At 63.9% G+C, this 56,321-nt stretch carries 53 protein-coding genes (2 of these 53 only partly in view); 36 read left to right on the top strand and 17 right to left on the bottom strand.

The genetic code is table 11. The features are described 5' to 3' along the window. Positions 1-131 carry the final stretch of a C13 family peptidase gene (locus IP79_RS04040; protein WP_082336987.1) on the top strand. 922 nt of this gene lie to the left of the window's left edge, so 131 of the gene's 1,053 nt are visible here — the last part of the coding sequence; the start codon falls outside the window, past its left edge; it ends in the stop codon at positions 129-131. On the opposite strand, the gene IP79_RS04035 is transcribed toward IP79_RS04040, so the two are convergent. Then, entirely contained in the window at positions 67-1,725 is a 1,659-nt protein-coding gene (locus tag IP79_RS04035) for an esterase-like activity of phytase family protein (RefSeq protein ID WP_082336986.1), read from the bottom strand. The genes IP79_RS04040 and IP79_RS04035 overlap by 65 nt on opposite strands. Positions 1,726-1,849: 124 nt before the next feature. Here IP79_RS04035 and IP79_RS04030 point away from each other — a divergent pair, with 124 nt between their 5' ends. Then, on the top strand, positions 1,850-2,239 hold the full coding sequence (locus IP79_RS04030; RefSeq protein ID WP_054117910.1) for a BlaI/MecI/CopY family transcriptional regulator: 390 nt from the start codon (positions 1,850-1,852) through the stop codon (positions 2,237-2,239). After that, positions 2,236-3,966, top strand: coding sequence for a M56 family metallopeptidase (locus IP79_RS04025; protein WP_054117909.1), 1,731 nt, complete (start codon positions 2,236-2,238; stop codon positions 3,964-3,966). The genes IP79_RS04030 and IP79_RS04025 overlap by 4 nt, the downstream gene beginning before the upstream one ends. Positions 3,967-3,982: 16 nt before the next feature. On the opposite strand, the gene IP79_RS04020 is transcribed toward IP79_RS04025, so the two are convergent. Further along, positions 3,983-4,471 carry a hypothetical protein gene (locus tag IP79_RS04020; RefSeq protein ID WP_054117908.1) on the bottom strand — a complete coding sequence of 163 codons (489 nt, stop codon included), beginning with the start codon at positions 4,469-4,471 and terminating at the stop codon, positions 3,983-3,985. Next, positions 4,461-5,336 (bottom strand): neutral zinc metallopeptidase, encoded by an 876-nt coding sequence (locus tag IP79_RS04015; RefSeq protein ID WP_054117907.1) that lies wholly within the window; start codon positions 5,334-5,336, stop codon positions 4,461-4,463. Before IP79_RS04015 ends, IP79_RS04020 begins: the two co-directional genes overlap by 11 nt. A gap of 106 nt (positions 5,337-5,442) precedes the next feature. On the opposite strand from IP79_RS04015, the gene IP79_RS04010 reads away from it, so the two are divergent. The 5 genes from IP79_RS04010 (at position 5,443) to IP79_RS03990 (ending at position 11,028) form a co-directional block, all read left to right on the top strand. After that, positions 5,443-6,195 (top strand): 3-hydroxybutyrate dehydrogenase, encoded by a 753-nt coding sequence (locus IP79_RS04010; protein ID WP_054118035.1) that lies wholly within the window; start codon positions 5,443-5,445, stop codon positions 6,193-6,195. Next, on the top strand, positions 6,192-7,688 hold the full coding sequence (locus IP79_RS04005; protein ID WP_054117906.1) for a M20/M25/M40 family metallo-hydrolase: 1,497 nt from the start codon (positions 6,192-6,194) through the stop codon (positions 7,686-7,688). The genes IP79_RS04010 and IP79_RS04005 overlap by 4 nt, the downstream gene beginning before the upstream one ends. Positions 7,689-7,801: 113 nt before the next feature. Next, positions 7,802-9,256 (top strand): IMP dehydrogenase, encoded by a 1,455-nt coding sequence (gene guaB / locus IP79_RS04000; protein ID WP_054117905.1) that lies wholly within the window; start codon positions 7,802-7,804, stop codon positions 9,254-9,256. A gap of 30 nt (positions 9,257-9,286) precedes the next feature. After that, on the top strand, positions 9,287-10,465 hold the full coding sequence (locus tag IP79_RS03995; protein WP_054117904.1) for an RsmB/NOP family class I SAM-dependent RNA methyltransferase: 1,179 nt from the start codon (positions 9,287-9,289) through the stop codon (positions 10,463-10,465). Positions 10,466-10,527: 62 nt separating this feature from the next. Beyond that, complete coding sequence (locus IP79_RS03990; RefSeq protein ID WP_233994074.1) at positions 10,528-11,028, top strand: tetratricopeptide repeat protein; 501 nt, start codon at positions 10,528-10,530, stop codon at positions 11,026-11,028. A gap of 20 nt (positions 11,029-11,048) precedes the next feature. Here IP79_RS03990 and IP79_RS03985 read toward each other — a convergent pair whose 3' ends face one another. After that, entirely contained in the window at positions 11,049-11,528 is a 480-nt protein-coding gene (locus tag IP79_RS03985; RefSeq protein ID WP_054117902.1) for an RNA pyrophosphohydrolase, read from the bottom strand. Beyond that, positions 11,525-12,478 carry an alpha/beta hydrolase gene (locus IP79_RS03980; protein WP_054117901.1) on the bottom strand — a complete coding sequence of 318 codons (954 nt, stop codon included), beginning with the start codon at positions 12,476-12,478 and terminating at the stop codon, positions 11,525-11,527. The genes IP79_RS03985 and IP79_RS03980 overlap by 4 nt, the downstream gene beginning before the upstream one ends. A 112-nt stretch (positions 12,479-12,590) precedes the next feature. Here IP79_RS03980 and IP79_RS03975 point away from each other — a divergent pair, with 112 nt between their 5' ends. From IP79_RS03975 to IP79_RS03965, 3 genes are all read left to right on the top strand, one after another. Further along, positions 12,591-13,556 (top strand): metal-dependent hydrolase, encoded by a 966-nt coding sequence (locus IP79_RS03975; RefSeq protein WP_054117900.1) that lies wholly within the window; start codon positions 12,591-12,593, stop codon positions 13,554-13,556. A 119-nt stretch (positions 13,557-13,675) separates the two neighbouring features. Beyond that, a complete protein-coding gene (locus IP79_RS03970; protein WP_054117899.1) occupies positions 13,676-15,067 on the top strand; it encodes a cryptochrome/photolyase family protein in 1,392 nt (463 codons plus the stop codon). Positions 15,068-15,134: 67 nt separating this feature from the next. After that, on the top strand, positions 15,135-16,334 hold the full coding sequence (locus IP79_RS03965; protein ID WP_054117898.1) for a serine hydrolase domain-containing protein: 1,200 nt from the start codon (positions 15,135-15,137) through the stop codon (positions 16,332-16,334). Positions 16,335-16,448: 114 nt separating this feature from the next. Here IP79_RS03965 and IP79_RS03960 read toward each other — a convergent pair whose 3' ends face one another. The 3 genes from IP79_RS03960 to purF form a co-directional block, all read right to left on the bottom strand. Beyond that, positions 16,449-16,796, bottom strand: a complete 348-nt coding sequence (locus IP79_RS03960) for a PilZ domain-containing protein (protein WP_054117897.1) — start codon at positions 16,794-16,796, stop codon at positions 16,449-16,451. A gap of 127 nt (positions 16,797-16,923) precedes the next feature. Beyond that, the gene (locus IP79_RS03955; RefSeq protein ID WP_054117896.1) at positions 16,924-17,655 is read right to left on the bottom strand and encodes an SDR family NAD(P)-dependent oxidoreductase; all 732 of its coding nucleotides are present in this window, start codon (positions 17,653-17,655) and stop codon (positions 16,924-16,926) included. A gap of 6 nt (positions 17,656-17,661) precedes the next feature. Next, positions 17,662-19,149 (bottom strand): amidophosphoribosyltransferase, encoded by a 1,488-nt coding sequence (gene purF, locus IP79_RS03950; protein WP_082336984.1) that lies wholly within the window; start codon positions 19,147-19,149, stop codon positions 17,662-17,664. 195 nt (positions 19,150-19,344) lie between these two features. Between purF and IP79_RS03945 the strand changes: the two genes are divergently transcribed. The 5 genes from IP79_RS03945 to dnaE all read left to right on the top strand — a co-directional run bounded on the left by IP79_RS03945 (position 19,345) and on the right by dnaE (position 25,802). After that, on the top strand, positions 19,345-20,598 hold the full coding sequence (locus IP79_RS03945) for a lipoprotein-releasing ABC transporter permease subunit (RefSeq protein ID WP_054117895.1): 1,254 nt from the start codon (positions 19,345-19,347) through the stop codon (positions 20,596-20,598). Then, positions 20,591-21,271: an ABC transporter ATP-binding protein gene (locus IP79_RS03940; protein ID WP_054117894.1), complete on the top strand. Its 681-nt coding sequence runs from the start codon at positions 20,591-20,593 to the stop codon at positions 21,269-21,271. Before IP79_RS03945 ends, IP79_RS03940 begins: the two co-directional genes overlap by 8 nt. A 55-nt stretch (positions 21,272-21,326) precedes the next feature. Next, positions 21,327-21,614 (top strand): hypothetical protein, encoded by a 288-nt coding sequence (locus IP79_RS03935; protein ID WP_054117893.1) that lies wholly within the window; start codon positions 21,327-21,329, stop codon positions 21,612-21,614. Positions 21,615-21,636: 22 nt separating this feature from the next. After that, complete coding sequence (locus IP79_RS03930; RefSeq protein WP_054117892.1) at positions 21,637-22,116, top strand: glutathione peroxidase; 480 nt, start codon at positions 21,637-21,639, stop codon at positions 22,114-22,116. Positions 22,117-22,289: 173 nt separating this feature from the next. After that, the gene (gene dnaE, locus IP79_RS03925) at positions 22,290-25,802 is read left to right on the top strand and encodes a DNA polymerase III subunit alpha (protein WP_054117891.1); all 3,513 of its coding nucleotides are present in this window, start codon (positions 22,290-22,292) and stop codon (positions 25,800-25,802) included. Positions 25,803-25,881: 79 nt separating this feature from the next. Here the strand turns inward: dnaE and IP79_RS03920 are convergent, their stop codons facing one another. After that, positions 25,882-27,006 (bottom strand): OmpA family protein, encoded by a 1,125-nt coding sequence (locus tag IP79_RS03920; protein WP_054117890.1) that lies wholly within the window; start codon positions 27,004-27,006, stop codon positions 25,882-25,884. Between the two features lie 271 nt (positions 27,007-27,277). Here IP79_RS03920 and IP79_RS03915 point away from each other — a divergent pair, with 271 nt between their 5' ends. The 3 genes from IP79_RS03915 to IP79_RS03905 are packed head-to-tail and all read left to right on the top strand — an operon-like array spanning position 27,278 to position 29,809. Next, positions 27,278-28,861: a long-chain fatty acid--CoA ligase gene (locus IP79_RS03915; protein WP_197273726.1), complete on the top strand. Its 1,584-nt coding sequence runs from the start codon at positions 27,278-27,280 to the stop codon at positions 28,859-28,861. Then, positions 28,854-29,381: a GNAT family N-acetyltransferase gene (locus tag IP79_RS03910; RefSeq protein WP_054117888.1), complete on the top strand. Its 528-nt coding sequence runs from the start codon at positions 28,854-28,856 to the stop codon at positions 29,379-29,381. Before IP79_RS03915 ends, IP79_RS03910 begins: the two co-directional genes overlap by 8 nt. Then, positions 29,378-29,809, top strand: coding sequence for a DUF1330 domain-containing protein (locus tag IP79_RS03905; protein ID WP_054117887.1), 432 nt, complete (start codon positions 29,378-29,380; stop codon positions 29,807-29,809). The genes IP79_RS03910 and IP79_RS03905 overlap by 4 nt, the downstream gene beginning before the upstream one ends. A 148-nt stretch (positions 29,810-29,957) precedes the next feature. On the opposite strand, the gene IP79_RS03900 is transcribed toward IP79_RS03905, so the two are convergent. The 4 genes from IP79_RS03900 to IP79_RS03885 all read right to left on the bottom strand — a co-directional run bounded on the left by IP79_RS03900 (position 29,958) and on the right by IP79_RS03885 (position 34,214). Continuing rightward, positions 29,958-31,043 (bottom strand): PA0069 family radical SAM protein, encoded by a 1,086-nt coding sequence (locus IP79_RS03900; protein WP_054117886.1) that lies wholly within the window; start codon positions 31,041-31,043, stop codon positions 29,958-29,960. An 83-nt stretch (positions 31,044-31,126) separates the two neighbouring features. Beyond that, the gene (moaB, locus tag IP79_RS03895) at positions 31,127-31,657 is read right to left on the bottom strand and encodes a molybdenum cofactor biosynthesis protein B (protein WP_054117885.1); all 531 of its coding nucleotides are present in this window, start codon (positions 31,655-31,657) and stop codon (positions 31,127-31,129) included. Continuing rightward, a complete protein-coding gene (locus IP79_RS03890) occupies positions 31,657-33,429 on the bottom strand; it encodes a lytic transglycosylase domain-containing protein (protein WP_233994073.1) in 1,773 nt (590 codons plus the stop codon). Before IP79_RS03890 ends, moaB begins: the two co-directional genes overlap by 1 nt. Continuing rightward, positions 33,411-34,214 carry a uracil-DNA glycosylase family protein gene (locus tag IP79_RS03885; protein ID WP_054117884.1) on the bottom strand — a complete coding sequence of 268 codons (804 nt, stop codon included), beginning with the start codon at positions 34,212-34,214 and terminating at the stop codon, positions 33,411-33,413. The genes IP79_RS03890 and IP79_RS03885 overlap by 19 nt, the downstream gene beginning before the upstream one ends. Positions 34,215-34,328: 114 nt before the next feature. Here IP79_RS03885 and IP79_RS03880 point away from each other — a divergent pair, with 114 nt between their 5' ends. The 8 genes from IP79_RS03880 to IP79_RS03845 all read left to right on the top strand — a co-directional run bounded on the left by IP79_RS03880 (position 34,329) and on the right by IP79_RS03845 (position 42,644). Beyond that, positions 34,329-35,978: an electron transfer flavoprotein-ubiquinone oxidoreductase gene (locus IP79_RS03880; protein ID WP_054118032.1), complete on the top strand. Its 1,650-nt coding sequence runs from the start codon at positions 34,329-34,331 to the stop codon at positions 35,976-35,978. A gap of 67 nt (positions 35,979-36,045) precedes the next feature. Next, a complete protein-coding gene (locus IP79_RS03875; protein ID WP_054117883.1) occupies positions 36,046-36,294 on the top strand; it encodes a hypothetical protein in 249 nt (82 codons plus the stop codon). A gap of 39 nt (positions 36,295-36,333) precedes the next feature. Continuing rightward, on the top strand, positions 36,334-37,131 hold the full coding sequence (locus IP79_RS03870; protein ID WP_054118031.1) for a 4-(cytidine 5'-diphospho)-2-C-methyl-D-erythritol kinase: 798 nt from the start codon (positions 36,334-36,336) through the stop codon (positions 37,129-37,131). A gap of 111 nt (positions 37,132-37,242) precedes the next feature. Then, entirely contained in the window at positions 37,243-37,959 is a 717-nt protein-coding gene (locus tag IP79_RS03865) for an N-formylglutamate amidohydrolase (protein ID WP_054117882.1), read from the top strand. A 42-nt stretch (positions 37,960-38,001) separates the two neighbouring features. Continuing rightward, on the top strand, positions 38,002-39,723 hold the full coding sequence (ilvD, locus tag IP79_RS03860) for a dihydroxy-acid dehydratase (RefSeq protein WP_054117881.1): 1,722 nt from the start codon (positions 38,002-38,004) through the stop codon (positions 39,721-39,723). A 13-nt stretch (positions 39,724-39,736) separates the two neighbouring features. Continuing rightward, positions 39,737-40,057, top strand: a complete 321-nt coding sequence (locus IP79_RS03855) for a hypothetical protein (RefSeq protein WP_054117880.1) — start codon at positions 39,737-39,739, stop codon at positions 40,055-40,057. After that, positions 40,054-41,436 carry an NAD(P)H-hydrate dehydratase gene (locus IP79_RS03850; RefSeq protein ID WP_082336981.1) on the top strand — a complete coding sequence of 461 codons (1,383 nt, stop codon included), beginning with the start codon at positions 40,054-40,056 and terminating at the stop codon, positions 41,434-41,436. The genes IP79_RS03855 and IP79_RS03850 overlap by 4 nt, the downstream gene beginning before the upstream one ends. Beyond that, entirely contained in the window at positions 41,433-42,644 is a 1,212-nt protein-coding gene (locus IP79_RS03845; protein ID WP_197273725.1) for a class I SAM-dependent RNA methyltransferase, read from the top strand. The genes IP79_RS03850 and IP79_RS03845 overlap by 4 nt, the downstream gene beginning before the upstream one ends. On the opposite strand, the gene IP79_RS03840 is transcribed toward IP79_RS03845, so the two are convergent. From IP79_RS03840 to IP79_RS03825, 4 genes are read right to left on the bottom strand one after another with little or no spacing between them, the layout of a single operon-like run. Beyond that, a complete protein-coding gene (locus IP79_RS03840; RefSeq protein ID WP_054117879.1) occupies positions 42,641-43,432 on the bottom strand; it encodes a hydrolase 1, exosortase A system-associated in 792 nt (263 codons plus the stop codon). The two genes, IP79_RS03845 and IP79_RS03840, sit on opposite strands and share 4 nt — an antisense overlap. Further along, positions 43,429-44,106 carry a hypothetical protein gene (locus IP79_RS03835; RefSeq protein WP_324608165.1) on the bottom strand — a complete coding sequence of 226 codons (678 nt, stop codon included), beginning with the start codon at positions 44,104-44,106 and terminating at the stop codon, positions 43,429-43,431. Before IP79_RS03835 ends, IP79_RS03840 begins: the two co-directional genes overlap by 4 nt. A 22-nt stretch (positions 44,107-44,128) precedes the next feature. Continuing rightward, on the bottom strand, positions 44,129-44,437 hold the full coding sequence (locus tag IP79_RS03830) for a phosphopantetheine-binding protein (RefSeq protein WP_054117878.1): 309 nt from the start codon (positions 44,435-44,437) through the stop codon (positions 44,129-44,131). A gap of 41 nt (positions 44,438-44,478) precedes the next feature. Next, positions 44,479-45,504, bottom strand: coding sequence for a GNAT family N-acetyltransferase (locus IP79_RS03825; RefSeq protein WP_233994072.1), 1,026 nt, complete (start codon positions 45,502-45,504; stop codon positions 44,479-44,481). Positions 45,505-45,513: 9 nt separating this feature from the next. Here IP79_RS03825 and IP79_RS03820 point away from each other — a divergent pair, with 9 nt between their 5' ends. From IP79_RS03820 to IP79_RS03780, 9 genes are all read left to right on the top strand, one after another. Next, positions 45,514-47,073, top strand: coding sequence for an acyl-CoA ligase (AMP-forming), exosortase A system-associated (locus tag IP79_RS03820; protein ID WP_233994071.1), 1,560 nt, complete (start codon positions 45,514-45,516; stop codon positions 47,071-47,073). Beyond that, complete coding sequence (locus IP79_RS03815; RefSeq protein WP_054117877.1) at positions 47,070-48,296, top strand: pyridoxal-dependent decarboxylase, exosortase A system-associated; 1,227 nt, start codon at positions 47,070-47,072, stop codon at positions 48,294-48,296. Before IP79_RS03820 ends, IP79_RS03815 begins: the two co-directional genes overlap by 4 nt. A gap of 190 nt (positions 48,297-48,486) precedes the next feature. Next, the gene (locus IP79_RS03810; protein WP_054117876.1) at positions 48,487-49,128 is read left to right on the top strand and encodes an XrtA/PEP-CTERM system exopolysaccharide export protein; all 642 of its coding nucleotides are present in this window, start codon (positions 48,487-48,489) and stop codon (positions 49,126-49,128) included. A 17-nt stretch (positions 49,129-49,145) separates the two neighbouring features. Then, positions 49,146-50,666 carry an XrtA system polysaccharide chain length determinant gene (locus IP79_RS03805; RefSeq protein WP_054117875.1) on the top strand — a complete coding sequence of 507 codons (1,521 nt, stop codon included), beginning with the start codon at positions 49,146-49,148 and terminating at the stop codon, positions 50,664-50,666. Between the two features lie 16 nt (positions 50,667-50,682). After that, positions 50,683-51,648, top strand: coding sequence for an AAA family ATPase (locus IP79_RS03800; RefSeq protein ID WP_054117874.1), 966 nt, complete (start codon positions 50,683-50,685; stop codon positions 51,646-51,648). A gap of 2 nt (positions 51,649-51,650) precedes the next feature. After that, entirely contained in the window at positions 51,651-53,315 is a 1,665-nt protein-coding gene (locus IP79_RS03795; protein ID WP_233994070.1) for a preprotein translocase subunit YajC, read from the top strand. A gap of 16 nt (positions 53,316-53,331) precedes the next feature. Next, a complete protein-coding gene (locus IP79_RS03790; protein ID WP_054117872.1) occupies positions 53,332-54,525 on the top strand; it encodes an XrtA/PEP-CTERM system-associated ATPase in 1,194 nt (397 codons plus the stop codon). A gap of 3 nt (positions 54,526-54,528) precedes the next feature. Beyond that, positions 54,529-55,458 carry an XrtA system polysaccharide deacetylase gene (locus IP79_RS03785; protein WP_054117871.1) on the top strand — a complete coding sequence of 310 codons (930 nt, stop codon included), beginning with the start codon at positions 54,529-54,531 and terminating at the stop codon, positions 55,456-55,458. Further along, positions 55,455-56,321, top strand: partial view of a FemAB family XrtA/PEP-CTERM system-associated protein gene (locus IP79_RS03780; RefSeq protein WP_054117870.1) — the 5' portion only. Its footprint extends 195 nt past the window's final position; only the first 867 of its 1,062 coding nucleotides appear in the window; it begins with the start codon at positions 55,455-55,457; its stop codon lies off the right edge, out of view. Before IP79_RS03785 ends, IP79_RS03780 begins: the two co-directional genes overlap by 4 nt.

The following is a 56,321-nucleotide window of genomic DNA, read 5'->3' as shown; positions in this document are numbered from 1 at the left end:
TTGAAGCGGGCCGGCCGCGCATAGCCAGCGCGCCGGTGGGGCGGCCCGCGTTTGACGAAGCGGCGCTTATGGCGATTGCGGCGAAGGGGCTGGCAAAGGAGAAGGCGCCGAAAGCCGCCGCGCCGAAATAATTTTGACCGGCTGGCTCAGCATTTCGCCCTTCATCACGCCTTCGCCCGCGTCCGGATCGCGCTTGGCTGCGTGGATCGCGGCGACCACGTTCATCCCCTCCACCACATAGCCGAACACCGCAAAGCCTGCGCGCCAGGCGGGATCGGCGGCGGCGGGATCGGCGTTGAAGCCGGCCTGATTCTCGATCATGATGAAGAAATCGCCGGTGGCGGTGCCGGGCTCATTCATCGCCATCGACAGCGCGCCGTGGGTGTGGCTGAGGCCGGTTTGAGAGGTCGGTTCATGCGCGATGCCCGGCCGCACCCGCGCGGGATCGCCGCGTGTGCCGCCCTGCAGCAGCCCGCCGGGCTGGGGGCCGCCGGGCATTCTCACCGCGCGGTAGAAATTGGTGCCATCCAGTCGCCCTTCTTCGACATAGCGCAGGAAATTGCCTGCCGTTACGGGCGCGCGTTCGGTTTCCAGCGCGATGGTGATCGGACCGAGGCTTGTTTCGATTCCCACGTTGACGCTGGCCGCTTCAGGAAATGGTCGGATACCGGGCCGGGCAGTGGGCGTGGTGGCAAAGCCTTCGGGCGTGGGCGGCGGCGCGACAACGGGCGCGCCCTTCACTTCGAACTTCATCACCAAGGTGCGCTGGCATCCGGCGCCCGGCTTGGTCTCGCAATTGCGGAAATTGTCGTCAGAGGCGAGGTAGAGGAAGGTTTTCCCCTCGGCCTCACGCACGGCCAGCCCTTCGAAATTGTCGAGAGCGAGCGGCGGGGCGAGTACTGCCAGCGTTTTGGGATCGGCATCGGGGGCCAGCTCGACAATCGCGGCGCGGTTGCCATAACCGGGCGTATAGCTGCGGAACAGGACGTAGCATGTATCATCCGCCTTGCAGGCTGCGTCGGTCGGCACGCCGCCGACATCGGCAATGCCTTCGGGCGCGGGCAGGTGGAAACGGGTAATGCCGCCCATCGATGCGTGCACGCAATTGGGCCGGGCAGGATCGACCCATTCGCCGCAGGCCAGAAAGGTGTTCGGGCTGGCCGCCATTGTTTCAAGCCCGGCATTGGATTGGGCATCGGCTGTCAGCGCAACTGCCGCGGCGGCTTCGGGCCGTGACGCTGCGTTGACAGCAGGCCCGCCCAGTTCGCCATATTGCCAGATGCGGTGTTCCTGTTCGAAGGCGACCAGCCATTCGCCTGTCGGCAGGCGGGTAATCGCTTCGGCATCACCGCGGGTCTTGCTGGCAAGCTTGCCGCCCTTTTCATCGCGCAAATCGCCGATTGTGACCGATGAAATATCGACAAGGCGGCCCGCCACATCCTCGGGCGTCATGATCAGCCAGCGCCCGTCATCGGCCACCGCGTAAAGCTGCCCATCGTGCCATTCGAGGCCGGAGATGCCGCCGATCCCGACCTTGTCAGGCGCGATTTCCACCCCGCCGCGAAAGATCAGATCACCCACTTCCACATCGCCTGCGTCTGCCGAAAGCTCGACCGGCGTGGTCAGCGGCAGAAACGCCTCCTGCGCCAGGGCGGGGTTGGCGAGAAGCAGGGCCATTGCTGCGAGTGGTGGGGCGGCGAAGGGCAAGGCGGCGCGGATTGTCATTCGTCCGGGTGTATCGTCCGTTTGCCGAAGCGCAAGCCGGTGCGCCACCCGTTCATGCAGCGGCAAGGTTTACAAACGTAGTCGTTGTGACTACAGGTGTAATCGCCTTGAGGGAGGCTTTGCCATGAACACCCCTGAAGAACCCGCCCACGACCGCATTACCGATGCCGAACACGCCGTGATGGAGGCGCTGTGGGATCGTCCGCGCCAGACCGCCGCCGAAGTATGCGAGACGGTTTGCACCCCGCGCGGATGGAGCCTTGCCACCGTCAAAACCCTGCTTTCGCGGCTTGTGCAGAAAGGCGCGCTGGCTGCCGAGCCTGACGGGCGGCGGTTTCTCTACACCCCACTGATCGCCCGCGATGCCTATGTCGGCGGCGAATCGCGCCGGTTGGTCGATCGCCTGTTCGGCGGCAATGCAGCCTCGCTGGTGGCACACCTGGCCGAGACCGAGGCGCTGAGCGCAGATGATCTCGATGCCATTGAGACGCTGCTGAAGGAGCTGCGGCCATGAGCGCCGTGCTGCTGCACATGCTGGCATGGACCGGCGTGCTGATCGCGGCGGTGTTGCTGCTGCGCCGCCCCGTTGCGCGGTGGTTCGGCCCGCAGGTTGCCTATGCCTTGTGGCTGCTGCCCTTGGCCCGGCTGTTCCTGCCGCCGATCACCTTGCCTGCATGGATGGCACCGCGTGCGCCTTTGCCTGAACCTGCCGCCATCCCGGTTTCGGTCGATACTGCAGCGACATCGCAGGCGATGGCCGATGTTGCGATCGTCCCGGCAGAAGTGGCCCCTGCCGCCGGTTATGATCTGCTGGAGACGCTGGCCGGTCTTCCGTTGGCCGAATCGCTGTTGCTGGTCTGGCTGGCGGGGGCGGGGGTGTTCCTGTGCCGCCGTTTTGCCGCCTATTTCGAACTGCGCGATGCGCTGCTGGCCGAAGGGCGCGAGGTCGGGCGGGTGCGCGAGGGTTTTGCAACCGTGCGGCTGGTCGAGACACCGGGCACGCCTGCGCCGCTGGCGATGGGTGTGCTTGATCCGGTCATCGCGCTCCCGCCCGGCTTCATGGCGCTGCATGACCGGCAGGCGCGCGATCTGGCGCTGGCGCATGAACTGGCGCACCACCGGGGCGGCGATCTGCTGGTCAATGTGCTGGTGCAGCCGCTGTTCGCGCTGCACTGGTTCAATCCGCTCGGCCGCTATGGCTGGCTGGCGCTGCGCCGCGATCAGGAAGCCGCCTGCGATGCCCGGGTCATGGCGCACCGCGATGCGCAGGATCGTGCCGCCTATGCTGCGCTGATTGCCCGCTATGCCGCCGCACCCGTTGCTGCGGGCAATGCCGCCCTGACTGCGCCGATGGCCTGTCCGGTGCTTGGCGAAAAATCGATCATTCACCGTCTGAGGAGCCTGTCGATGTCCCGTATTTCCCTGCGTCGCCGCCTTGCGGGAGGTGCCTTGCTGGGCGCCGGCCTGCTGACCCTGCCGCTCACCGCTTCGTTCAGCTATGCCGCGAGCGACCCTGCGCAAGCCGTGCCCGCCGAAGCGCCCGAGCCGCCAGCCGCGCCCACGCCGCCTGCACCGCCGCATGCGCCCGAAGCGCCCGATGCGCCGCAACCCCCGGCACCGCCCGAAGCACCGCTCGCCTTCGTTTTTCCGGACGGGGAAGGGGACAGCGAAGGGGATGGCAAGACCATCGTCAGCGAACGCACGACCCGCAGCGCGGATGGTAAGGAGCGCACCGTGAGGATCGTCCGGCGCACCAGCGCAGCGGGCGAACCCATCACTGTCGATCTTGCCCGGTCCGAATGGATGAGCGAGCAGGAACATGCCGAAATGACCGCCGCCCTGCGCGAAGGACTGGCCGAAGCCGAGCGGGTGCGGGCTGAAATGAGGCAAACGCTGGCCTTTGCCATGATGCAGGCGGACAAGGCACGCGAGCATGCCGAAGCTGCCCGTGCTGCGGCGCCAGAAGTCATGGTGCTCAAGGATTGCACGTCAGCGTTTCCCGGTCAGGCCCAGGTCATCAATGGCAAGGATGGCAAGAAGACGATTATGATCTGCCAGCCGCGCATTCAGGCGCTGGCGATGCGAGGGTTCGATGACGCGCGCGCTGCCTCAGCCCGCCGAGGGCTGGAACAGGCGCGCGCCGAGATCGCCAGAGACAGGGAAATCCCTGAAACTACCCGCAAGGAAATGATTCAGCACCTCGACCGGCAGATTGCCCGTCTGGCTGACAAGGAGAGCTGATCCCCTGTGCGGCTGGTTATTTCATGACCTTGGGCCGGGCAGGGTAAGCACAACCGCGCCCAAGCCCCCAGCCCTTGAGGAATGCGCGTCTTGCCATCCCCGCAGTATAGGCAGCGCGCAGGGCGCGGTCATTGCCGGCCGCGCCCGTCACTTCGCGCACGATCCCGCGAAAAGGCAGGATCGATCCGACCACGCTTTGCCCGATCCGGCCCTGGCTGAGCCTCTGTTTTCCGTCAGCATCGGCAATATCGTAATCCGCGCCCAATTCGGTATCGAGCGCGGCGATTTCGCTGATCAGCGCGTTACAGCGCTTCATCCCAGTGGTCGAATAGGGGGCAAGTGCAGCCCTTTGCAGCACTTCGGGAATATCGCGCCCGTCGATATTGAGATCGCGTAGCGGGGTCTTGGCGACTTCGGTTGCGTCAGGCTCGGCCATGACCTGAGCGGCCGCGGGCGATGCCAGCAAGCCAGCCACCGCCAGCACCGCCAGCGTTTTAACCCGCATCGAAGAAGACTTCACAGGCAGAATCATTGCGACTTTCCAATCCTAGTTTGAGCGCTTCCATGCGCTGACGGCTGGTACCGTGGGTAAAGTTTTCCGGTCTGATGCTTTGACCGGCATTGCGCATCAAAGTGTCGTCCCCGATGGCGCTGGCGGCTTTCAGGCCTTCTTCCAGATCGCCGGGTTCAATCTTGTCGCGGTTGCGGCCGGCCCACATTCCCGCATAGCAATCCGCCTGCAATTCCATCGCCACCTGCAGGCGGTTGGCGGCAGAGGGGTTGCGCTGCTGTGCTTGCCTGACCTGCGGCGACAGGCCCGTAATCGTCTGGATGTGGTGGCCATATTCATGCGCCAGCACATAAAGCCGCGCGAAATCGCCGCCCGTGCCGGACATCTGCGCCAACTGGTCATAGAAGCTCGTGTCGATATAGATACCCTTGTCTGCCGGGCAGTAGAACGGCCCCGCTGCCGAGGTGGCGCTACCGCAGCCTTTGGTATCTACAGCGCCATCGCGGTACAGATCGAGCACGGGCTGTTCAAACGGCAGGTTGGCGCGCTGAAACGCCGCCGCCCAGGTGGCATCGAGGCTGGCGAGGGCCGCGCAAGCCTCGGTTGCGTAGGCGTTCTGCGCGCAGACTTCATCTGCCGTCAGTTCGCTACTCCCGCCGCCTTGCACCGGCCCAGCCTGCTGCTGCACGCCTTGCACCATGCCGATGGTCTGCATCGGATCGAGCCCGAACACCGTGGCCCCGATCAGCGCGATCACCAGCGTGCCGCAGCCGATCCCGCCAGCGCGGCCAACCCCGCCGCCGCCTGCGCTGCTGGAACGAACATTGATATTCGATGTGTCAAACGGGCCTAACCGCATTCGTGTCCCCTCCATTCGTCGTATTCGTTCGGCAATTTGCTGGACAGCCGCAATTCGCGCGGCAAAAGCGATGGGCAAGAGGCCGAACGTGCAGGAGATGCGACCAATGCTCAAGGACAAGCGCGCCCTTGTCACCGGTTCGACATCGGGAATCGGGCTTGCCATCGCGCGGGCGCTGGCCGCCGAGGGTGCCGAGGTGATCCTCAACGGGTTTGGCGATGCCGATGAAATCGCAGGCCTTTGCGACGAATTGGGCGCAAGCTACAACGGTGCGAACCTGATGCAGCCCGATGCCATTGCGGCGATGATGGCCGACATTGGCCCGATCGATATCCTCGTCAACAATGCCGGGATGCAGCACGTTGCCCCGGTCGAGGATTTCCCGCCCGAAAAATGGGATGCGATCATCGCCCTGAACCTTTCCGCGGCGTTCCACACCACGCGGCTCGCGGTGCCGGGGATGAAGGCGAAAGGCTGGGGGCGGATCATCGCCACCGCCAGCGCCCATTCGCTCACCGCCTCGCCCTTCAAGAGCGCCTATGTCGCGGCCAAGCACGCGATGGCGGGCTTTACCAAAACCATCGCGCTGGAACTGGCGACCCACGGCATCACCGCCAACTGCATCTCGCCGGGCTATGTCTGGACGCCGCTGGTTGAAGGCCAGATCCCCGACACCATGGCCGCCCGCGGCATGACGCGCGAGCAGGTGATGAATGATGTGCTGCTGGCCAAGCAGCCGACCAAGAGCTTTGTGTTGCCTGAAGATGTCGCCGCGCTGGCGCTGTTTCTGTGCGGCGATGCAGCGCGCAATATCACGGGGGCGAATTACAGCATCGACGGGGGATGGACCGCCGAATGAGCGCAAACAACGCCCGGCTGCTGTTCACCCTGCTGGCGTCCCTGCTGCTGGCGGCCTGCGCGCATGTTCCGGTTGAGAGCGTATCGACTAACGACCGCGAGGCAATCGCGGCGCGGATGATGGCTGATATCGAAGTGCTCGCCAGCGATGAACTCGGCGGGCGCAAGCCGGGGACGCCGGGCGAGGAAGCGACGATCGCTTTTCTGGAACAGCGCATGGGCGAGGCCGGGCTGGTGTCTGGCACCGGCGATCCGGGCAGCTATTGGCGGATGCCGGTTGATCTGGTGTCGACCCGCGCGCTTTCGGGCCAGTTGACGCTGACGCAGGGGCTCAACAGTGTGACCGTTCCGGAAAGCGATGCCATTGTCTTTACCCCCCGCCGCCGGGCGCTGGCGACCAGTGGCCCTGCCACAGGTGTGCCGGTGGTGTTTGTGGGCAAGGGTGACGGCCTTGTGCTGACCGACGCCATGGCCGGAGCCGTGGCGGTGATGCTTCCCGATCCCTCCCGCGATGTGGCCCGGCGCGCGGCGCTGTTCGACCAGCGCGCCACCGCCGTGCTGACCGTGGTGCCTGACGAGGCCGCCATTGCCCGCCTGCGCAGAGCCGGATCGCGGGAACGGGTGCGGCTTGCCAGCGAGGACAAGGATACGCTTTCCGCCTATATCACCGATGCCGCGATGGCCGCATTCATGGGTGAGGCGCGCTGGGCGCGGATGAAGGCCGATGCCGATGCGGAAGATTTCTCCCCGATCGAGATCAATCTGGCGATCACGCTGGAAGCGGCGGCAGACCGGCGCGAGTTCACCAGTTACAATCTGGTCGGCAAGATCGCGGGTAGCGCGCCGGATGCGGGGGCCGTGCTGTTGCTGGGCCACTGGGATCACCTGGGCGAATGCGGCCCGGCCGATGCCGAAGACCGGATCTGCAAGGGCGCGGCCGACAATGCCAGCGGGATTGCCGCGATGCTGGAACTGGCGCAGCGGCTCAAATCCGGCCCGCCGCTTGCGCGCGATATCTATGTGCTTGCCACCACGGCAGAGGAATCCGGCCTGCTCGGCGCACGGGCCTTTGCCGAAGCCCCGCCGCTGGCGCTGACGCAGATCGTGGCAGCGTTCAACTTCGATATGGTCTCGGTCGCTCCGGCAGGCAGCGCGCTTGGCTTCATCGGGCGCGGCGCGACCCCGCTTGACCAGATCATCATCGACCATGCCGCGCGCAGCGGGCGCACGCTGGGCGATGAGGCACTGGCCGCCAGTTTTGTCCAGCGGCAGGATGGCGCAGCGCTGCTGAATGCCGGGGTGCCGACTGTGCTGTTATCAAGCAGCTATGGCACCAGCGAGATCCTGCAACCCTTCCTGTCCAGCCGCTATCACCGTCCGTCCGATACGCCTGCGGCGCTCGATCTCAGCGGTGCGGTGGAGGATCTGCTGCTGCATGAAGGACTGATCCGGATTATTGCCGATCCGGCGCGTTATCAGCCGCCTGCGGGGTAAACAGGCCCTGACCCTAGCGCAATCGGCAAACCGCGGTTACATGGGCCGCCACGATTCTCCCGCGCATTGCCCATGCGGGGAGAACCCCTCCCGAATTGCAGAAAGTGGCGCACATGGATATCCCGCTCGGTCTCACCTTTGATGACGTGCTGCTCCGCCCGGCGGAAAGCAGCGTCTTGCCGAGCATGGCTGACACCTCCACCCGGCTGACGCGCGAGATCGCGATGAACATCCCGGTGCTGTCATCTGCGATGGATACCGTGACCGAAGCCGACATGGCGATCGCCATGGCGCAGATGGGCGGGATCGGCGTGCTGCACCGCAATCTCGATATCGACGCGCAGTGCGCCGCTGTGCGCGCGGTGAAGCGTTATGAAAGCGGCATGGTGGTAAACCCCATCACCATCGGCCCCGATGCCACACTGGGCGATGCGCAAACGCTGATGCAATTGCACCGGATCAGCGGCATTCCGGTGGTCGATGCTGGCGGCAAGCTGGTGGGCATCCTGACCAACCGCGACGTGCGCTTTGCCGAAAATCCGGCGCAGCCGGTGCGCGAGTTGATGACGACCGAAAACCTCGCCACGGTGCCGCTCGGCACGGGGCAGGAAGAAGCGCGGCGTTTGCTGCATCAGCGGCGGATCGAAAAGCTGCTGGTGGTGGATGATGCCTTCCGCTGCATCGGGCTGATCACGGTCAAGGATATCGAAAAGGCGGTGAACTACCCGAACGCCACCAAGGACAGCACTGGCCGGTTGCGCGCTGCGGCGGCGACGACCGTGGGTGACGCCGGGTTCGCCCGCACTGAAGCGCTGGTTGATGCCGAGGTGGACGTGATCGTGATCGACACCGCCCATGGGCACAACATCGAAGTCGCCCGCGCGGTGGAGCGCGTCAAGAAGCTCTCCAATCGGGTGCAGGTCATCGCGGGCAATGTCGCCACGGCAGAGGCGACCCGCGCATTGGTTGATGCAGGCGCCGATGCAGTCAAGGTCGGGATCGGGCCGGGATCGATCTGCACCACCCGCGTAGTGGCAGGCGTGGGCGTGCCACAGCTGACGGCTATCATGGAAAGCGCTGCCGAAGCCGCCAAGTCCGGCGTGCCGGTGATTGCCGATGGCGGCCTGCGCACCAGCGGCGATGCGGCCAAGGCGCTGGCGGCGGGGGCTTCCAGCGTGATGATCGGATCGATGCTGGCCGGCACCGCCGAAAGCCCCGGCGAAGTCTTCCTGTATCAGGGCCGCAGCTACAAGAGCTATCGCGGCATGGGCAGCGTCGGCGCGATGGCGCGGGGCAGTGCCGACCGCTATTTCCAGCAGGACGTTTCCGCGATGAAGCTGGTGCCCGAAGGCATCGAAGGCCAAGTGCCGTTCAAGGGCGCGGCCGCCGATGTCGTTCACCAGCTGGTCGGCGGGATCAAGGCCGCGATGGGCTACACCGGATCGCGCACAATCACCGATTTGCAGGAACGTGCGAAATTCGTGCGGATCACCAATGCCGGGCTTTCCGAAAGCCATGTGCATGATGTGGCCATCACCCGAGAGGCACCCAATTATCCCACACGTTGAACCCATCTTTCCCGCAACGGGGAAAGGATCATGATCCCCGCTGCCCGCGTGCAGGCAGCAATCGAACTGCTTGATACCATCATCCCGGCGGCGCGCACCAAAGGCGCGCCGGCTGACCGCATCATCGCCGAATATTTCCGCGCCCGCCGCTATGCCGGATCGAAAGACCGGCGGGCGGTGCGCGATCTGGTGTATCAGGCCATTCGCCTCTGTGGCCCTGTCCCTGAAAACGGCCGCGCGGCAATGCTGGCGGTGGCGGCGCAAGACCCTGAGATTGCCGCACTGTTCGACGGATCGCCCCACGGCCCTGCGCCCAAGGTTGATGGCGAGGTGGTCGCCAAGACCGGCCTCGCGCCCAAATGGCTGGCTGCTGCTTTGCGCGCTTCCGGCCTTGGCGGGCCGGAGATCGTCGCACTGCTGGATCGCGCTCCGCTGGATATCCGGGTCAACGCCTTGAAAGCCGACCGGGCGACGGTTGAACTGCCCGAAGCAGGCGAACCGCTCGCCGCCTCGCAGGCATTGCGCTTCCCCTCGGGCACGCAGGTCGAACAGTGGGATGCCTATGCCCAAGGCCTGATCGAAGTGCAGGATCACGGCAGCCAGCTGATTATCGATGCGCTGCCGGTGGCGGCGGGCGATATCATCGTCGATCTGTGCGCGGGCGGCGGCGGCAAGACGCTGGCGCTGGCCGCACGGCTGGGCAATGCGGCCAGCATCGTCGCGGCCGATACCGACAAGCGGCGACTGGGCAACCTTGCGCCGCGGGCCGAACGGGCGGGCGCGCAGATCGACAACATCGTCCTGCTCGATCCCACGCGCGAAATGCGCACGCTGGGCAATTGGGCGGGCAAGGCTGATCACGTACTGGTCGATGCGCCCTGTTCGGGCAGCGGCACCTGGCGGCGCAGCCCCGAAGGCCGCTGGCGGCTTGATCCGGCCGAACTGAAGCGATTGAACGCCTTGCAGGACCACGTGCTGGACATCGGCTCCTATCTGGTGCGCGGCGGCGGCACGATGGTGTTCGTCACCTGTTCGGTGCTCGATGCCGAAGGGCCGGACAGGATTACCGCCTTCCTTGCCCGCCATCCCGGTTGGCAGGCGGAGGCGCTACCGCTGCCGCTGGGCCGGGAACGGGTGAGCGGATGGCGGCTCGATCCGCTTCACGACGGCACGGATGGTTTTTTCATCGCGTGCTTGCGTTCACCATGATAGCTTCGCATGATATGACCCAGCCTACCGGTTCCCGGTCTCATGCACTGAAGGAGCTTCTGATGCGTTTCGCGCCTGCTGCTGCCGCCCTCTCGCTTTGTCTGGCCATGTCGGCAAGCGTGCTGACCGCCCAATCGGGCAAGGCACCCGATCCGCGCGCGGCGGCGTTGGTGGCGCAGGGGCAGGCCTTGCTGAATGCAGGCGACACGCAAGCCGCGATCGATGCTTTCGAAGCCGCGCTGGCGGTTGATCCGGGTTACACCGCGATCTTCATCGACCTTGGCGAGGCCGCCCGTCAAAGCGGGCTGCAGGGCAAGGCGATCCGTTACTACCGCGAGGCGCTGGAGCGTGAGCCGGGCAATTTCGCCGCGATATCGGGCGAAGGCTCGGCGCTGGTGGAAAAGGGCGCGCTGGAAAAGGCCAAGCGCAACCTTGCCAAGCTGCAAAGCCTGTGCGGCGATAACTGCCCCGAAACGGTGGCGCTGCAAGGCACCATCGCCCGCGGTATCCCTGCGCGGCTGGCCGCTGACAGCAGCGCGGACATGGGCCCAGCGAGCAACTGACGCGATTATAAAAGATCGGCTCAGATCAGCGGGCCGAACTCCGCCACTAGCGCGGCATAGACATCGCGTTTGAACGGCACGATCAGATCGGGCAGCGTTTCCGGCGCGACCCAGCGATAGGCCTTGAATTCTGCCGGATCGTGGGCGTTCAGATCGATATCGGTATCGCTGCCGAGGAACCGGCCCAGGAACCAGTATTGTTCCTGCCCGCGATATTTGCCCTTCCACACCTTGCCCAGCAATTCGGGCGGCAGATCGTAGAAGAAGGCTTGCGATCCTTGCGCGATCACTTCGACCAGATGTGCGCCGATCCCGGTTTCTTCCTCCAACTCGCGCAGGGCGGCGGTGCGCACATCTTCGCCCTTGTCGATCCCGCCTTGGGGCATCTGCCAGAAGCCGTGCGCAGACGCATCGATGCGCTCACCCACGAAAACAAGGCCGTCTGGATTGACCAGCATGAACCCCGCGCAGGGGCGATATGGCAGGTCTTCGGGGTTCATGCCGGATTTGCCAGCATGAACTGCATCGCGGCGATGATGCGTTCCAGATCGGCCTGCGTGCTCGGCACGGCCTGACGCAGGTTGGTGAAGCTGTGCGTCACCCCGCGCATTTCGAGGAAAACGACGTCGCGCCCGGCATCGACCAGGGCCTTGGCATACTCACGGCCCGAATCGCGGATCGGATCGAGGCTGGCGGTGACGACGATGGTGGGCGGGGCGCTGCTGTGATCGGAAAGGATCGGGAAACCGCGCGGGTCGGCGCGATCGGCAGCGTAGGCGGCATCGAAGAAGCCCATTGTGTCTGCGGTGAGCAAAAAGCCCTCGCTGAAGCCTGCCATGCTTTCAGAGCCATTGGCGTCTGCCACCAGCGGGAAGATCGGCACTTGCAGCACCACCGGCACGGCGGCGGGGTTCGCGCTGAGCATCTGGCTGACCACCACCGTGGCATTGCCTCCTGCGCTGTCGCCGATAGTGATGATGCCGGAGGCTTGGCGCTCCAATTCGGCAGGGCTGCCCGCTACCCAGCGCGTCGCCGCCTCGCAATCGAGGATCGCGGCGGGGAAGGGCGCTTCGGGCGCGCGGGCGTAATGCACTGCGACCAGCGGCAGGTCGATCAGGCCTGCGATTTCTGTGCAGAGCGCATGGTGGGTGTCGAGATCGCCGATAACGAAGCCGCCGCCGTGGAAGAACATCACCACCGGCGAGGCTGCATCGCGGGTTTCGCGGGCATCATACATGCGCAGCGGAATGTCGCCGTTGGGGCCGGGGCAGGCGAAGTCACGGATCACCGGCAGAGCGCGGGCCGGGCGGTCGGCAATATTGTGCATGGCTTGATAAGAGGCTCGGGCTTCCTCCAGCGTCATGTCAGCCAGCTTCGGCCCGTTCACCGCCGCCATCATGTCGAGGAAGCCTTTCATGTCGGGTCGGATGTAAGGGGTCTGGTCGGTCATATGGCGTCTCTCCCGCATGTCTGTTTGGCGCAGCGATAGGCGAGGCCGGGCGCAAGTGCCAAGCGCATTTGCGGTTCCCTGCGCATGGCTGTGCCGCTAGACCTGCAAACATATGGACAATCTGACACATAGCCTTGTCGGCGCGGTGCTGGGGCAGGCGGGGCTGAAGCGCACCACGGGGCTCGCGATGCCCGCGCTGATCATCGGCGCGAACCTTCCCGATGTGGACGCTGCGTGCTTTTTCTGGCTGGAGGGCACCGAGCATCTCGCCTTCCGCCGCGGCATCACCCACGGCCCGCCCGCGCTGGTGCTGCTGCCGTTGGTGCTGGCCGGGCTGCTGTGGGCGTTCGACCGCTGGCAGACGAAGCGCGGGAAACGGCCCGAGGATCGGCTGCCGGTGCGGTTCGGCTGGCTCTACGCGATGGCCTTCATCGGCTGCCTCAGCCACCCGTTCTTCGACTGGCTCAATGTCTACGGCATCCGGCTGCTGGAGCCGTTTTCTTCGCGGTGGTTCTATGGCGATACGCTGTTCATCATCGACGTGTGGCTGTGGGCGCTGCTGATCGGCAGCGTGTGGTGGTCGCGGCGGCGGGAGAAGGCCGGGGCTGAGTGGATGCGGCCTGCGCGGGTGGGGATTGCGGCAGCGTTGTCTTACATCGGGTTGAATGGGGCGATCACCCACACCGCCCAAGAGAACGGCGCACTTTACGCGCAGATGCGAGGCTTTTCGTCGGGCGAGGTCGCGACCATCGGCAGCCCCGTGCCGCTCAACCCTCTTTCTCGCGAGGTGCTGTTCGGCGGCGACGGCCGCTGGTTCGTCCGCCGCGCAATTGGCCCCGACGACACCGCACTCGATCCGATCGCCGAACAGATGTGCAAGCTACCCGACTTCGCCGACGCCCGCCGCGCCAATTCCCAGCTCGACGCCTTCCTGTTCTGGTCGCGCGCGCCCTTTTCGACCCGCGCGGACGACGGTTCGGTGATCCTTTACGATGCCCGCTTCTATGATCCGCGCGCGCGGGGCCGGTTCTCCGTCGCGCTGCCCAATGTGCGGTGTGAGGAACTTCCTGGGGGCTAGGCGCATTACCTTCCCACATCCGTTCGGGCTGAGCTTGTCGAAGCCCTGCACTTCACTTTCTCGCTCGGTGCCAGAAGAAGGACAGCCCTTCGACAAGCTCAGGGTGAACGGAGTTTGTTTTGTCCAACACCCAAATCGTATGGCTGCGGCGTGATCTGCGGCTGGCTGACAATCCTGCGCTTTATCACGCTGCCAAGTCCGGGCCGGTGGTGTGCGTCTATGTGCTCGACGACGAGAGCGCCAAACATCACGCCTATGGGGGCGCATCGCGCTGGTGGTTGCATCATTCGCTCGAAAGCCTCTCGAACAGCCTCGCCCAGCGGCACGCCAAACTGATCCTGCGGCGCGGGGACGCGGTGGAAGAACTGACCAAGCTGGCCGAAGAGGTGGGTGCGAGCACAATCCACACCAACCGCCATTACGAGCCATGGTGGAGGAAGGCGCAGAAGAAACTGGCCGACCGCCTCGACCTGCAACTCCATGACGGCAATTTCCTGATGCCGCCGGGCAGCATTACCACCGGCACCGGCGGGCAGTACAAGATCTACACCCCCTTCAGCCGCGCCATGCGCACCGAATTTCCCCCGCGCGACGAACTGCCCGCGCCTGAAACCCTGTCCTCGCCCTCGCAATGGCCTGCCAGTGACGAACTGGCCTCATGGGATTTGCTCCCTACCAAGCCGGACTGGGCAGCCGGTATCGCGGAATTCTGGCAGGTGGGCGAGGTTGCGGCGCAGGATCGCATGACCTGGTGGCTGGATCACGTCGACGACTACGACGACAAGCGCAATTTCCCCTCGGTCGACAAGGTCTCGCGCCTGTCGCCGCATCTGCATTTCGGCGAAATTTCGCCGATCCAGATATGGCATGCCTTCAAGCACAAGCGTTCCGATGGCTGGCGCACCTTTGAGGGCGAGTTGATCTGGCGCGATTATGCGCAGAACGCGATCTGCCAGTTCCCGGACTATGCGACCAGCAATTACCGCGAGGATTTCGACCGTTTCGCATGGCGCGACCCGGCCACGGACGAAGCCGCCGCCAAGGATTTGCAGGCATGGCAACAGGGCCGCACAGGCTATCCCATCGTCGATGCCGGGATGCGGCAGTTGTGGCAGACCGGGTGGATGCACAACCGGGTGCGGATGATCACCGCGAGCTTCCTCATCAAGCATCTGCTGATCGATTGGCGCGAGGGCGAAAAGTGGTTCTGGGATTGCCTCTGCGATGCTGATTATGCCTCCAACGCCACCAACTGGCAGTGGACGGCGGGCACCGGGGTGGACAGCAACATGTTCAGCCGCATCATGGCACCGCTGACCCAGTCGGAAAAATTCGATGCGGCGCGCTATATTCGCGAATATGTGCCGGAACTCGCCAAGCTGGAAGCGCCCCATATTCACGATCCCGATGAATTCGGGCGCAGGCCTTCGGGCTATCCGCGCAAGATCATCGGCCACAAGGCCGCACGCGAGCGGGCGCTGTCGGCCTTGAAGGCGATGAAAGACGGCTGAGTAAAGCTTGCCCCCGCCCATCCCGTCCGCTTATGCCCTTCGCTTAACAGACGAGAGGGTGAGAAAGATGGGCAGGGTCACAAGCATGGTTTCGGGCGCGGTTTTGGCTGCGCTGCTGGCAGGGTGCGCGGGCGGCTATGGCGAAAGCGCCCCGGTCGCAGGCCCGCCTGCCCCGACAGCGCAGCTGACCCAGCCGCCGGCACGTGATCCGGCTGATCTGCAAGTGCTGTTCTGGTCCGATTCCCAGCGGTCCGAACGTTTCCGCGCGATGGAGCAATGGTTTGCCGGGCACGAAGTCCCCGCCGCAAGGTCGCCGCGTGCGCTGACCAAGGGCGCGCCGTTGAGCGCTGAATTGCAGGCGGAGATCAGCGCGCTGGTGCAATCGAGCAAGACCGCCGGGGTAATGGTGCTGGTCGATGGCAAGGTGGTGCACGAGGAATATGGCCTCGGCATGGGCCCGCAGGACCGCTGGACAAGCTTTTCGGTCGCCAAGAGTTTTACTTCGACGCTGCTTGGCGCAGCGGTGAAGGACGGGCACATTGCCAGTCTGGATGATCCGGTCACGAAATATATCCCGGGCCTTGCGGGTTCCGCCTACGAAGGCGTTACGGTGCGGCAGATCGCCACCATGACAAGCGGGGTGCGCTGGAACGAAGACTATAGTGATCCCGATTCCGACGTCGCGAAAATGAACCTCTTCACCATCGAATATGGCCCCGATGCGATTCTCGCCCAGATGAAGGCGCTCCCGCGTGAAGCGGAACCGGGCGCCAAGTGGGTTTACAAGACCGGCGAGACCAACCTGATCGGGCTGCTGGTGGAAAACGCGGTGGGCATGCCGCTGGCCGAATATGCCAAGACGAAGATTGTCGATCCGGCCGGTTTCGAAGGCGACCTGTTCTGGATGGTCGATCCGCGCGGCGGCAATATCGGCGGGTGCTGCCTGTCGATCCGGCTTTCGGACTATGCCCGCATGGGGCAGTTCGCACTGGAAGGCGGAAAAGGCGTCGTGCCGGAAGGCTGGTTTGCCGAGGCGACCGACAGTGCGGTCGATTTCGGGACAAGCGGCTTTGGCTATGGCTACCAGTGGTGGACCTATCCGCAAGGAGCCTACGGCGCGCAGGGCATCTTCGGGCAGGCCATAACCCTATTCCCGGATAAGCGCGTGGTGTTCGCCTATATCGGCAACTGGCAGCGGGCGAGTGGCGGGGCGGAGCGGGGACAATTCCTCGATCTGAGCCGCAAGATCGCGACCACCATCAAATAGGCGCTCAGCTTGCGCGGTTCTGGTGGCGGCTTGGCCGGGCCAGACCCTGTCCAGACCCTGCTCAGGCCGGGCCAGCCCGATGTTTCGCGTGAAACATCGGGCTGGCAGGCGGGATCAGGTCGCCGGGCGGTAGGTTCCGATGTTGCTGTAACGTTGCAGAATATTGTCGTGTACGATCGGGCTGAGCAGTTCCGAAAAGGCGCAGCCGACGACGCAATTGTCCCACCACACAACTTCCGCCCGCAAGGCTTCAAGCCCGGGCAAGGTCAGCCAGCACATCTGGCCATCATGCATCCGGTTGATCGAGGCCGCCGAGAAGCCCGAGATCGAAAGATCGTGAACCACGCTTTGGAAGGCCCGCCCGCCCGAAGCGCGCAAGGTCGCCGGGATGGTCAGCCGTGTGCGCGGTGCGCAGCGGTCTTCTTGGGCAGCCTTGCGGTAGGCGTCTGAGTCATGCGGCATTGCTGTCAAACCTGTGTTCGTCGCCGTTGGTCTCGCGGGTGGTGGTCCGCCCCGGAAACTGAAGCCGAAACCCTAAGAGCGGGTTGCGAACAAAGGTTAATGGTAGTGCAAGCAGGATTGCCTAGGATCAGTCGATCCGTTCGCGGTGCAGGCTGTCAAATCCCTCGATCAGCAGAGCAAGCAGACGATCGGCGACGACTTCGGGCGCTTTCAGGCTTTGCGGGTCTTCGCCCGGATAAGCGCGGGCGCGCATTTCGGTGCGGGTTGCGCCCGGATCGATGATTGCCACACGCAGCGGGGAGAGGCGCTCCACTTCGGCGGCATAGGTGGCCAGCAGGTTTTCGAACGCCGCCTTGGTCGAACCATAGGCACCCCAATAGGGGCGGGGCACGGCGCCGACGCTGCTGGTCAGGCCGATGATACGGCCTGCCTCGGCCCGGCGCAGCAGCGGGTCGAATCCCGCCAGCAATGCCTGGGTCGCAACCACGTTGGTCAGCAGCGCCTGATTGAACTGCTTGGGCTCGACCTGCGAAAGCGGGGTGAGTTCGGGCAGATAGGCGGCGGCCAGCACCATGATGTCCAGCGTCTGCCAGCGTCCGGCGATGGCTCCGGCAAGGCGGGTGACGGCATCGGGCTCCATCAGATCGATCGGCGCGATGGTCGATGTGCCGCCAACGGCGTGGATTTCATCCTCGACCGCTTCCAGTGCTTTGACTTTGCGGGCAACCAGAATGACATGGGCACCGGCAGCGGCCAGCGACTTGGCGGTGGCAGCGCCAATCCCGCGGCTGGCGCCGGTGACAAGCGCGGTGCGGCCGGAAAGCGGTTTGCCGGTATCGTTTACTTGGGCATCGGTCATGTCGGGTCAGGCAGCTTTCGGATCAGCAAAGGGAAGCTCGGCAGGTTTCTGGTCGGACAGCGCGAGGTCGGTCAGGCGGGTGGGATAGTCGCCTGTGAAACAGGCGTCGCAGAATTGCGGGCAGGCAGCATTGCGCTTTTGCGATCCGACGGCGCGATACAGGCCGTCAATCGACACAAAGGCAAGGCTATCGGCCTTGATGAATTGCCGCATCGGTTCAAGATCCATGCGCGCGGCCAGCAGTTTGGAGCGTTCGGGCGTATCGACGCCGTAGAAGCAGGAATGTGCGGTGGGCGGACTGGCGACGCGGAAATGCACTTCCGAAGCGCCTGCCTCGCGCATCATCTCGACGATCTTCATACTGGTCGTGCCGCGCACGATGGAATCGTCGATCAGCACGATCCGCTTGCCTGCTACCAGTGCGCGGTTGGCGTTGTGCTTGCGTTTCACACCTGAATGGCGGGCCCCGTCCGAAGGTGCGATGAAAGTGCGCCCGACATAGTGCGACCGGATAATGCCGAGTTCGAACGGGACGCCCGATTGCTGGGCAAAACCGATGGCAGCCGGAACGCCGCTATCGGGCACGGGCACGACCAGATCGGCCTCGCACGGGGCTTCGATAGCGAGTTGGGTGCCGATCGCCTTGCGCGCTTCATAAACGCTGCGGCCCGCAAACACGGAATCGGGGCGGCTGAAATAGACATGTTCGAAGATGCAGGGACGCGGGGCCGGGCTGCCGAAGGGGCGCACAGAGCGGATTTCGCCCGAGAAATCGACCATCACCAACTCGCCCGGTTCGACTTCGCGGATGACTTCGGCACCAACGACATCGAAGGCGACCGTTTCCGAGGCGAACAGGATCGCATCACCCATCCGGCCCATGACCAGCGGGCGGATGCCGAGCGGATCGCGGCAGCCGATCATGCCTTCGGGCGTCATCACGATCAGCGCATAGGCGCCTTCGACCAGCCGCAGCGCATCCACCAGCCTGTCGGCAATGGTGGGATAGCGGCTGGTGGCGACGAGGTGGATGATTACCTCGGTATCGGAGGTCGACTGGAAGATCGAGCCCTTGTTCACCAGATCGCTGCGCAAGGTCATCGCGTTGGAGATATTGCCGTTATGCGCCACGGCAAAACCGCCGCTGGCCAAATCGGCATAAAGCGGCTGAACGTTGCGCAGGCCGGATCCGCCGGTGGTGGAATAGCGCACATGGCCTGCCGCCATATGGCCGAGCAGCTCGGCAATCGCTTCGGGCGAGGAGAAGTTCTCGGCCACATGGCCAAGGCCCCGGCGAACGAAGAATTCCTTGCCGTCGTAGCTGACAATTCCGGCCGCTTCCTGCCCGCGATGCTGGAGCGCGTGCAGGCCCAGTGCGGTCGCAGCGGAGGCATCGGCGGCGTTGATCGCGCCGAAAATTCCGCACTCCTCGCGCAGCTTGTCGCCATCGGCGTCAAGGAAGGGGTGTGTCATATTGAGGGGTGTCATCGGCATCACCAGACATGTTCGCGGGATCACCGCCGGGGCGCCCCGTCCCAATGGCGATGTGACGGATCAATTACAAGGGAAAGCACGCCTGCGATGCCCGCCTTTTTGCTGACAGGTGTGTGACTGCCCGCCTGTAGCTTGCGGCTTGTGCGCGGGCGCACTACAGCCAGCGTTCACATTACAGGCAGCACTGACCTTCCCATGCTCTCTCCCTTCGAATGGATGATCGCCAAACGCTACCTCTGGCCCGGCAGGGGGGAGGCGTTCATTGCGCTGGTGGCCGGCATTTCTGTCGGCGTAGTCATGCTCTCGGTCGCCATGCTGGTGATTGTGATGAGCGTGATGAACGGTTTCCGCGCGGAATTGCTCGACAAGATCGTCGGGCTGAACGGCCATGCCATCGTGCAGGCCTATGGCGGCAGGCTGGACAATTGGGAAAGCGTGCTCGCCAATGTCGAAAAGACGCCCGGCGTGGTCGATGCATCGCCGCTGATCGAACAGCCCTTGCTGACGAGCTTCGGTGGCCGGGTCGAAGCGGTTTTTGTGCGCGGACAGACCGACGAAGCGATCACTGATCTGGGCGAAAAGGTGATCCTTGGCGATATTCGCAGCCTTTACCAGCCATCCGAGCAGGGTGCTGCCGGACGGGTGGCGATAGGATCGCGACTGGCGCAGAACATCGGCGCGCGGGTGGGCGATACCATCACGATCATCAATCCGCAGGGCCGTGCCACTCCCTTCGGCACGTCGATCCGCCAGATCGGTTATGAAGTGGGCGCGATCTTCGAAGTGGGCATCTATGATTACGACCAGAAGTTCGTCGTGCTGCCGATCAAGAATGCGCAGACCCTGCTGCTGATGGGCGATACCATCGGGATGATCGAAGTGACTGTGGATGATCCCGACAAGGTTGGCGAAATCCTCAAACCCGTGGCTGAACAACTGACCGGCAAGGCCATCATCTCGGATTGGAAGACGATCAACTCTGCCCTGTTCGAAGCCTTGCAGGTGGAACGCGTGGCGATGTTCTTTGCCTTGAGTTTCATGGTGCTGGTGGCCGCATTCAACATCCTGTCCAGCCTCGTGATGCTGGTGCGCGCCAAGACCCGCGATATCGCGATCATGCGCACCATGGGCGCGACACGGCGCAGCCTGCTCAAGATTTTCGTGACGACTGGCACCACTGTGGGTGCGATCGGGACGATGGCGGGGCTGCTGCTCGGCGCGATAGTGTTGTTCTTCCGCGAACCGATTGTCGACTTCATCGCTTTCTCCACGGGTCAGGAGATATGGGATCCCGAAGTGCGGTTCCTCAGCACCCTGCCATCGCGCACCGATCCGTGGGAAGTTGCCGGGATCGTGGCGCTGGCGCTGACGATGAGCTTCCTTGCAACGCTTTATCCGGCCCTCAAGGCTGCCAATACCGATCCGGTGCAGGTGCTGCGTTATGAATAGTGGTGCTCCTATCGTCAGCCTCAAAGGGCTGAAGCGCGCCTTCGAACAGGGCGGTCAGCGCATCGATGTGCTGCGCGGCGTCGATCTTGATATCATGCCGGGCGAAGTCGTGGCGCTGCTCGGCCCGTCGGGTTCTGGCAAATCGACCTTGCTGCAAGCGGTCGGCCTGCTGGAAGGCGGGTTCGAAGGATCGATCAGCGTGGCGGGTGAACGCGCTGAAACCCTCGCCAGCGATCAGCGCACCCGCCTGCGGCGTGACCATCTGGGGTTCGTTTACCAGTTCCACCACCTGCTGCCCGATTTCAACGCGCGCGAGAATGTGGTGATGCCGCAGATGATCCTTGGCCGTCCCCGCGCCGAATGCGAGGAGCGCGCTGATAGCCTGCTGACCAATCTGGGTCTCGGCGCGCGGCTCACGCACCGGCCCAGCCAGCTTTCGGGCGGCGAACAGCAGCGCGTCGCGGTTGCCCGCGCACTCGCCAACCGGCCCACGCTGGTGCTGGCGGACGAGCCGACCGGTAATCTCGACGAAGCCACCGCCGACAATGTGTTGGCCGAATTTCTCGCGCTGGTGCGGGGCGAAGGCAGCGCGGCGCTGGTGGCGACCCATAATGAGCGGCTGGCGGGACGAATGGACCGTGTGGTGCGGCTGAAGGACGGGGTGCTGATCTAGCGGTTCCTCCCCCCAGGCCCCATATTCAGGGGGTTAGAACAAGGAGAAATCGATCATGGCCGACCATCCCAGCACGTCCGGCGGCGAGACGCTTAAAACCGGCGAGACCGCATGGAGCGATCGCGCTGCACTTCACGCGAAAGACAGCGGCGGCGGTGTGTTGCACGGCGGTAAGGCGCTGGGCCGCGGCACATTCGCCGAGATGATCCGCCATATTGCCATGCTGCCGGAAGAAGAACGCGCCGGCTACGTGATCGAAAAGGCCGGCGACCGCCAATATTCCGCCGATGAGGCGATGGCGCTTGCCTCCCACCCCGATTTTCCCGCACAAGGCGAGGCCTAGACACCATTCCTGCGGGGGCCGAATGACCACCATTGCCGATTTCACCGTCACCACCAATCGCGGTGAACCGCTCGACCTGTCGCATAAACTGGGCACCGTGCTGCTGGTGGTCAACACCGCCAGCAAGTGCGGCTTCACCCCGCAATATGACGGGCTGGAAAAGCTGTTCCAGCAATACAAGGATCGCGGGTTCGAGGTGCTGGGTTTTCCCTGCAACCAGTTCGGCGGGCAGGAACCGGGCAATGCCGATGAGATCGCCGAATTCTGCAAGGTCAATTTCGGCGTCACCTTTCCGCTGATGGCCAAGGTGGACGTCAACGGCGCTGGTGCTTCGCCGCTGTATGACTGGATGAAAACCTCGGCCAAGGGGCTGATGGGATCGACCTCGATCAAGTGGAACTTCACCAAGTTCCTGATTGGCCGCGATGGCAAGGTGGTGAAGCGTTACGGCCCGACAGATGCGCCAGACAGGATCGCCAAGGATATCGAAGCGCTTCTGTAGTTCGACCTTCGTCATTGCGAGGAGCGGAGCGATGCGGCAATCCATGACCTGCCTTTTCCGTTCAGCGGCACCCCGAGGCCATGGATTGCTTCGCTCCGCTCGCAATGACGAGTTGCGGGAAAAACAGCCGCCCGCGCTTGGCGAATCTCCCACCCGAAAGCATAGTGTCGCCCATGCCCTTTGCTCCCTTCGTCCCCCTGCGTGTGCTTTCGTCATTCTCGATGCTCGAAGGGGCGATCGATCCCAAGGATATTGCCAAGCTGGCGAAGGAACGCGGCTATCCCGCCATCGCCATCTGTGACCGCAACGGGCTCTACGGGGTCATGCCGTTTGCGGCTGCCTGTAAAGCCGAAGGGGTCCAGCCGATCATCGGCGCACTGCTGGGCGTGGTGCGCGAGAGCGTTGAAGGATCCGCCGGGGCGGTTATCGATTACCTCGCCTTGCTGGCGCAGGACGAAGCTGGATATGGCAACCTGTGCCATCTGGTATCGCAAGCCCACCTTGATCGCCCGCTGGAGCGTGAACCGCACGTCACGCTTGCCGAACTGGAAGGCCGCACCGACGGATTGATCGCGCTGACCGGCGCGGGCGAGGGCGGGTTGACCCGCCTGCTGGCCGAAGGACAACACGATGCCGCCACACGCCTGGCAGAGCGGCTGGCGGCGCTGTTCCCGCAGCGCCTTTATATCGAGATCGCACGGCACGGCGATCCGGTGTGCGAGCGGGCGGAGGAGGCGCTGATTGATCTCGCCTATGCCCGCGACCTGCCGCTGGTCGCCACCAACCCTGCCAATTTCGCCGAACCGCATATGCACAAGGCGCATGATGCGATGCTGTGCATTGCCAATTCGACTCAGATCGAGGCGGAGGAACGCCCCCGCTCCAACCCGCAGGCCTTCGTCAAATCCGCCAGCATGATGGATGAAGCCTTCGCCGATCTTCCCGAGGCGATGGCCAATACTTTGGTGATCGCGCAGCGCTGCGCCTTTGCGCCGCCCTATCGCAAGCCGATCCTGCCCAGCCTAGCGGGCGACCTTGCGGGCGAGGCGCGGATGCTGGCGGAGGATTCGCGCGCCGGGCTGGCAGAGCGACTGGCCGCCTATCCCGATCTTTCGGATGAACAGCGCAAGGTCTATTTCGACCGCCTCGAATTCGAGATCGACGTGATCGTGGGGATGGGCTTTCCCGGCTACTTCCTGATCGTTGCCGACTTCATCAAATGGGCCAAGGAACAGGGGATTCCGGTGGGGCCGGGGCGCGGTTCGGGCGCGGGCTCGGCGGTGGCGTGGGCGCTGACCATCACCGATCTCGATCCGATCCAGTTGGGCCTGCTGTTCGAACGCTTCCTCAACCCCGAACGCGTTTCGATGCCGGACTTCGACATCGACTTTTGCGAAACGCGGCGCGGCGAAGTGATCCGTTACGTGCAGGCCAAATATGGCACCGATCACGTTGCGCAGATCATCACCTTCGGCAAGCTAAAGGCGCGCGCCGTGCTGCGCGATTGCGGACGGATTTTGCAGATGAGCTATGGTCAGGTTGACCGGCTGTGCAAGATGATCCCCAATCATCCGACCGACCCTTGGCCGCTGCCGCGCGCGCTGAACGGGGCGGCGGATTTCAAGCGCGAGTATGACAATGACAAGGACGTTAAGCGCCTTGTCGACCTGGCGATGCAGCTGGAAGGCCTGCCGCGCAATTCATCGACCCACGCGGCGGGCGTGGTGATCGGTGACCGGCCGCTGGCGCAGCTGGTGCCGCTGTACCGCGATCCGCGTTCGGATATGCCGGTGACGCAGTTCGACATGAAATATGTCGAAAGTTCAGGGCTGGTGAAGTTCGACTTTCTCGGGCTGAAAACACTATCGGTGCTGCGCAAGGCGACCGACCTGCTTGAAGAACGCGGCATCACGATCGATCTTGGCGCGCTGCCGCTGGATGACGCGCAGGTCTATCACCTGATGCAGACCGGCAATACCGTCGGCGTGTTCCAGCTGGAATCCGAAGGGATGCGGCGGACGCTGAAGGCGGTAAAGCCCACCAATTTCGGCGACATCATCGCGCTCGTCTCGCTCTATCGCCCCGGCCCGATGGACAACATCCCGCTGTTCGGCCAGCGCAAGGCAGGCGTGGTGCCGATTGAATATCCGCACCAGAAGCTGGAAGGCATCCTGTCCGAAACCTACGGCATTTTCGTCTATCAGGAACAGGTGATGCAGGCCGCCCAGGTGCTGGCTGGCTATTCGCTTGGCGATGCAGACTTGCTGCGCCGCGCAATGGGCAAGAAGGTGCAGGCCGAAATGGACGCCCAGCGCGGCCGCTTCGTGGAAGGCTGCAAGGCAAATTCGGGGATCGAGCCAAAGCGCGCCAATGAACTGTTCGATTTGATCGACAAATTCGCAGGCTACGGCTTCAACAAATCGCACGCCGCCGCTTACGCTCTGCTGGCCTATCAGACCGCGTGGCTGAAGGCGCATTACCCCGAAGAATTCTACGCCGCTTCGATGTGCTTCGACATGCACCAGTCGGAAAAGCTCAACGTGTTTGTCGATGATGCACGGCGGTATCCCAATGGCCACGGCGGGATCGAGGTGCTGCCGCCCGACATCAACGCGAGCCACGCGCGCTTCACTGTCGAGCAGACCGATACCGGCTACGCGGTGCGATACGCGCTGGCCGGGATCCGCAATGTCGGCGAAAAGGCGATGGAGGCGATCGTTGCCGAACGGCAGGCGAGCGGCGCCTTTGCCAGCATCAAGGATCTTTTCGAGCGGTTGCCGCAAGGCACGATGAACCGCCGCCAGCTGGAAGGGTTGATCTGTGCGGGCGCGTTCGACGGGCTCGAACCGGATCGCGGGCTTCTGTATGCCAATGCCGATATGCTGATGGCGGTGGCAGATGCTGCGATGCGCGAAAGATCGAGCGGGCAGGTCGGGCTGTTCGGCGGTGAGGCTGCCGCGCCGGAAGACCTGCGGTTGCAGGCGGCACCTGCGTGGAGCCGGTCTGACCGCATGACGAAGGAACGCGAAAACTTCGGCTTCTATTTCTCGGCCCATCCGGTGCAGCAATATCGCGATGCGGCGTCGGCCAATGGCGCGCGCACCTATCAAAGCCTGATGGAAGGCGGCGCGCCTGCGGGAGGGCGCAGCACTGCGGTGATGGCGGTGCTGGTGGAAGGAATCACCAAGGCCCGCACGCGCAAAGGCGGAACCTTTGTCCGGGCGGATTTCTCCGATTCTTCGGGTCAATTTTCGGCTGCTTGTTTCGAAGAAGCGCTGGTGCCCGATTTCGAACGCTGGGCGCAGTCAGGCGAGTGTCTGTTGCTGACGGTCGAGCTCGACTCGCCAAGCCCGGATGAACCCCCGCGCCTGACTGTGCGCGGCGCGCGTCCGCTGGCGGCGGTGAGCGGCGCGACTGCGATGCAGTTGACTGCCGAGATCGCCAGTGTCGCAGCTTTGCTAGAGCTGCGGATCGAACTTGATGCGGCGCTGGGCGAGCGGCCTGCAGGCAGCGGCGAGGTGCAGGTGCGGCTGACGCTGGCCGGTGGCGGTCAGGTCACAATGGTGCTGGGCCGTGCTTTCGTGCTTCATGGTGAACTGGCAGAGCGCCTTGCGGCGATCGAAGGCATCAGCAATGTGGCGCTGGTGCCGCTCAAAAAGCGATCGAACCTGCGGCTCGTCGCTTAACACTCGAGACAAAAAGGCCGGGCAGAAAAAAGGGGCCGGATCGCTCCGGCCCCTCTGCTTGTTCCGTTGGAACGTAACCTTACATGCCCGAACCCGGACCGTAGGTGACTTCCACGCGGCGGTTCTGCGCTTCGCGCACACCGTCGGCGGTCGGCACGCGGGGCTGCGATTCCCCGAAAGCTTCACCGCTGATCTGGCCCGAGGGCACACCGCGACCGGTCATGTAGCTGCGCACGGCATCATTACGACGCTGGGCGAGTGCCATGTTGTAGCTTGCGCTGCCCGAGGTGTCGGTGTGACCAGCCAGCATCACACGCGCGCTGCCGCAGTTGGCATAGGCGGTGACGGCATTGTTGAGGATGGTCGACGCCTCGGCCGAGATGTCCGAGCGATCGAAGTCGAAGAACACGATGTACGGGCCGGTGTTGCAGGCCGGAGCCGGCGGCGGCGGCGGCGGGGCCGGCGGCGGCGGCGGGGGAGCAGTTACCGGCGGCGGCGGCGGCGGGGCTGCAACCGGAGCAGGCTCGCTGCGGCCACCGAAGTTCACGAGGATGCTGCCCAGAACCGAGTGCGATTCCAGTCCAAGCTCCAGCGGATTGTTGCCGAACCCGTTAAGCTTGAGATCGTCGACGCGGAAGTAACGATACTTCACGCCAAGATCGATGTTGTCGTTCACCGGGAAGCGCATACCGGCGATGCCCTGGTAAGCGAATGCGGTATCGCTGTCGTCGATGAACGTGCCGGCGCCCGGAACGCTCAATTCGAAGTTGACGCGGGCAAGGCCCGCACCGCCGCCTGCGTAGAACTGCAGACCATCATCGCTGCCGATGTCGATCAGCGCGTTGACCATGCCGGTGTAGGTCTTCTGCGTGCTGTCAGGCCCGGTGCGCAGACCGACCGGAAGACCGGCGGTGTTGGGGCCGTCGATGAAAAGGGTGTCGTGGTCCTGGTTCTTGTAACCGGCTTCGGCTTCGAGACGGAAGGCGCCGAAATCGTAACCGATAACCACGTCACCTTCCCAGCCGGTGCCGGTGTTGATGCGGGCTTCGTTGCGCGATGCGGCAGCAGGGTCGGCCTGGACGTCAACCTGGTCTTCGAACACGATACCGCCATTGATGCCGAGGTAAGGTTGTCCGTCACGTGCCTGCGCGGGCACAGCGACGATCGCCGCTGCGCCAGCCAGTAGCAAAGCTGTGTTTTTCATTCTTTTACTTCCTTGCAATGAACTACCCGCTGCCCCCTCAACCGGGGGGCGCCACATCTGTGACGCCGGCTGTCGCTCAGCGGTCAGGGGGGTAGCTTCGCAGAACAGGAAATGTTTCATCGCGTTCGGTCGAAGTGTTGTTTTAGTCCGACGAGCCGATTGCCAATCGGCTTTCCGGCGGGCATCAACACAGGGCACTCATCGGCGACATCAGATGGGATCAACTTCACACGGAGAGAGAGCGGATATGGCCGGATCAAGGCTCGGAGCAATGCAGGAATGGACCATGCGGGTGACCGCGGTGATCGATCACGCCGCGCGCGAGGCGCCGGAGCGCGAAATCGTCAGCCGATGGGCTGATGGCAGCATCACCCGCACCAATTGGGCAGGCATCCGCCGCGATGCGCTGAAGATGGCGCAGGCGCTGCAGGCACTCGGCCTGAAGCCGGGTGACAAAGTGGCGAGCCTCGCCATGAACCATTCGCGCCACCTCGTCAGCTGGTACGGCGTGGCAGGCATGGGCGGGGTACTGCACACGGTGAACCCGCGCCTGTTCGATGATCAGCTCGAATATATCGTCAATCACGCCGAAGACCGCGTGCTGTGCTATGATGCGGCGTTCCAGCCGATTGTCGATAGGATGAAAAGCCGCTGGACGACGGTCGAGCACTACATCTGCTACGATTCCGGAGAGCATACAGCCTCTTTCGAAGACTGGATCGGCGCGCAGGACGGCGATTTCGAATGGGTGACGGGGTCGGAAACCGATCCCTGCATGATCTGTTACACCAGCGGCACCACTGGCAATCCCAAGGGTGTGCAATACGAACACCGTTCGACCATGATGCACGCCATGGCGGGGCTGCAACCGTCAGCGTTCAACTTCAGCGCGGCTTCGGTGATGCTTCCCGTGGTGCCGATGTTCCACGCGGCAAGCTGGGGCCTTCCCTATGCGGGCGCGATGGCGGGGATCAAGTTCGTGTTTTCCGCCGTCAATGATCCGGCGGTGCTGCACGAACTGATGCTGAGCGAGGGCGTGACCGATTCCGCGGGTGTGCCTACGGTGTGGCTGGCGCACTTCCAGTATTGCGACGCCAATGGCCTCGACCTGCCGCCCTTGAAGGCTGCGACCATCGGCGGATCGGCCGCCCCGAAGTTCATGATCGAGCGCCTGCTCAAGAACGGCACCCGCGTGCAACACGCCTGGGGGATGACGGAAACCAGCCCTATCGGCACGGTTGGCGGGCCGACCTGGGATTGGGACAGCCTCACGCTGGAACAGAAGGTCGAAAAAACCGCAATGCAGGGCCGCCCGATTTTCGGCGTGCAGCTGCGCACGGTCGATCTCGACGACATGGCGACCGAACTGCCGCGTGACGGCAAGACCAGCGGCGCGCTGCAAATTCGCGGGCCGTGGATCATCAAGCGCTATTTCAAGGCCGATCGGGATGCCGCCAACAACGAAGGCTGGTTCGATACCGGCGATGTCGGCATCTTGCACCCCGACGGCACCTTGCAACTGACCGACCGCACCAAGGACGTGATCAAATCGGGCGGCGAATGGATCAGCTCGGTCGAGCTGGAGAACGCAGCCGCAGGCCACCCCGCCGTGGCCGAGGCCGCCTGCATCGGTATCACCCACCCCAAGTGGGACGAACGACCGGTGCTGTTCGTGGTCAGGAAAGCGGGCGCGGAAGTGAGCGCCGATGATATCATCGAGCATCTCAAGCCGCAGATCGCCAAGTGGTGGCTGCCCGATGCGGTCGAATTCGTCGATGACATCCCGCACACCGCCACCGGCAAGATCAGCAAGAAAGACCTGCGTGACCGGTTCAGCGACTACACGCTTGGCTGACCTCACTATCCGGCCTGCGCGTCCCGGCGACGCGCAGGCCGTTTGCGATATCTATGCCTTCCATGTCGCGCACGGCACCGCCACCTTTGATACTGCCGCGCCCGACGTTGCGGCGTGGGCGGAAAAGATCGCGGCTGTCACCGCGCGCGGCTGGCCGTTCCTTGTCGCCGAGCGCGACGGAACGGTGCTTGGCTATTGCTATGCCACCCAGTTCCGCGACCGCGCCGCCTATGCGCGCACCTGCGAGAACAGCATCTATGTCGCGGACACTGCGCGCGGGGGCGGGGTGGGATCGGCGTTGCTTGCGGCTCTCGTCGCCGCTGCGCAGAATTGCGGGTTCGAACAGATGATCGCGGTGATTGGCGGGGGCGAGCCCGCCTCGGTCGCGCTCCACACCAAGTGCGGGTTCGTCCATGCCGGGCGAATGCGCAATGTCGGCTTCAAGTTCGGGCGCAGGCTCGATACGGTCTATATGCAACGCGATCTTGCGGTCGCTCGCAATGACGAGAGAGAGCTATGACCTATTTCATCGATCCATCCCCGGAGAATTTCGCGGCCTTCAAGGATCTGCCGCGCGACATGCCCATCCATATGCTCAACCTGCTGCGGTATCGCGATCTGGCGGAGTATCCCGAGGGCCATGAACACGCAGGCAAAGGCTGGAGCGGGCGGCGGGCCTACGAGGAGTACGGCAAGACCAGTGGCCCGATCTTCCAGCGCGTCGGCGGCAGCATCGTTTGGCGCGGGGCGTTCGAAACGATGGTGACCGGGCCGGGGGACAAGCAATGGCACGACGGCTTCGTCGCGCAATATCCCGATGCGGGCGCGTTCTTTGCCATGATCAAGGATGCGGATTATCAAAAGGCGGTGGTGAACCGCGCCGCCGCACTGGTGGACAGCCGCCTGATGCGGTTCGCGCCGGGTGAGGCAGGCGGGGGGTTTGGGTGAACAAACGCGATGCGCTTTTGCTAATAGCCGGACTGTTGTTCGGACTAAGCGCCGGGTGGTGGTTGCAGGAGATGAACCACGTCGACTCATGCCTCGACGCTGGCGGACGTTGGCAAAGCGGCGGTAGCTACTGTGAAGGCGTGGAACCTTAGAGCAGCCGCAGCTGCCCGCCCACCTCTGGCGGCCTGAACCGTGAGCAGTCGAGTTCGAACCGCGCTTTGCCAATCCCCGTCCGCTTGCACGCCAGTTTGAATCGCGCGCGGATGAGGTCGGCCCAGACGCCTTGCGGGTTGAAGCGGCTGTGGAAGTTGGGGTCATTGTCCCGCCCGCCCCGCATCTCGCGCACGATGCTCATCACTTTGCCTGCGCGGTCGGGGTAGTGGACGGCGAGCCATTCGCGGAACAGGGGCGCGACTTCGTGGGGGAGGCGCAGGGGGATCCAGTTCACGCTTTGCACCCCCAGCCGTGCGACCTCGGCGATGATGCCTTCGATAAATTCGTCGGTGATCGCGGGGATAATCGGCGATACCGAGCAATGCACCGGCACGCCGAGTTCCACCAGCTTGCCGAGCGCCGCCAGCCGCTTGGCGGGCGCAGCGCAGCGTGGTTCGAGCTTGCCAGACAGTTCCGGATCGAGGGTCGTCACCGAGATCGATACCGCGACCAGCTTCTCGCGTGCCAATGCCTCCAGAACACCGGCCTCGTCGAGCACCCGGTCGGACTTGGTGGTAATGGTGACGGGGTGCCGCGTCTCAAGACACAGTTCGAGCACCTGGCGCGTGATCCGGTAATCCCGCTCGATCGGCTGATAGGGATCGGTGTTGGTGCCCATCGCGATGGGTTTCGGGCGGTATCCGCGCTTTGCCAGCGTCTTGCGGAGCAGATCGGCTGCATCGGGCTTGGCAAACAGCTTCGTCTCGAAATCGAGCCCCGGTGACAGGTCGTGATAGGCGTGGGTGGGCCGCGCAAAACAATAGACGCACCCATGCTCGCACCCGCGATAGGCGTTGATCGAGCGATCGAACGGCACATCGGGTGACTGGTTAAAGGTGAGGATCGATTTGGGCCGTTCCTCGGTCACCGTGGTGCGCAGTTTGACGGGTGGGCCGTCGAGCGTCTGCACATGGTCGCGCCAGTCACCATCGATTTCGCGTGTCGCCAGCCCGAAGCGGGTGGGGACTACTCCCGATTGCGCACCGCGCCCTTTGACCGGAGAATGTTTCACGTGGAACATTTAAGGAACAAAGCTGCGCCGCGCAAGGCTACAGCAAGCAGGGGTCTAAACGGGGTCTGGCCGCCGGTCGTCGCGGGCTTACGTCACACCTCGCGCAAACGCGGCATCAGTTCCACGAAGTTGCAGGGCCGGTTGCGGCTGTCGATCTGCTCGGCCAGAATCCCGTCCCAGCCGTCCTTCACCGCGCCGTTCGAGCCGGGGAGCGCAAAGATATAGGTGCCGCGGGCCACAACCGCGCAGGCGCGCGATTGCACGGTGCTGGTGCCAATGCTCTTGTAGCTGAGCCAGCGGAACAGCTCGCCAAATCCGGGGATGTCGCGCGCGCCTTCGATCTGGCCGAGGGCTTCTGGCGTCACATCGCGGCCCGTCAGTCCCGTGCCGCCGGTGCTGACAATCGCATCAATGGCGGGATCATCAATCCACGCCTCGAACTGCGCGGCCAACAGTGCGGCGTCATCCTTCACGATCGTCCGCGCTGCCAGATTGTGGCCCGCGCCCGTCACCCGCTCGGCCAGTATATCGCCGGAAGTGTCATCATCAGCCGTGCGGGTGTCCGATACGGTCAACACCGCGATATTGATCGGCTTGAAGGTGCGGCTTTCGTCGATCGCCATTATGGCTCCAGCCTTGCGGAACGCACGGTGCCCGCCTGCGGAAATTCCGGCCAGCGGCCTTGTGCCAACGCGCGGCGGCTGGGCGATTGGACGCCCGCAGCGCGTTCATACATCCAGTAATTGCGCATCACGATGGCAACATAGCCGCGCGTTTCCCAATAGGGGATCGATTCCATCCACAGCAGCGGATCGCCCTGATCGTTGATCTCGTAATTCCAGCGCCCGATTGGTGTAAGCCCGGCGTTATAGGCGGCCATGATCTTGGGCAGCACGCCGCCGGTCGCAGGATGATCGCGCAGCATCGCCAGATGGCGCTGGCCGTAGGCAAGGTTGACCTGCGGGTCGTTCAAATCCTCGTAAGAGGCACCAAGGCTGAGGCGACCTGAGTGATCGCGCGCGGTGCCGGGCATGATCTGCATCAGCCCGCGCGCATTGGCGGGGCTGACAGCATTGGCGCGGAAGTTCGATTCCTGCAGCGCGTGGGCGAAGGCCAGCGCCGGATCGACCTGCCAGCCGCCAACCGGCTGCCAATGCGCCACAGGGAAACGCAAACTGGGATCGCTGCTGGAGCCGTAAGGGGCATTATGCGCCATCCACAGCTGGGTGGACGGCAGCCCGAGTTCGCGTGCCAGCCGGGCGAGTGCCCCATATTGGCTGGCAGGGCCGATCTTCGCTTCATGGCGCAAAACTTCATCCGCCAGGCCGGGACGTCCGATCTCGGTCAAGGCCACCGCCACACGCACGTTGCCGCGCCGGGCAAGCTGGTTCCAGTCGTCCGGCCCGAAGGCCTGCGGCGGAGCGTGGGCGGGCAGTTCGACGCCCAATTGATCGGCAGCGAGCATGCCGTAGAGCGTCTCGTGCATCTGCGCCGCAGCGGAAAGATGCTGCTGCGCCTGTCCCGGCTCGCGGCAACGGACCAGCGACCGGTGCGCCCAGTAATGCCCGGCAGCCGCCAGTTCGGGATTGGATGCCCGCCCGGCAGTTCGCGCAAAAGCTTCTGCCGACAGCGAGCAATAACCCAGCCGCCATGCGGCCAGACCTTCGGTCCACGCGCCTTCGGCGACCCATTCGCCGGTGCCCTCGGATGCGGTGCGCGCCAGTTCCAATGCGGCGGCATCGTTGTTTTCGATATAGTGGCTCCACGCGACCCGCTGGCGCCATTCGGCGCGGGCGTCGCTGGAAAGCTGCCAGTCCACTTCTGAAAGGAGCCGCTGGGCTTCGAGCGGGTTATCTGACTTGATCGCTTCAAGGATCATCGTTGCAGTAGAAGACGGCATCGTACCGTCGTTCACATTGCGCGGCAGAATACGCTTGGGCGCATAGGGCTGGCGGGCAAAGCCCTGTTCGGTCGGCAGGGAGGGCAACGAGGTAACACCGCGCTTTGCGCCCATGCGCACCAGCTGATCGGCCTGCGGCAGTTCGGTGCCGTCGGTAAACCACCCGGCAATCTGTTCGGGTGAAACCTTGGGGCTGTTGGCGTGGGTGTAGTATTCGGCGCGGGCTGCCTGTGTCAGCACACCATCGGGACGCCGGGCGAGCAGTTCTTCGACCATCGGCCATTGCTGCGCGTCGATTGCGGTGAACAGCTGGCGGTAATGTTCGCGATCCTCACGGCCCAGCACTGCGGCAATGGCCGCATCACTGCGCGCCTCGCCGCGCCAATCGGCGACCAGACTGCCCGATTGCGCCTGTGCGCCGGCAGGAAACGCCAGCCCAGCCAGCGCGATTGCCAAAAGGCTTGTGCGCGGGCGCATCATTGTGAGGCCGACCATTCCATCCATCTCCGCCAGAACCGGGCTTTGAGCCGGGGCATTTCCATCAACGATTCGAGCGTTTCGCTTACCATCACCGGAACCTTGCCACCGGCATGGTTGATTTCACGTAAAGGCTGCCCCGCATTTTCTGACAGCATCGCTTCAAGCGCTGTGCCAAGCACCAGCAGACGCTGCGGCGCGACCAGGCCGATGTGATGCGCCAGCACGGCATCCATTCCGCCGGCCGCCAGCAGTGCCAGATCGGCCAACGGCGTGTGGCACGGCAAGGCCGATGCGATGTAAACCGCGCCAGCATCCAACCCCATGGCGCTCAGCATATTGGCGAGCAGGCGGCCCTGCGGCCCTTCCAGCAGCTTTTCGCGATCATGTTCTTCCGGTTGCGGCACCAGCACCATCAGCGTGGCACCCTCCGGCCCGGCAGGAGCAATCCGAGGATAAAGCCTCCCGCTATCCAACGCGGGTGCTTCCAGCCACCATTGGCGGAAGGCGGCGAGATCAGTCGGCGGCGAATCGCCCAGCAGGTCGCGGCGCGGCGTGACCGCCGCTGGCAGAGCGATCTCGGCGAATTTGCGCGGTGCCGGATTTTCTCCGCCCATCGCTGCGGCGGGGGCGTTCCCTGGCCTTCCCGCCGTTGACTTTCCGGGAATTGCGGGCGTGTCGAGCGCCGCATCGGCCAACCACGCCGTAGCGTCATCGGCAAAGTCGCAGTCCACCCCAGCCGCGCGCCACCAGGCGAGCGCCGCCTCAAAATCACGGGCAAGAGAGGGGGCTGCGGTGGTCATGCTGATAAAGCGAGGTCTTGACGGGGCGAATCCCAGTTAGCAAGTGCAAGGGGAGAGCAATTCGCCGGAATGTGCGGCGAGCGCGCCAAAACTATCAAGGATCAGGAAAGCCCGATGGTCGAACGTGAATCAATGCCCTGCGATGTCGTGATTGTCGGCGGCGGTCCGGCTGGCCTCGCGGCGGCAATCAAGCTCAAGCAGATCAATGCCGAACTCGAGGTCATCGTGCTCGAAAAGGGTTCGGAAATCGGCGCCCATATCCTGTCGGGCGCGGTGGTCGATCCCAAGGCTCTGGACGAGTTGCTGCCCGAATGGCGCGACCAGGGGTGCCCGATGGCGGAAACCCCGGTGACCGATAACTGGCACTGGGTGCTGTCGAAAAACGGCAAAACCTCGATGCCTCACGTCTTTATGCCGCCACTGATGAGCAATTCGGGCTGCTACACCGGATCGCTGGGCAACATGACCCGCTGGCTGGCCGAACAGGCCGAGGCGCTGGGTGTCATGGTGTTCCCCGGCTTCCCCGCCGCCGACGTGATGATCGACGATGAAGGCCGCGTTGCAGGCGTGATCACGCAGGACATGGGCGTCGCCGCTGATGGCAGCCACAAGGGCGATTACACGCCCGGCATGGAAATCCACGCCAAATACACCGTGCTGGCCGAAGGCGCGCGCGGCAACCTGACCAAGCGTATGAAGGCGAAGTTCGACCTTGAGGCGAATTGCCAGCCGCAGGTTTATGGCCTTGGCATCAAGGAATTGTGGGACATCGATCCCAAAAAGCACAAGCCGGGCCGGGTGATCCACACGCAGGGCTGGCCTCTGTCGGAAAGCGAGAGCTGGGGCGGGGGCTTCCTCTACCATCAGGCGAACGGGCAGGTGGCCTTGGGCTTCGTGACGGCGCTTGATTACAAGAACCCGTGGGTTTCGCCCTATCAGGAATTCCAGCGCTGGAAGAACCACCCGGCGATCCGCGAATATCTCGAAGGCGGCAAGCGCGTCAGCTATGGTGCGCGCGCGATCAACGAGGGCGGCTGGCAGTCTGTCCCGAAACTGGCGTTCCCCGGCGGCGCACTGATCGGCTGCGCGGCGGGCTTCGTCAATGTGCCGCGCATCAAGGGCAGCCATACCGCGATGAAGAGCGGGATGCTGGCGGCAGAATCCATCGCTGGGGCAATCGCTGCGGGCCATGAAAAGACCGAGCTGATGGATTACGATGCTGCGGTGCGCTCCAGCTGGATCGCGGCCGAGCTCAAGGTCGTCCAGAACGCCGAGCCTGCGGTCGCCAAGTTCGGCGGCGAAATCGGCACGGTGCTGGCAGGCATCGACATGTGGATGAGGACGCTCAAGATCGGCCTCCCCATCAGTATGAAGCACCACCGCGATTACGAAATGACCGGCCGGGCCGATCTCTACAAGAAGATCGACTACCCCAAGCCCGATGGCGTGATCACCTTCGATAAGCTGACCAACGTCGCCTACAGCTACACCAACCATGCCGAGGACCAGCCCTGCCACCTGCAGGTCGCCGATCTGCAATTGCAGAAGGAGAGTGAGCTTGCCGTCTATGGCGGGCCGTCGGCGCGATATTGCCCGGCGGGGGTCTACGAATGGCTGGTCGACGAAAAGACCGGCGAGCCCAAGTTCCAGATCAACTCGCAGAACTGTGTCCACTGCAAGACCTGCGACATCAAGGATCCCAACCAGAACATCAACTGGGTGACGCCGGAAGGCGGCGGCGGGCCGAACTATCCGAATATGTGAGGCTGCTGCGCGAGAAGGCTCTGATCGCATCTCGTGCACCGAAACTGGATCCGGGGAGTATCGCCTAATGGCTCAGGATAAGCAGGTCTCAAAGCGTAAGGGACTGCCGGTTTTCGACAGGGCCGTGCGCACGACCTCGTTGATTTTCGCGACTCTGTTTTTCGGTGTTTGGGGAATGTACGCGAACATGGAGCCATATCAGCAGGAACGGGTGCGGAGTGCCGCAGTGGTTCATCTTGCTGCGATGGCTCCCGAGGGGGCGCTGGAACCGTATCAGGAAGAGCGGATTAGCCGTGCGCTCGCTTCAGATGAGTAAGAAGCTGACTTGACGCTCGAAGCTGAGGGGACGTTCGATTTGCGCGAAACCGCCTACGCCAAGATCAACCTCGCGCTGCATGTCCGCAGGCGCAGGGAGGACGGGTATCACGAGCTTGAGACCCTGTTCGCCTTCGTCGATGCGGGCGATGTGCTGACGGCGGAGCCGGCCGCGCAGGACAGCGTCACCACGCTGGGCGAATTTGCGGGCGGGCTGGACAATCCTTTCGACAACCTTGTGGCCAAGGCACTGACCGCGCTGCCGCGCCCGGAGGGTCTTGCGATAACGCTGGAGAAAAACCTCCCTGTCGCGGCTGGTCTCGGCGGCGGGTCGGCGGATGCGGGGGCGGTGTTCCGGATCGTCGAGGCATTGCACGGCCTGCCCGAAGATTGGCAAGCGAGGGCGGCAAAGCTTGGCGCGGATGTGCCCGCCTGCGTCCTCAGCCGCACCCACATCGGCCTCGGCACCGGCACCGAGCAACGCGAAGTCGAAGACGACCTCGCCGGAACCCCTGTCCTGTTGGTCAACCCTCGTGTGCCGCTCAGCACTGGCCCGGTCTTCAAGGCTTGGGATGGTGAAGACAGGGGCGCAGTGCCCGAAGGCCCGGCATCAAGGATCGCAAGGGAAGGGCGCAACGACCTCGAAGCCCCCGCCATTTCGTTGTGCCCAGTGATCGCCAAGGTGCTGGAGGCTCTGCAAGCCACTTCGCCGTGGCTCGCCCGCATGTCAGGTTCCGGCGCGACCTGCTTTGCGCTCTACGACACGCCCGAGGCCCGCGATGCAGCGGCGGTAGCGATGCCGGGAGAGTGGTGGATCATGGCAGGGCGGCTGCGTTAACTGCCAAAAAACTCCGTTCGCCCAGAGCTTGTCGAAGGGCCGTATTTTTTGGATCAAGCTCAGAAGAAGAACAGTGCTTCGACAAGCTCAGCACGAACGGGGTTAGGGATCGTGAACGAATCTTACCGCCAGCTTGGCACCGCCACCAAAGGCGGCATCGTCTGCACCGCCGATCATGCCTCGAACCATGTGCCCGCCGATATCAGCCTCGGCATACCCGCACACTTGCTGCACGAACACATCGCAGTCGACATCGGCACCGAAGCGATTGCTGAACGCCTCGCCCGCGATCACGCCATTCCCGCCTACATCGCCGCCGTCAGCCGCCTGGTGTGTGATTTCAATCGCGAAGAAAGCGCCCCCGGCCTCGTCCCCGAGGCGAGCGACGGTCACCCGATCCCCGGCAATATCGGCGTGGAAAGGGAAGGGCGGCTTACCCGCTTCCACCGGCCCTATCACACCGTATTGTCCGATTGGCTGGCGGCGGCAGAGCCCGCGCTGATCCTCTCGCTCCACAGCTTCACCCCGCGCCTTGCCTCACGCGAGGAGGCGCGTCCGTGGCAGGTCGGCGTGCTGTACAATCAGGATGACCGCGCCGCCCGGATCGCCATTCCCATGTTTGAAGCCGAGGGGCTGAATGTCGGCGACAACCTCCCCTATTCGGGCCGCGATTTAAATTACACCATGAACCGCCATGCGGAAGGTGCAGGACGCCCCTATCTCGGCGTCGAACTGCGGCAAGACCTCACGCAAAACCCCGAAGATCACACCCGCTGGGCGGCATTGCTTGCCAATATTGCGCAAAGGGTTGCGTCAGCGCTCGCCTGAAGGCAGGGGACGTTTCACAAAATCCCCGCTACAGGAAATCTTATGTCGTCCAAGTTTGACAAATCGAAGCTTCCCAGCCGCCACGTTTCGGTCGGGCCGGAGCGCGCTCCGCACCGTTCATACTACTATGCGATGGGCATGACCGAGGAAGAAATCGCCGCGCCTTTCGTCGGTGTGATCAGCGCCGGGAACGATAGCGCGCCGTGCAACACCACCTTGAACGCGCAGGCCGATATCTGCCGCGAAGGCGTCATCGCAGGCGGGGGCACCCCGCGGCGGTTCAACACCATCACCGTTACCGATGGCATCGCTATGGGCCATCAGGGGATGAAAAGTTCGCTCATCAGCCGCGAGATCATTGCGGATTCGGTCGAAGTTTCGGTCAGAGGTCATTGTTATGACGCGCTTGTCGGCTTTGCTGGCTGCGACAAGAGCCTGCCCGGCATGATGATGGCGATGCTTCGGCTGAATGTGCCCTCGATCTTCGTCTATGGCGGTTCGATCCTGCCCGGCACGCACCGCGGCAATGATGTGACCGTGGTGGATGTGTTCGAGGCCGTGGGCCAGTTCGCCGCCGGGAATTGCCCGCTGACCGAACTGATCGCGCTCGAAAAGGTCGCCTGCCCCGGACACGGCGCCTGCGGGGGCCAGTTTACCGCCAACACCATGGCCTGCGTTGGCGAGGCGATTGGATTGTCCTTACCAAACAGCAACATGGCGCCCGCGCCTTACAGATCGCGTGATGACATCGCTGTCGCGGCGGGCAAGCAGGTGATGGAACTCGTCGCCCGCAACTTGCGCCCCCGTGACATCTGCACCCGCGCCGCGTTCGAGAACGCCGCCCGCGTTGTGGCGGCTACCGGCGGATCGACCAACGCCGCGCTGCATCTGCCCGCCATGGCGAGCGAGGCAGGGATCGACTTTGATCTTTTCGATGTTGCCGAGATATTCAAATCAACGCCTTACATTGCAGATCTGAAGCCCGGCGGTCGGTATGTCGCCAAGGATATGCACGAGGCGGGCGGGGTCTACATGGCGATGAAAACATTGCTGGATGGCGGGTTCATCGACCCGAACCCGATCACTGTCACCGGCAAGACCATCGGCGAAAACCTTGAGGAAATTACCTGGAACCCTGATCAGAAGGTGTTCTACGATGTGAAGTCCCCGCTCACCCCTACCGGCGGTGTTGTCGGCCTCAAGGGCAGCCTCGCGCCTGATGGCGCGATCGTGAAGGTTGCCGGGATGGCGCGGCTCCAGTTCTCCGGCCCTGCAAGGGTGTTCGATTGCGAAGAAGATGCCTTTGCCGCTGTCGAAAGTCGCGACATTGCGGAGGGCTGCGTGATCGTGATCCGTTATGAAGGGCCCAAGGGCGGCCCCGGGATGCGCGAGATGCTGTCGACCACCGCCGCGCTCTACGGGCAAGGCATGGGCGAAAAGGTTGCGCTGATCACCGACGGACGTTTTTCCGGCGCGACGCGCGGCTTCTGCATCGGGCACGTTGGCCCGGAAGCTGCCGAAGGCGGGCCGATTGCGCTGATCAAGGATGGCGACATCATCAGCATCGATGCCGAAGCGGGCACGATTGAACTCGACGTCGCCGAAGATGTCCTGACAGAGCGTCGCAAGGCATGGCAGCCGCGCAGCCACGATTATCAGGCTGGCGCGCTCTGGCGCTATGCTCAGAATGTCGGCCCGGCGCGGTTCGGTGCGCTAACCCATCCGGGCGCGAAGGCGGAAACCCATGTTTTTGCGGATATCTAGCGCGCTGGCCCTGGTGACTGCCACCGCAGCGTGCGGCGGGGCTGAAGTGTCCCCGCCGCCGCCGGGTGCGCAGGTCGATTGCGCGATTGGCGCAGGGGCGGGTTTCTCCACTGTTTGCACACTCGAACAGACGAGTGGTGGGGAGATCGTGATCCACCATCCCGATGGCGGTTTCCGCAGGTTCGCCCGCATGGCAGAAACCGGTGCGCTCGTTCCCCTCGACGGAGCCGAACCATTGGTGCCTGAACCCGGTATGGCGGATGCGGGAAGCTTCGCTGTGGGGGCTGATCGTTATCGCATTCCGCAAGCATTGCTGACACCGCCTGCGCCGTGAGCGCCGCGCAGGTTCTCACTGCAGCGCAGATGCGCGCTGCCGAACAGGCGCTTTTCGATAGCGGAACCAGCGTTTCCGAGCTGATGGAGGTTGCCGCAGGCGGCGCGGCGGACTGGATCCGGCGGGTCGCCGCGGGCCGCAACATCACCGTGTTGTGCGGCCCTGGTAACAATGGCGGCGATGGCTATGTTATCGCGCGACTTTTGCGCGCGGCAGGCAATGCGGTGAATGTCGTCGCCCCGCTTGATCCTGCGACCGATGCGGCGAAGGCGGCAGCGCAGCGCTGGGGCGGGCCGGTCGGGCGGGCGGGGGTTTCAGGCGAGGTATTCGTTGATTGCCTGTTCGGTTCGGGCCTTGCACGACCACTGGTGGCGGAACACGCATTGTTGCTATGCGATCTGGCGGCGCGGCATCGTTACCGGGTCGCGGTGGACGTGCCCTCCGGCGTTGCCAGCGATAGCGGCGCAGCGCTCAACAGCGGTCTGCCGGCCTATGATCTGACCTTGGCGCTCGGCGCATGGAAGTTCACGCATTGGCGCCTGCCGGGCCGGGAATTGATGGGGCAGATGCGGCTTGTGCCGATCGGCATCGGCGCGGTGGAGGGGGCTGCGCAGTTGATAACACGCCCGAAAATCGCGTCGCCCGCTGCAGATAGTCACAAATACCGCCGCGGCCTCGCGATGGTGTTGGGTGGAGACATGCTGGGGGCTGCGACGCTGTCTGCACTGGCAGCGATGCGGGCAGGGGCGGGCTATGTGAAACTGGCAGCACATGATTTGCACCAGGCACCGCCTGATCTTGTAGTCGATCCATCGCCATATCGCGTGGCATTGTCGGATGAACGCATCAATGCCGTATTGATCGGACCGGGTCTGGACAGGCACGACGGGGCGCGCAAGGGGCTTGAGGAGGCTCTTCGATCCGCCGCGGCAATCGTACTTGATGCCGATGCCCTTCATTTGGTCGGCCCCTGGATGCTCAATGCAGATCAACCCATTCTCGCCACCCCGCACGATGGCGAATTGGAAGCACTGTGCCGCGCTTTCTGTGTGATTGCGGAGGGTCGTATCAACCGTGCCAGATCGCTCTCAACGGCAAGCGGGATGGTTATTTGCGCCAAAGGGCCGGACACAATCATTGCTGCGCCCGATGGCCGTATCGCGATCGCACCACCCGCGCCAAGCTGGCTTTCGGTCGCGGGAAGCGGCGATGTGCTCGCCGGAATAGCGGTTAGCCGGATGGCGACCGGCGCCGATCCCTTCACTGCAGCTTGCGAGGCTGTGTGGCTGCACGGTGAGGCCGCGCGGCGGGCAGGCCCGGCATTTACTCCTTCGCAGCTTGCCGAAAGGGTCGCTGAAGCGCTAGCGGCCTGCCTATGAACGCAAGCGCGACAATTTCCGAACCCATCATCCGCCTCGCCGCCAAAGGTGACGGCGTTGCCGCCTCCGGTCGTCATGTCGCGGGAGCCGTGCCGGGCGACCTGGTGGACGAAGACGGAGTGATCACGCCGGGGCCACATCACGTCGCGCCTGTCTGTCGCCACTTTTCCACCTGCGGCGGGTGCCAGTTGCAGCATGTTGACGATGACGCCCTGGCCGATTTCGTGCGCGATCGTGTGCTCAACGCCGCCAAGGGGCAGGGACTGGAGCCTGCCGAATTGCTGCCCGTGCACCTTTCGCCGCCCGCAACCCGCCGCCGCGCAGGGCTGCACGGGCTGCGCATCGCCAAGGGCGCGGCGATCGGTTACCGGGAGGGCGGATCGCACCGCATCGTCGATCTGGCCGAATGTCCGGTGCTGCACCCGCAACTGGCCGCGCTGATCGCACCGCTACGGCGGTTTGTGGGTGCCTATGGCCCCAAGGCCATGGTCGGGATCGACCTCACGCTCGGCGATCAGGGTGTGGAGATGAACCTTTCCCAATTCCCTCTCGAAGGGCTTGGGCCGACCGAGGCTGCACTCGATTTCGCGCGCGATCAGGGGCTTGCGCGCCTGACCATCGATCAGGGCTACGGGCCGGAAACGGTGTGGGAACCGGAGCCGGTGACGATTACTCTCGCGGGCGTGCCGGTCGGACTGCCTGCGGGTGCGTTCCTGCAGGCTACGGCCGATGCAGAGGCCCGCATGGTGGCCGACGCCGTTAAATGGCTCTCAGAGTCCAAGATCGTGGCCGATCTGTTCGCCGGGTTGGGTACCTTTGCCTTCGGGCTGCGGGGGGAGGGGCGCAAAGTTCTCGCCGTGGAGGCAGAGCGGGCTGCTCACCTCGCCTGCAAATCCTCCGGAGCGCGGGCCGGGGGCACTGTGCTGGCGCTACACCGTGATCTGTTCCGCAACCCGCTTCAGCCAGACGAATTGAACCGTTTCGATGCGGTGCTGCTTGATCCTCCGCGGGCCGGAGCGCGGGCGCAGATTGCCGAGATTGCAGCGAGCACGTTGACCCGCGTGGTCTATGTCAGCTGCAATCCTGCCAGCTGGGCGCGCGATGCGGCTGTGCTGGCTGAGGCCGGGTTCCGGCTGACCAGATTGCGGCCCGTGGGCCAGTTCCGCTGGTCAACCCATGTCGAGCTTGTTAGCCTGTTCGAGCGTTAGGCGCGCAGAGCGGCGAGGATCTGCGCTTCCAGCCAGTCGCGGTGCGCCGGTTCGACATAGGCGTGGCCGGCGCCTTCGCAGCGGTGGATGCGCGGATCGCCCTTATCCCATGCTGCTTCGAACACCTGCGCCGTCCGGTCCGCTGCAGCAAGCAGGATACGGACATCGCCGGAAAAGCTGGTAATTCCTTCGCGCATCTCCTGTGCCAGGCTGGACGGCGGCGCAGCAGGGCTGAGCGAGCGGGCAAGGCCGCGACCCAGTTTGCCCAGATTTACACCTCCTCCAAGCAGCCGCATGATTTCACGCGGGTTCTTCAGCTTTTCCAGATAGCGGGCGCGGATCGCGGCGGGGGGCGGGGTGTCATCGGCCGCCTTGCCGCCTTCGCCATGTTCGATGGTCCACGGGTTCGACAACACAAGCCCGTCGCACCCCGCACCGCCCGCCAGCATCAGCGCCGAAGCCGCATCGCAATTGCCGAAAGCGATCACCCGTCCAATTTGCGGTGCCATCGCACGAAATGCATCAATTGCGGCGGCTATATCCTTGGCAGAATTACGGAAACCGCGGTTCTCGCCCTCGCTGTCGCCAATCCCGCGTCGGTCAAACCGAAATACCGGAAACCCCGCACTGGCAATGCGGGAGGCCATGTCGGCCTGTCCGCCAAATGCACCCGCACGAATCTCGTTGCCGCCGCTGATGATCAGGAGACCAGCGGTGCCCGGTGCCGTGTCGAGCGTGGCAGCAAGCAACAGGCTGCCGCAGCCGAAGGTGTGCGAAAGGCGGCTCATCCGATGCTGTCCGCGATCAACGCCGCGAGCCGGTCAGCCTGACCGGCATCTTCGTCAGGCTCGGCGCGCAGCCACAGGCCGGAGCCGCCGATTTGAGATTGGGCGATTTCGGTCTGGTTATGAGCGACGGTTGGTTCGGCAATCTCAAGCTCGCGGAACATTTTTGCCCCGATGTGCCAACCCCCCAGCATTAATCCGCTTTCTCGCCCAATGGCCATAAGGCCTTCGGACGTCTCGGAAATCCCGGCCTCGCGCGCTGCGATGGTGCGGGCGCGGATCATGCCGCGCAGCAGTTTCGGCCCCGATTGTGCGGCGTAATGCCAGCCGGGAAGTTCTGCGGGGGCCACCAACGCGCCCGCACGGATCGCTAGAACATGGGTCGCACTCAGCGATTGGGCAGCGGCTGCCATGCCTGAACGCCATTCACCAAGTGTCTGTTTCTGAAGCGCTACGAGGCTTTCGTTGCAGCCCGGCAGATCGGGAAGGAGGGAGTCGATCCCAGCCGCATCCAGCCGCCGCATCACTTCGACCGTAAAGCGCCGCAGCTTGTTTGCTTCATCGAACCACGCCGGACAGATCAGCACCCGCGCCGTGCGCCCGCGATCAAACGCCAGCAGCATTTCATCGCCGGCCAAACCGCCATCACGGGCGGGAATGTTCCACGTGAAAATCACGCAAGCACGGGCCTGGAAGGGGTCAAGACGGGGTCTGGAGGGGGTCTAGCTTGGCCTGCGCGAAGGCCAGCAGCCCGCCATAAGTCTCCAGCATTTCGCCGTCGACATCATCATCGTCGATCACGATCCCGAGCCGGTCTTCCATCTCGGTCAGCAATCCGGCCACGGCCATCGAATCGAGTTCGGGCAGGTGGCCAAACAGGCCGGACTCCGCGCCAAACGCCGCAGCCTGTGCCTGATCCAGGCCGAGGACATCGGCGATCAGGGCCTTCAACTGCCGGTCGAGCGCTGCCTCGTCCAACTGACCTTCGATGAATGGCGTGCTGCCCATGACGCTACCTTGGTTCCTGCGTGCGACCGTGGCCGCGGGGCTTAGCCATGCGCGGGCGCGGGTGCAAGGCTTGCAACGGGCAGGGCCGCCGCCGATCCGCGCAACGCCTGCAGCTTGCGCTTGGCAAGCGGCGCCCAGCTTTTCGGCTGTGCCGGGTCGAGACAATCGATCCGGAAGCGTGGGCGCACCTGTTCCATCCAGTCCGCTTTGTAACTCTGATCGCCAGTGCCGAAATCCACGATGGCTACCTTGTCGCAATCGATCACGTGGCGGAACAGCGCCGCGCTCAAGGTGGTGCCTGCCGACAGTGGCTTGTGGCTTTCAAGGTGGGCGAGCTTGTGGATGTAGGCGATTGAATTTTCGACTGTCCAGCACTGCGCGGCCACTGCCAGCCCATCGGCTCGCGCCACGCCCATTCGCAGGCGGCCCGCCGCGCCCTCGGCCTGGGCAAAAGCGCGCAGCATGGCGGGTTGATCTTCCGCCGGCTTCCAGCTGGCAGCATAGATTGTTTCATATTCGGCCCACACCGCCGGATCGAAGCGGGTCAGCACTTCGGTCTCGACCTTTTTGGCCTTGCGTTTCAATGTGGTGCGCAAGGTTCCCGGGCGGCTTTCCCAATATTGGGCAAAATTGCGCCCGCGCACATCAAGCACATGGTTGCTGTCGCATTGCTCCACCGCGACCTGCCAGCCAGCTGAACGGAATGCTTCGGCGAGGCGCGTGGCCGATCCATCCTCGCCCGGCACGGGTTCGAGAGTCACCCGCCAGCCGCGCCGTTTGAGCCCTTGGGCAATGGCGCGCAGTAGCCGCTCACCCGCAGCGCCCGCCGGAGCGAGTTCGCGCCACGTGAAACTGTACCAGTTGCGCAAGGGGGCGATTCGCCCGCGATCCTCGGTCAGCGCGAGCGCGGCGGCGGCATCGGCATCGCTCGCCATCGCAATCATCGGGGTTAGCCCGGTGTCTGCCAGCATTGCATACCATTCGGCGCGGTCGAAGGGCGCAGCGGTGCCGCTCGCAGTCAGCGCTTGCAAGACGTTAACGCTGTCGTGATACCGCGTTTCGATCACTGGAAAAGAATGCTCCCGTTCATGCCGCACCTGCCCGATCCTCTCCCGCGACCGCTCGATCATCTGGCCGAACTGGCCGGGATGAGCGGGCATGGGGATGGCCCGGCGCTGGTGCTGCGCGATGCCACGCTTAACCACAATCAGTTAAGACAGCGTGTTGCGCTGCTGGCGGGTTGGCTGGCGCAAATGGTGCCGCAGGGTGGAGCGCGGGTGGCAAGCTGGGCAGCCAAGGGTGAATTGACCTGCCTGCTTCCGCTCGCCGCAGCGCGGGCGGGGCTGGTGCATGTGCCGGTCAATCCCATGCTCAAGCGCGCGCAGGTGGCACATATCCTTGCCGATAGCGGCGCGCGGCTTCTGATCGGTACAGGTTCGCGGCTCGCTTCGCTGGAGCCGGGCGATCTGCCTGCTGGTTGCGCTGGCTTGGGTGAGACGGAAGCGCTGGCGGCTGCCGCTGCCGCAGGGCGCGAACTTGGCCCTTCGGCGGCCGATCCAGCCGAACTCGCCGCCATTCTCTACACTTCCGGATCGACCGGCAGGCCCAAGGGCGTGATGCTGAGCCATGCCAATATGTGGCTGGGCGCCGTGGCGGTGGCGCATTATCTGGGGCTTGAGCGAGACGATGTGACGCTGGCAGTGCTGCCGCTATCGTTCGATTACGGGCAGAACCAGCTTTTGAGCACATGGTTTGCGGGCGGGTGTGTGGTGCCGCTGGATTTCCTGTTTCCCAAGGATGTCGCCAAGGCCTGCGCCAAGCACGGGGTGACGACGCTTGCCGCAGTGCCGCCCTTGTGGGTGCAACTGACCGAGATCGAATGGCCCGCCGAAGCGAGTGCGCCCCTGCGACGCCTCACCAATAGCGGCGGGGCGCTGACGGTTGATCTGGTGCATTCCTTGCGCGGGATATTCCCGCAGGCGCGGCTGTTCCCGATGTATGGGCTGACCGAGGCTTTCCGTTCGACATTCCTCGATCCTGCATTGGTCGATTCGCATCCGACTTCAATGGGTAAGGCGATACCCTTCGCAGAGATTCTCGTGATCAACGATGCGGCCGAAGTCGCGGCGGATGGCGAGGAAGGCGAGTTGGTGCATTGCGGCCCGCTGGTGGCGCAAGGCTATTGGCAGGATCCGGAACGCACCGCCGAACGCTTTAGGCCCGCGCCGGCCCAATCGGCTTACGGCGGCACCGCGGTGTGGTCGGGCGACCGCGTGCGGCGCGATGCAGACGGCTTGCTCTATTTCGCCGGTCGCCGCGATGCGATGATCAAGAGCGCGGGCAACCGGATCAGCCCGCAGGAGGTGGAGGAGGCCGCGCTCGCCACTGGTCTTGCAGCAGAGGCGGTGGCATTGGGCGTGGCCGATGCGCGGCTCGGGCAGGCGGTGCATCTGGTGGTGCGCGGTGTCGGTGACGAGGCGGCCCGCGCCGATCTGCCGAAGCGGTTGCAACGCGATCTGCCCAATTTCATGCAGCCAAAGATGATACACTGGCGTGCGGCGATGCCGATCAACCCTAACGGCAAGATTGACCGCACGGCCTTGCAGATTGAACTCGATAAGGAATTTGACGCATGAAGCCCGTCGGCCCGATCCCCGCCGGATACGAAACCATCGGCGGCGAACTCGCCATCGGCGGCAAGCGCGCGAGCGAACTGGCGGCCGAAGCCGGGCGCACGCCCTTGTTCGTCTATTCACGCGCCCATCTGGATGCGCGTGTGGCGGATTTGCGAGCGGCTTTGCCAAGGCGGGTCGGATTGAACTTTGCGGTCAAGGCCAACCCGCACCTCGCCGTGATCGGCCATATGGCGCCGCTGGTGGACGGGTTCGACATTGCCTCGTCAGGCGAATTGGCGCTGTGCACGGCGGTCGGGATCGATCCGGCGCGCATCAGCTTCGCCGGGCCGGGCAAGCGTGACGACGAGTTGGAAGCCGCGATTGCCGTAGGCGTCACGCTCAATTGCGAAAGCGAAGGCGAGGCCGCGCGGGCGCTCGCGATCGGGCAAAGGCTCGGCAAGGCACCTCGCATTGCGATCCGGGTAAACCCCAGTTTCGAAATGAAGGGTTCTGGCATGAAAATGGGCGGCGGGGCCAAGCAGTTCGGCGTGGATGCCGAACGGGTGCCCGCTCTGGCGCGTGATGTGATAACCCAAGGGGCCGAATGGCGCGGCTTGCACATCTTCTCCGGCAGCCAGACACTCAGCGCAGACGCGATCATCGAAGCGCAGGGCAATGTTCTGGAACTGGCTGCGAATCTTGCCGATGATATCGGCTACGGCCTGCCCAAACTGAACATGGGCGGCGGTCTGGGTATCCCCTATTTCCCCGGTGACGAGCCGGTCGATCTCGCCAAGGTGGGCGCGGCGCTGGCGGAGCGGGCGGCGCACCTTCCGTCGGTGCTATCCGATACCGAATTGTGCATCGAACTGGGCCGCTATCTGGTCGGTGAAGCGGGGGTCTATCTCACCCGCGTGATCGACCGCAAGATTAGCCACGGGGTGACATACCTGATTACCGATGGCGGGTTGCACCACCAATTGGCGGCATCGGGCAATTTCGGCACCGTGGTGCGCCGCAATTATCCTTCTGCGATTGCAACCCGTTACGCGATGGAGGCAACAGAGGAAGTCAACATCGTCGGCTGCCTGTGCACCCCGCTCGACAGGCTGGCCGACGCCGCAATGATGCCGCAGGCCGATGTTGGCGATCTGGTCGCGGTGTTCTGCGCCGGAGCCTACGGTGCGACTGCCAGCCCCAGCGCTTTTCTGGGCCACGGCCCGGCGGCCGAAATTCTGGTCTGAACCGCGGCGTTAATCGGCGATTTTACCCTGTCCCAAAGCGGGATGGGGCCGGATTCTGGCCTGTATAACTAACAATATGTTCACCATTTCCGGCGACAAGAGACCCAATGACCGGGGGTCTCGTGTCGCAGGTCGCTCCTGCATGGTGCACGCGCCCCCCGCACGCAACACGGCCAAGGATCCCTGACCAATGCTTTACCCTCTGCCCCTTTCCCGCATCGCGGCTCTTGGCCTTGCTTCGGCACTGCTGTCGGCCTGCGCCAGCGGAGGCGCGCAGTTGCCCACAGCAAACTATTCCAGCAACACCATCGCACCGAGCGAGGAATACACCATCGGCCCGCTCGACGAGATTACAATCCACGTCTGGCGCAATCCCGAACTCAGCGCCGACAAGGTGCGCGTGCGGCCTGACGGGCGGCTGACGATCCCGCTGGTGCAGGACATTCCGGCGGTGGGCAAAACCTCGACCGAACTGCAGGAATACATCGCGGGCGAGCTTTCCAAATATATCGAACAACCGATCGTATCGGTCATCGTCAACACGCCCGAAGGCAACTTTACCCAGCAGGTGCGGATTATCGGTGCGACCGGGCAGCCGGCTTCGCTGCCGTTCCGCGCCAACATGACTGTGCTTGATGCGATGATCGCGGTGGGCGGACTGAATGAATTTGCCGCCGGCAACCGTGCCAAGCTGATCCGGCTTGACCGCGAAACCGGCAAGCAGGTCGAATACCGGCTCCGCCTGTCGGATCTGATCCGCAAGGGTGATGCTTCGGCGAATGTGATGCTGATGCCGGGCGATACCATCATCATCCCCGAAAGCCGGTTCTAAAGGGGGCGGCTGCGGGCATGAGCGACATCTTTGACGAACTGCGCGCAGCGCTCTGGTCGGTCTGGCACCGGCGGTGGCTGGCGATTGCCGTGGCCTGGGGCGTGTGCCTGCTGGGTTGGCTGGTGATCGCGATGATCCCCAATTCCTATGAGTCCAAGGCGCGGGTCTATGTCGATGTACAGGATGTTTTGTCCAAGCAGCTCGGCATTGCAGGCGATGGCAAGGAAGAAATCCTGCGCGTCCGCCAGACCCTGTCGAGCGCAAAGAACCTTGAAAAGGTGATCACCTCCACCCGTCTGGGCGAAGGCATAACCGAGCGCGGCGCACTGGATGCGATGGTTGGCGAGCTCGACAAGAAGGTTAAAGTGACGAGCGAGCAGGACAACCTGTTCGAAATCACCGCCGAGATCGGTCGCAGTGATCTGACCGATGCCGAAAACGCCGTGCTGGCGCGCGATGTGGTGCAGAAGCTGCTCGACATCCTGCGCGAAGAACATGTGATCGGCAATCGCGCCGGGATCAGCACCGCCATCGGCGACCTTGATCGCCAGTTGGATGAACGAAAGCTCGAACTCGAAGAGGCCGAACAGCGGCGTCTGGCGTTCGAAGCGCAGTATCCCGATCTGATCGGTGGTTCGGATAGCCTGTCGACCAAGGTGCAACAGAGCCGCACCGAGTTGCGCGACGTCGATGCCAATCTGGCTGCGGCGCAAAGCGCGCTGGCAGCGATTTCGGCCCAGCTGGAAAGCACGCCGCGCACGCTGGCCGGCGGACGCGACGCCACGGGGCCGCGCGCTGCCTTGCAGCAGGCACAGACCCAGCTGGCTGAGCTGCGTTCGCGCGGATTGACCGATAACCACCCCGATGTTGTTGCCACCACCAAGCAGGTGGCCATTCTCGCCCGGCAGGCCGCTGCTGCTGGCGATGATGCCGGCGGCACGCCCAATCCGGCCCATTCCTCGCTCATCGCGATCCGCAGCGAGCGTCAGGCGGGAGTTGAAGCACTGCAGGCCCGCCGCGCCGCGCTGCAAAGCAACTTTGCCGCTTTGATGGCAAGCCAGGCGAGCGAACCTACGGTTGCCGCCGAGGCGAACCGTATCAGCCGCGATTACGATGTGCTGCGCCAGAATTACGAAAAGCTGCTGCAAGACCGCGAGGCTCTGCGCACGCGTGGGCAGGTCGAGGACAAGGCGAGCCAGTTCCGGTTCGATATCATCCAGCAACCCGGTGTTTCGCAAAAACCGGCTGCGCCCAATCGTCCGCTGCTGCTGCTTGGCGTGCTGATTGTCGGCATCGGTGCAGGCGTTGCAGCGGCCTATGCGATCAGCCAGCTGAAATCGAGCTTTGCAACGCCGCAAAAACTGGAGCGCACCTTCGATCTGCCGGTGATCGGCTCGATTTCGCTGACCATCTCCGAAGCTGCCCGCAAGATCGAACGCCAACGCCTGGTGCAATTTGCCGGGGCCTGCGCCGGACTGGTGGCAATGTTTGTGATTCTGCTCGCGATCGAGATCGTCTCGATCGGAACAATTGCGTGAGGATTGGGGAAACGCGATGACCGATCAGGGCAAAATCAACCGCGAGGGCGCAACGCCTGCATCGCTGTTCGAACGGGCGGATGCTGCCTTCGGGATCGGCCCCGTGCCGACGCGCGCCGTTCCGCCTGTGCCGCAGGCGCCTGCAGCTTTGCGCCGCCCGGCGGCTCCTGCACCCAAGGCTGCACCCGCAGCAACCGCGCAGCCAGAACCCGTCGCCGCGCCTGCAGCGCCGCAAACGGCACCCAAAGTTGAGTTCTGCGGGCCGTTTGCGGCAATTGACCGCGATCACCTGCATGATGGCGGGATGATCGTACCGGAAGAGCCGGTGACCGGGCTGCTTGAAGAGTTCCGCATCGTCAAGCGCGAGCTGCTGGCCGATGCCCGTGCAAGCGACACCCCGCTGGCGCGCCGTATACTTGTGTGTTCGCCCCATCCGGGAGAGGGCAAGACCTATTGCGCCACCAACCTTGCCATCGCGCTCGCCGCCGAACGCGGTCTCGAAGTGCTGCTGGTGGATGCCGATGTCGTCAAACCGTCTGTCACCCAGCGCCTGGGGATCGAGGCCGGACAAGGCCTGATGGATGCACTGGCCGATCCCGCAATCCAGCCCGAACGTCTGGTGATCCGCACCGATATCGAAGGGCTGTTCGTGCTGCCTGCCGGCACCGCAATGGCGCTGGATGCCGAATATCTCGCCAGCGCCCGCACCGGAGAAATGCTCGACCGGCTGACGCAGAACGCGCCTGACCGGATCGTGATTTTCGATACACCGCCCGCGCTGGCCGCCTCGCCCGCAGCCGAACTGGCGTCCCACGTGGGGCAGGCTTTGCTGGTGGTACGCGCCGACGAGACGAGCCGCGCCGCGCTGGAAGATGCGCAGCAGCTGCTGTCGGCCTGCGGCGATATCAAACTGCTGCTCAATGCTGCGCGCTACAGCCCATCCGGGCGGCGCTTCGGCACTTATGGCACCAAGGGGAAATGACGATGCGTGCCCGCATATTCAATCGCGCGCTGATACTGGCGGCAGTGGCGTCGACTGCCGCTGTTCCGGCCATTGCGCAGGCGCAAGGACAAGCACAGGGACAGGATCAGGGGCAGGGCGACGGCGCATCCTCCCAGCGATCGACCCGCCTGGTGCAACCCTATATCGAGGTGAGCCAGGTGCTCTCGGCGCAGATTTCGCCGGGTGACGAGGTACTGACCTTCACGCAGGTTGCTGCAGGCGTCGATATCAACGTGCAGGGGCGCAACAGCGGGGCAGCCGTATCAGTGCGTTACGAACGCAACATCGCTTATGGCGATAACAGCGTGGATAGCGATACCATCAGCGGCGTTGCCCGCGGCACACTGGCGCTGGTGCCCAATACCCTGAGCCTTGAGGCTGGCGCGCTTGCATCGCGCACCCGGATCGATGCGGGCGGCGGCACCACGGCCAATCCGCTTGTGCGCGAGGATGCCGAAAGCCGGTTTTACAGCGCCTATGCCGGGCCAAGCCTCAATACCCGCGTCGGCGATGTCGATGTGCAAGGCGTGGCGCGGGTGGGTTACAACCGCTTCGAAGTCGATCAGGCGATCGTCAACCCGCAAGGGCAGGCAGTCGATGTGTTTGATGACAGCGTCACCTATCTGGGCCAGCTGCGCGCGGGCGTACGTCCTGGCGATGTACTGCCGGTGGGCGTGGCCGTTACGGCGGGGGGCTTTCAGGAGGACATTTCCAATCTCGATCAGCGGGTGCGCGATCTTTACGTGCGCGGGGATGTGACCTTACCGGTCAGCCCGTCGCTCGCAATCGTGGCAGGTGCGGGTTACGAGAATGTCGAGATTTCCAGCCGCGATGCCCTGCGCGATGTGAACGGCGTGCCTGTGATCGGGGCCGATGGCCGCTTTGTCACCGATAGCGCCGCTCCGCGTCAGATCGCCTTCGATGTCGATGGCTTGCTGTGGGATGTCGGCGTGCTGTGGCGCCCCAGCTCGCGCACCAGCCTTCAGGCGTCGGTCGGGCGGCGGTATGATTCGACCACCTATTACGGCACCTTCACCTATGTCCCCAGCCAGCGCAGCGCCTTTGCGCTTTCCGCCTATGACGGGGTAAGCGGCTTTGGCGGATTGCTGAACAACAGCCTCGCCGGGCTCGACAGCGATTTCGAAGCGATCCGAAATCCCGTCACCGGCGATTTCGGCGGGTTGGTAAGCGGCACCGAAGGCCAGGCATTGATCGGCGGGCTGGGCTCTGCCCGTTCCGCTGCATTCCGCGGGCGCGGCGTGCGCGCTTCCTATCAGCGCACCATGGGCCGCACCACCGCAGCGCTGGGCGCTGGTTATGACCGGCGCACTTTCATTGCGGCACCGGGCACGGTGCTGGCGGCGATCGATGGGCTGACGGACGAAAGCTATTACGTGATTGGCGGGCTGACCCGGCAGATCGGGCAGAACGCCAACCTGACCACCAATGCCTATGTCAACTGGTTCGACGGCGCTGGCGCCAACGACAACGTGACCGCAGTCGGTGCTTCGGCTGCCTATAATCAGGCGATCACCCAGCGCCTGACCGGCCGTGCGGCGGTTTCAGTCGATTATTTCGACAGCGAATTCACCGCCGAAGACTTTGCCTTTGCCACCGCGCTGGTTGGCCTGCGTTACAATTTCTGACGGGGATCTGAGCCTCATGTACGAACATCATTACGGCTTTTCTGCTCGGCCTTTCCAGCTGACGCCTGATCCGCAGTTCTATTTCGAAAGCGTCAGCCACAAGAAGGCGATGAGCTATCTCGGCTATGGCCTGAGCCAGGGTGAGGGCTTCATCGTCATCACCGGCGAGGTGGGCGCGGGCAAATCGACGCTGGTTGCGCACCTGATGGAGCGGATCGATCCGGCGGCGCTGAGCGTGGCGCAGATCGTCACCTCGGCGCTGGACGGGGCGGAGATCGTGCACGTCGTTGCGCAGGCGTTCGGACTGGCGGTCGAGGGGCATGACAAGGCGGGCGCGCTGGGCGCGATCGAACGGTTCCTGCAGGATGAAGCCCGCGCCGGTCGCCGCTGTCTGCTGGTGGTAGACGAATGCCAGAGCCTTGAACTGGCCGCGCTTGAAGAATTGCGGATGTTGTCAAACTTCCAGCTCGGCTCGCACCCGCTGCTGCAAAGCCTGTTGCTCGGCCAGCCCGAGTTCCGCCGCACGCTGGCCCATCACCCCGATCTGGAGCAGCTGCGCCAGCGGGTTATCGCATCCCACCACCTTGAAGCGCTGGATAGCGGCGAGGTGCAGGATTACGTGGAGCACCGGCTTGGTCAGGTGGGCTGGAACGGGAAGCCCGCGTTTGAAGAAGGGCTGATCGATGCCCTTTACCGCCAAACCGATGGCATTCCGCGCCGCGTCAATCAGGTGATGAACCGCCTGCTGCTGCTCGGCGCGATCGAGGGGCGGGAGAGCCTGTCGCTGGCGATGCTTGATGATGTGATGGCCGAGATGATGGCCGATCAGACCCGCGGCGCCCGCGGCGGTTCCGATTTGCGCACCGCGCCCGCGCCTGCGGCTGTGCCTGCTTCTGCCCCTGCTGCGCCGCAACCGGCTGCGCATGACAGTCTGCCAGCGACCGAAGTGGCCGCGCTGCTGGCAGAGCGCGATGCGCGCACGGCGGAACTTGAAGCGGCGATCAGCGAATTGCAGGCTGCAGGAATGAACCAGCGCGAGGGCACGGCAGAACCCCAATCGCCCGAAGAGGCGCGCGTGGCGGAAGCCCATCTTGCCGAAGCACTCCAACGGATCGAGACACGGCTGGAAGAACAGGAACAATCCTTCCGCCACGTTTTGACCATGCTGATCGAATGGCTCGAGGAAGACCCGTCGCGCGAGGCGGCGTAACCCATGAACGCTCCCTTCCAACCAGCGCCGGAACCCGGCCACCCGCGAATTGTCAACGGCCTGTCGGTTGATGTCGAGGACTGGTTTCAGGTCGGCGCATTCGAGAATGTGATCGCTCGCGGCGAGTGGGACAGCATCAAGACCCGCGTCGAAGACAATGTCTACCGCGTGATCGATCTGTTTGCAGAGGCCGATGTCAGTGCGACCTTTTTCACCCTAGGGTGGGTGGCAAAGCGGCATCCCAATATGATCCGCCGAATTGTCGATGCCGGGCATGAAATCGCCAGCCACGGTTATGATCACGCGCGCGTGTTCACCTTTACAAGGCCCGAATTTGCCGAAGATATCCGCAAGGCGCGCGAAATCCTTGAAGACTGCGCCGGTGTGAAAGTTACCGGATACCGCGCTCCGAGCTTCTCGATCGATCAGCGCACGCCGTGGGCCTTCGCTGAACTTGCCGAACAGGGCTATGCCTATTCCAGCAGCGTCGCGCCGGTTGTCCATGATCACTATGGCTGGCCCGAAGCGCCGCGCTTTGCCTTTCGGCCGCTGCCGTGGTCGTCGATGATCGAACTGCCGGTGACCACCGCAATGCTCGGCGGGCGGCGCGTGGCTGCTGGCGGCGGCGGATTCTTCCGGGTGCTGCCATACGCCTTTTCGCGCTGGGCGATCCGGCAGGTGAACCGCACTGAAGGTCGCCCTGCGGTGTTCTATTTTCACCCGTGGGAAGTCGATCCGGATCAGCCGCGGGTGGCACACGCGCCCCTGCGATCGCGTTTCCGGCATTATACCGGCCTCACGAAGATGGCGGGCAAGCTGAACGATCTTGTGCACGAATTTCGCTGGGGCCGGATGGACGTGATTGCCCACCGCGAGGCGGCCCGGGCTGGCGAGCTTGAACCGTTGGAACTGACGCCGGAAACAGTAACGTGAATGCGCCGCTGAAGACCGGCGAAACTGTGCGCGCGGTGGGATTCAGCGATGCGGCCGACCTGCGGCGCATCGAGGGCTTCGTGGCCGAAACGCGGGCTAGCCTGTTTCACCGGCCAGCCTGGCTACAAGCTGTCGAGGCCGGGAGCGGGCAACGCGCTGCCGGGCTGGTATCCGAGCGCATGGGCGTCGTTACAGGCTGGTTGCCGCTTACCGAAGTGCGATCGGCGCTGTTTGGCAAGGCACTGGTTTCGAGCGGTTTCGGTGTCGGCGGCGGGATCTTGGCGGCAAATGACGCGGCGGTGCAGGCACTGGCATCGCACGCAGAGGCTCACGCGGCAGCTAGCGGGTTTTCCGGCGTGGAACTGCGCGGGGGTGCAATTCCTCAAACCTGGCACTCGTGGTCGGACAAGCATTGCGGGTTTGAACGTCCGCTAGCTGCGGATGACGAAGCCGAACTGCTCGCTATCCCGCGAAAGGCCCGCGCCGAAGTGCGAAAAGGTCTGGGCTTCGGACACAAGATTACCGTGGGTCGCAGCACTGGTGATCTCGTCGCGCATTACGGCTGCTATAGCGAAAGCGTCCGCAATCTCGGAACACCGGTGTTTCCGCGCAGGCTTTTCAAGGCGATGCTGAACGCCTTCCCCGATAGCAGCGATATCCTGACCGTTTGGCAGGATGGCAAGCCGCTCGCGAGTGTGCTGAATTTCTATCACGAAGGTTCGGTAATGCCGTTCTGGGGCGGCGGCATTTTTGCTGCCCGCGCCGCCCGCGCCAACGAGGTGATGTATTACGAGCTGATGCTCCACGCTCGCAGGCAAGGTATGACCCGCTTCGATTTCGGACGCTCCAAAACGGGGAGCGGG

This window comes from Porphyrobacter sp. AAP60 (genome assembly GCF_001296025.1).
Taxonomy (GTDB): domain Bacteria; phylum Pseudomonadota; class Alphaproteobacteria; order Sphingomonadales; family Sphingomonadaceae; genus Erythrobacter.
The sequence above is the reverse complement of the archived record's forward strand: the minus strand, read 5'-3'. Positions and strand labels throughout refer to the sequence as shown.

Excerpts from the sequence above, each read along its gene's own strand:
- IP79_RS04035 (WP_082336986.1), bottom strand. The coding sequence starts at position 1,725 with ATGACAATCCGCGCCGCCTTGCCCTTCGCCGCCCCACCACTCGCAGCA.
- IP79_RS04030 (WP_054117910.1), top strand. The coding sequence starts at position 1,850 with ATGAACACCCCTGAAGAACCCGCCCACGACCGCATTACCGATGCCGAA.
- IP79_RS04025 (WP_054117909.1), top strand. The coding sequence starts at position 2,236 with ATGAGCGCCGTGCTGCTGCACATGCTGGCATGGACCGGCGTGCTGATC.
- IP79_RS04020 (WP_054117908.1), bottom strand. The coding sequence starts at position 4,471 with ATGCGGGTTAAAACGCTGGCGGTGCTGGCGGTGGCTGGCTTGCTGGCA.
- IP79_RS04015 (WP_054117907.1), bottom strand. The coding sequence starts at position 5,336 with ATGCGGTTAGGCCCGTTTGACACATCGAATATCAATGTTCGTTCCAGC.
- IP79_RS04010 (WP_054118035.1), top strand. The coding sequence starts at position 5,443 with ATGCTCAAGGACAAGCGCGCCCTTGTCACCGGTTCGACATCGGGAATC.
- IP79_RS04005 (WP_054117906.1), top strand. The coding sequence starts at position 6,192 with ATGAGCGCAAACAACGCCCGGCTGCTGTTCACCCTGCTGGCGTCCCTG.
- guaB (WP_054117905.1), top strand. The coding sequence starts at position 7,802 with ATGGATATCCCGCTCGGTCTCACCTTTGATGACGTGCTGCTCCGCCCG.
- IP79_RS03995 (WP_054117904.1), top strand. The coding sequence starts at position 9,287 with ATGATCCCCGCTGCCCGCGTGCAGGCAGCAATCGAACTGCTTGATACC.
- IP79_RS03990 (WP_233994074.1), top strand. The coding sequence starts at position 10,528 with ATGCGTTTCGCGCCTGCTGCTGCCGCCCTCTCGCTTTGTCTGGCCATG.
- IP79_RS03985 (WP_054117902.1), bottom strand. The coding sequence starts at position 11,528 with ATGAACCCCGAAGACCTGCCATATCGCCCCTGCGCGGGGTTCATGCTG.
- IP79_RS03980 (WP_054117901.1), bottom strand. The coding sequence starts at position 12,478 with ATGACCGACCAGACCCCTTACATCCGACCCGACATGAAAGGCTTCCTC.
- IP79_RS03975 (WP_054117900.1), top strand. The coding sequence starts at position 12,591 with ATGGACAATCTGACACATAGCCTTGTCGGCGCGGTGCTGGGGCAGGCG.
- IP79_RS03965 (WP_054117898.1), top strand. The coding sequence starts at position 15,135 with ATGGGCAGGGTCACAAGCATGGTTTCGGGCGCGGTTTTGGCTGCGCTG.
- IP79_RS03960 (WP_054117897.1), bottom strand. The coding sequence starts at position 16,796 with ATGCCGCATGACTCAGACGCCTACCGCAAGGCTGCCCAAGAAGACCGC.
- IP79_RS03955 (WP_054117896.1), bottom strand. The coding sequence starts at position 17,655 with ATGACCGATGCCCAAGTAAACGATACCGGCAAACCGCTTTCCGGCCGC.
- purF (WP_082336984.1), bottom strand. The coding sequence starts at position 19,149 with ATGCCGATGACACCCCTCAATATGACACACCCCTTCCTTGACGCCGAT.
- IP79_RS03945 (WP_054117895.1), top strand. The coding sequence starts at position 19,345 with ATGCTCTCTCCCTTCGAATGGATGATCGCCAAACGCTACCTCTGGCCC.
- IP79_RS03940 (WP_054117894.1), top strand. The coding sequence starts at position 20,591 with ATGAATAGTGGTGCTCCTATCGTCAGCCTCAAAGGGCTGAAGCGCGCC.
- IP79_RS03935 (WP_054117893.1), top strand. The coding sequence starts at position 21,327 with ATGGCCGACCATCCCAGCACGTCCGGCGGCGAGACGCTTAAAACCGGC.
- IP79_RS03930 (WP_054117892.1), top strand. The coding sequence starts at position 21,637 with ATGACCACCATTGCCGATTTCACCGTCACCACCAATCGCGGTGAACCG.
- dnaE (WP_054117891.1), top strand. The coding sequence starts at position 22,290 with ATGCCCTTTGCTCCCTTCGTCCCCCTGCGTGTGCTTTCGTCATTCTCG.
- IP79_RS03920 (WP_054117890.1), bottom strand. The coding sequence starts at position 27,006 with ATGAAAAACACAGCTTTGCTACTGGCTGGCGCAGCGGCGATCGTCGCT.
- IP79_RS03915 (WP_197273726.1), top strand. The coding sequence starts at position 27,278 with ATGCAGGAATGGACCATGCGGGTGACCGCGGTGATCGATCACGCCGCG.
- IP79_RS03905 (WP_054117887.1), top strand. The coding sequence starts at position 29,378 with ATGACCTATTTCATCGATCCATCCCCGGAGAATTTCGCGGCCTTCAAG.
- IP79_RS03900 (WP_054117886.1), bottom strand. The coding sequence starts at position 31,043 with ATGTTCCACGTGAAACATTCTCCGGTCAAAGGGCGCGGTGCGCAATCG.
- moaB (WP_054117885.1), bottom strand. The coding sequence starts at position 31,657 with ATGGCGATCGACGAAAGCCGCACCTTCAAGCCGATCAATATCGCGGTG.
- IP79_RS03890 (WP_233994073.1), bottom strand. The coding sequence starts at position 33,429 with ATGGTCGGCCTCACAATGATGCGCCCGCGCACAAGCCTTTTGGCAATC.
- IP79_RS03885 (WP_054117884.1), bottom strand. The coding sequence starts at position 34,214 with ATGACCACCGCAGCCCCCTCTCTTGCCCGTGATTTTGAGGCGGCGCTC.
- IP79_RS03880 (WP_054118032.1), top strand. The coding sequence starts at position 34,329 with ATGGTCGAACGTGAATCAATGCCCTGCGATGTCGTGATTGTCGGCGGC.
- IP79_RS03875 (WP_054117883.1), top strand. The coding sequence starts at position 36,046 with ATGGCTCAGGATAAGCAGGTCTCAAAGCGTAAGGGACTGCCGGTTTTC.
- ilvD (WP_054117881.1), top strand. The coding sequence starts at position 38,002 with ATGTCGTCCAAGTTTGACAAATCGAAGCTTCCCAGCCGCCACGTTTCG.
- IP79_RS03845 (WP_197273725.1), top strand. The coding sequence starts at position 41,433 with ATGAACGCAAGCGCGACAATTTCCGAACCCATCATCCGCCTCGCCGCC.
- IP79_RS03840 (WP_054117879.1), bottom strand. The coding sequence starts at position 43,432 with ATGAGCCGCCTTTCGCACACCTTCGGCTGCGGCAGCCTGTTGCTTGCT.
- IP79_RS03830 (WP_054117878.1), bottom strand. The coding sequence starts at position 44,437 with ATGGGCAGCACGCCATTCATCGAAGGTCAGTTGGACGAGGCAGCGCTC.
- IP79_RS03820 (WP_233994071.1), top strand. The coding sequence starts at position 45,514 with ATGCTCCCGTTCATGCCGCACCTGCCCGATCCTCTCCCGCGACCGCTC.
- IP79_RS03815 (WP_054117877.1), top strand. The coding sequence starts at position 47,070 with ATGAAGCCCGTCGGCCCGATCCCCGCCGGATACGAAACCATCGGCGGC.
- IP79_RS03810 (WP_054117876.1), top strand. The coding sequence starts at position 48,487 with ATGCTTTACCCTCTGCCCCTTTCCCGCATCGCGGCTCTTGGCCTTGCT.
- IP79_RS03805 (WP_054117875.1), top strand. The coding sequence starts at position 49,146 with ATGAGCGACATCTTTGACGAACTGCGCGCAGCGCTCTGGTCGGTCTGG.
- IP79_RS03800 (WP_054117874.1), top strand. The coding sequence starts at position 50,683 with ATGACCGATCAGGGCAAAATCAACCGCGAGGGCGCAACGCCTGCATCG.
- IP79_RS03795 (WP_233994070.1), top strand. The coding sequence starts at position 51,651 with ATGCGTGCCCGCATATTCAATCGCGCGCTGATACTGGCGGCAGTGGCG.
- IP79_RS03790 (WP_054117872.1), top strand. The coding sequence starts at position 53,332 with ATGTACGAACATCATTACGGCTTTTCTGCTCGGCCTTTCCAGCTGACG.
- IP79_RS03785 (WP_054117871.1), top strand. The coding sequence starts at position 54,529 with ATGAACGCTCCCTTCCAACCAGCGCCGGAACCCGGCCACCCGCGAATT.